Origin of the sequence: Parasporobacterium paucivorans DSM 15970 (assembly GCF_900141895.1) — a bacterium.
Taxonomy (GTDB): Bacteria; Bacillota; Clostridia; order Lachnospirales; family Lachnospiraceae; genus Parasporobacterium; species Parasporobacterium paucivorans.
The window spans coordinates 1-57,671 of record NZ_FQYT01000019.1 but is presented as its reverse complement, the minus strand read 5'-3'; the positions used below and the strand labels follow the sequence as shown (position 1 = coordinate 57,671).

Below are 57,671 nucleotides of genomic sequence, written 5' to 3'. Positions count from 1 at the left end.
TCAGAAGGTTTTCCACCAGATTTATCAGCCACATGGAGTCATCATATATATCCATGTAAAGTTTCCTGTGTTTCTCTTCACTTAATGTCCCTGCATTGTTGAGGAGAATTCCTGCGTTTCCTGAGATGCTTGTAAGCGGCGTCCGCAAGTCATGCGAAATTGAACGTAACAGGTTTGCCCTCAGTTCTTCCCGCTGTGCCCGCATAGCAGCTTCTTCTTTCTGGCCGGCAAATAGATTTTTCGCAAGAGCCAATGCGCATTCCCCCAGAATGGAAACAATCAGGTCGTGTTCAAAAGGGGTGAGTTTATCTTCTTTCATTGGTATCCCAATTATGCAGAAAATCCTGTCGTTGCTTCTTACTGACATATAGAGGCACTTAGCCCCGCTATGCACATTGGTGGACGCTCCGGCTTGTTTCTTATTCTCCAATACCCAACGTGCAACCGATTTTTCATATTCATCTGTGTATTCACTCTTATTGATTTCAACCGAATCGGGTTTATAGAGTATAGGTTCGCCGAGTCCGTTTTCTATATCTTCTATTCCATAAAAAAAAATCGGCCTATTTAGCATCTTCATTAGTTGATTTATCATGACATCTATTATGTCATCCTTGTTTTCCTTTTTCTGTATGAGCCTGGTGGTTTCAAGCAATATGGCCGTTCTGTAGCCTGACCTGGCAAACTGTTTTTCCTGTCTTCTGATTCCCCCTGCCAGTGTACCGGTTATGAATGCGGATATGAACATAATCAGGAAAGTGACGGGATATCCTGATTCATACGCCGACATTGTGAATTTCGGTTCAATATACAGAAAATTAAAAACCAGCACTCCCAGAACTGAGCACACAAGACAATATATGATATTATGAGTAATCACCGCGATGATCAGAACAGCCAGGATAAATACCGTTATAATGTTGGATTCACTGAAACCCAGATATTGAAAGAGATTGCTGATCAGAATTGCTGCGATGAATATTGCAAGAGAAACGATTACGTCGGAAACAAAAAAAAATTTTGCTCCTTTCGGTCTGTATTTCTTTATGTTGTACTTGTCCTCGGAGGCATCTGGAATAATGAAGATTTCCAACCGTGGAGACTGGCTTGCCACTTTATCCGCCAGTGTTGCCCTCTGCAGAAAAATTTTTTTGCGGTCATTACTGCGTCCCACTACAATTTTTGTAACAAACGAAAGCCTTGCATATTCAGATATCTGCAAAGCCACGTCCTCACCACTTATCGTTTCAATCCTTGCACCAAGATTGCCGGCCAGTCTGGTATTGAACTGAAGACGGCTCTTATCCTCTTCCGACATTTTCTCAAAATCCGAAGTTTCTATAAAAAGTGCAGTGAATCTGCAATGGTAAGCCTCTGCCATTCTTGCAGCGGCACGTATGATTTTTTCATTTGACGGTGATGATGATAAGCATACAAGTATGTGTTCTTCTTCCCTGTCCATTTCAACTCCTTGGATCTTCTTACTTTGTCACCAGCCTTTTAATATCACGGTAATGCCCCATTATGATAAGTCTTTCATCTATAGCAAAAACGTGGTCCGGATGCGGCAGAGGCGATATGACTTCACCTCTCTTGATTGCCATGATATTGACATGATGTTTCGTCCGGATAGACTGCTCCGAAATGCTTTTCCCCACCCAGGCCTCGGGGACAGCCACTTCATATATCCCATATTCCGGGGTAAGTTCAACATAGTCGAACACGTTGTTGACGCTATATTTGACGGCCAGTCTTTCCGCTATCTCTCTCTCCGCGTACACTACTTCGTCTGCACCGTTGCGAAGAAGCAGCTTCTTGTATCTGTCCCTGTTGGCACGGGCAAGAATATGCTTTGCCCCAATGTCCTTTAATAATACTACAATTTCCAGTGTCATTGCAAAATTATCTCCAATAGCCACCACACAAAGATCGAAATTGCTTACCCCCAGCGTTCTCATAAAATCAGAATTCGTGGCATCTCCAATCAGGATATGCTGTATCACGGATACGGCTGTATCTGCTCTTTCTTCCGATTTTTCAATTGCCAGCACTTCATTTCCTTCCTCAATCAGTTTCCGTCCCATATGCCTTCCGAAACGGCCAAGGCCTATTATCAATATGGATTTCATTTTTCCTCCTCAATCAGCCGACTCTTATTTTACCAAGCGGCATCTTAGATATCATCATGTGTTTTTCCGAAGAAAAAGCAAACAAAAAGGTAATTGGTCCCACACGCCCAAAAATCATAAGCATGGACAGGATGATTTCCGAGAGGGTCCCTACTCCCGGCGTAATTCCCAGGGTGCAGCCAACCGTACCAATGGCAGAAACCGTTTCGAATAACGCGGTGAAAACAGGTACATTCTCTACCGTTGAGATCACCATCGCTGATGCAATGGATGCGAACATATATATCATAAAAATGCAGGAAGACGTACGCAGGATTTCGTCATCCAGTCTCCTGCCAAAACATTCTATGGATTTTTCTCTCCTCAGTTTTGCACTTATACTCATTACCATCACAGCAAAGGTCGTCGTCTTGATCCCTCCCGCCGTCGATCCTGCAGACCCGCCTATCATCATAAGACAGATCATAAGAAACTGGCTGGAACCCATCAGGTTTCCGAGATTTGCGGAATTGAATCCGGCCGTTCTCGCCGTAACCGACTGAAAAAATGATAGGAGTATTTTTTCTGATGTCGTATATCCATCAAATGCAGATCCAAATTGTTCAAAAATAAATATTCCTGCAGCTCCGCCCACCACCAGGATCAAGGTCACGACAATCACCATTTTGCTGTGCAGTTCCATCTTTCTGAAGCTGAACCGCTTCTCCAGAAGATCATACCACACAAAAAACCCAAGGCCTCCGCTGATGATCAAAAACATTATTATCAGATTCACGTATGCGTTAGTCCCCAGTGTCGTCAATGAGGAGAATGCTTCCCCACTGTTCCCCATGAGGTCAAACCCGGCATTGCAGAATGCCGAAATAGAATGAAATACAGAAAAATACAACCCTTTTCCTAATCCAAGACGCGGACAGAAATGGAACGCCAGCAATAACGCTCCCATTCCTTCAACCACAAGCGTTCCAATCAGCATAATCCTTGTGTTCCGGACAATTCCACCGATCTGTGGAGCCGCAACGGATTCCTGCATAACAAGGCGTTGTGAAAATCCGATTTTCATCCTCGTAAGCGATATAACGGAAACCACGAATGTCATGAATCCAATCCCGCCAATCTGAATCATTACCAGAATCACAATCTGCCCAAATATTGTCCAGTTCATGTAAGTATCGAATCTGACCAGTCCCGTTACGCAAGTGGCGGAAGTGGCCGTGAAGAAAGCGTCAATCATGCTCACCCCTCCTTGTCCCTTTGCAGATGCAGGAAGCATCAGGAGCAAGGTTCCAACCAGGATTACAAGACAGTACCCCATCAGGATAATCTTCATCGGAGACATTTTTTTGATTCTTTTCACTTGTCTTTACCCCATTTTCAAATTTTCTGAACAGTAAATATCAGAGGGATTCTATCAAAATAGCTATTAAGATAGGGTTAGGGTATATGGCAAGCCATTAAGATTATATAAAGACCACCTGGCCTCCTTATAAATTCTTAATGCCCAGTCCTAAGCCATTACTCTATTTTTATGCGTTCACTGATATCATAGGAGCGAGGTGATGATAATGAACGGTGTTTTAATCATAATAACAGTATTAATTGAATTTGCAATTCTTTATTTTCTCGCACGGCTTATTCTCTCTAGGCAATCTTCTGCTGAATAAAAGCAAAAATTCCTTTCCACGTTCTGTTAGACGATTAAAGCAACTTTTCAGGCAAAAGCCTGGCTGCGAAGCCAATAAATATCGGCTTCTAAAAATATTATTTTGCAGACCTGGTTCTATATATACGCCAGGATTCTAACATGGAGGATATTATGAAAAGTTTAATGGACGATAATTCAAAAAAAATTCCGCTGAGCGCTGGATATATGTTGATAGCCTTAGGGATCGTGTATGGTGACATTGGGACATCGCCACTGTACGTAATGAAATCAATTGTATCTGGAAACGGCGGGCTTGCCATGCTGGATAATGATTTTATCATAGGGGCTCTTTCCTTGGTCATCTGGACAATAACCCTGATAACAACGGTAAAATACGTCGTATTTGCATTGAAGGCAGATAACCATGGCGAAGGCGGCATCTTTTCCTTATATCATCTGGTGCTAAAACGCGGAAAACTCCTTGTGATTCCTGCAATGATTGGTGGCGCAGCCCTGTTGGCAGATGGCGTTCTCACGCCTGCTGTTACCGTTACGTCAGCAATTGAGGGGCTGCGGGGGGTACCTTTCATTGTAAATATCATTGGAAATGGACAGGGCGCAATTATTGGGATTTCTATAGTTATAATCAGCGCAATATTCGCTTTTCAACGAGCCGGAACCAGTCTGATAGGAAAAGCGTTTGGGCCAATTATGGTCTTATGGTTCACCTTCCTTGCCATTACGGGTATATTAATGATCAGACTTGATCCACATATACTTCTTGCATTCAATCCTCTCCGTGGAGCAGAATTACTTTTTAGTCCCAATAACAAAGCAGGTTTTATGATATTAGGCAGCATTTTCCTAGCCACAACAGGAGCAGAAGCCCTTTATTCCGATATGGGACACGTGGGCAAGCTGAATATTTATGGAAGCTGGCCTTACGTGAAAGTCTGCCTGATTCTCAATTATCTTGGGCAGGGTGCCTGGCTTATGCATGCACGGCTTCATCCGAAAGCATATTCGTTATCCGATTTGAATCCATTTTTTGATATGCTCCCGGATCGATTAAGATTGTTTTCGGTAATACTGAGTACAATGGCTGCAATCATAGCATCCCAGGCACTTATCACTGGAGCCTACACACTGGTAAAAGAAGCAATTCATCTGGGGCTGCTGCCTCACCTGCAGATCCAATATCCGGCGGAAAAGAAGGGACAGATGTTTATACCGATGGTCAATCATCTTTTATGGGGCTGCTGCATTTGTGTAATCCTTTTCTTCCAGTCTTCAGGCAGGATGGAGGCTGCTTACGGCTTGGCGATTACGGTAACGATGCTCATGACGACAATACTGCTTTTCCAGTATTTGCACATCAAGAAGGTTCCGACTGTTTTCACTATTATATTTCTTGTGTTTTTTGGTGCGCTGGAGGTGACGTTCTTTTTATCCAATGCAGTAAAATTTGTACATGGCGGATATGTGGCAGTCATGCTTGCGTTCTTAATTTTAATTGTAATGCTCACCTGGTATGTAGGGCATAGAACGGAGAAAAAACATGAAATACTATTCCCGGCGGCGCAGTTTGTAGAAAAGTTATGCCGTTTAAGAGAAGATGACTCCATCCCTTACTCCGCCATCAATCTTGTCTATATGACGATTAACGGAGATATGAATTACCTGGAAAGGGATGTGCTGTATTCCATTTTGGATAAACGGCCGAAGCGGGCACAAGTCTACTGGTTTATCCATATTAATGTTGTAGAAGACCCTTATACGATGGCATACAGCGTTCAGGATTTCGGTACGAATTTCTGTTTTAAGGTCAAGCTGAAATTGGGCTTTAAAGTGGAGCAGCGTATAAACGTCTTTATGAGACAGATTATCCAGGATCTCATGAAGAGTGGTGAACTCAAACCCCAATTGCAGATTTACTCTCTGTATGAGGGTTCCAACGTAGGTGATTTTGAGTTTGTTTTCATCAAAAAAACCCTGGCACCGGACAGTGATGTTTCCGGATTCGAGCGTGTCGCCATGAGGTTGAAATATGCAATCAATAGCTTTACAGGCTCACCTGTCCGCTGGTTCGGACTTGAAAATGCAAATACAATTATAGAATCGGTTCCATTGTTAGTGAAGCAGGAAAAGACACTTGTACTTAAGAGAGAATTGCAATAAACACATTCCCATTGAACATTTCTATATGTTATACTTTAATAAACAATCCATGGATGGGAGGAATACTATTATGACAACTGAAAGGTTGAAGATTTACTCAATTAGGTATCTGGTAGACTTTATTCAAAAAGCAAACCTTCAAAACAGAAGGATTAACATCCTGACAGCAGCAGGCCTTATTGAAGGAAAGGTTATCATTGTCAATGAATACTCCGAGGGTGATTTTCCGGATTTTATAAACGGGATGTTAGGAGTTTACGAAAAGGATTATGACATAGACGACCCCTTTATGGACGACCAGAGAAACGCCTTTATCACAATGGAAAATGCAACCCTGATACAGGGTCCCACTAAAACCAGACTTAAATTTATGATCATATACCTTGATGAAATCATAGGTGTATCCCTGTCAGAGAAGGAGTAATTCTTAGGGAACGATAAAAGGAGGGATTGGAAATGAATGAAACCAAAGATCTCACCCCGGCGGAAATAACCAGCGCAACTATTGCCATTGGCATTAGAAAAGTCAAAATCAGGAAGCTCAATCAGTTTATCCTGGCAATTCTCGGAGGTGCTTTCATAGCCTTTGCGGCAGAAGGATCAAATATGGCCGCATTCAATCTGTTTGCAAAGCCTGAAACGTATGGATTGGGCAAGGCTCTTGCCGGTGCAATTTTTGGCACGGGGCTGATGCTGGTAATCATTGCCGGTGCTGAATTGTTCACTGGAAATGTTCTCATACTTGCGGGCATATTCTCCCGTAAAGTAAAAATCGAAGAAATGCTCACCAACTGGGTACTTGTATACATTGGAAATTTTGTCGGTGCGATTTTGATAGCCTATATGATGGTGCAGTCAGGTCTTTTTAATAGCGGAGCCAACGGCCTTGGTGCTGCAACACTGAAAATCGCCGTCTACAAAGTCGGTCTCGACTTTATGCCTGCCTTATTTCTGGGCCTTATGTGCAACTGGCTGGTCTGCCTGGCTGTATGGATGTCCTTTGGTTCTAAAAACATCGTGGGAAAAGTATTTGCAATCTTTTTCCCCATCTGGCTGTTCATCACCTCCGGTTTTGAACACAGTATTGCGAACATGTACTATATTCCCGCCGGAATACTCGCAAAATCCAATGAGGCCTGGGTGGCAGCATCCGGACTTAGCGCCGAGCAGCTGGCGAACCTGAACTGGGGGAGTTTTGTCACCTCCAACCTGATTCCGGTTACCCTTGGGAATATCATTGGTGGCGGAGTGTTCGTTGCCCTGCTCTACTGGTTTACGTACACTAAAAATACCAATTGAATTTTGTCCACACGAAAGAAACCGCCATTATATTATCCGAGGATATATAATGGCGGCTTTTATTTTTCTGCAATCCAGGTTGCAGTATATTCCCATTCATCCGGTGCTTCTGTCCCTCCGGTTATTTCCCATCTTCCCTTTAGTCCCAGTTCCCCTGCTGATAATTCAAAATGGCATTTTGCAATTCCCATATCGTTTTTTTGCAGGTCGTATGCCATGACTCCGTACCCCTTTGTCCTGCAAAGAAAGAAATGATATGCCTGGCCGTCATGAATGATCCGCCAGGGCTGTTTATTGGAAGCAGATGGTCCCAGCCGCACCATTTCAAGAGGAAGGGCATATGCTCCTATGGTTTTTTCATTCATCGGTTCCGAATTGTTCTTTTCGAAAAACAGCTCATTCCAGGCTTTTCTTTTATCCGCACCAATTGAAAATCTCATGACCGTTTCAAAAATCCGTGGATTTTCCCGTTTATACCCAATTGGAGAAACAATCGGAATGAATTCATTCTCCCTTAGGTTTACGGTCTTTTCGAAATCACTTTTATTAAAGGTTCCACCCAGCCAGCATGTCTGGATTCCCAAATCGGTCGCGCAGAGTATGATTTTTTCGAACAGATAGCCAAACGTAAGGGCATCCTTTTCCTCTTTGTCTATTATTCCAACCAGGAATGAATCCGCCCCAGAAATGAAACCGTATGTTCCAAGCTTTACAGGTTTTTCAGGATTTGCTCCGCTATTTCGAACCAGCACAAATCTGCCCTTTATTTTATTTTCCTGGTTAATCTGTGCAATATAGTCTGACAGCTTCCGCAGCGCAATCTCATCAATTTTCCTCCCATCAAAGGTTCTGGACGAAGTCCTCTCCTTGATCACTTCGACAATTGATTTGCTATACTCCATATTTCCTCCTCATTTACTCCTCCCCGTCAAGTACCTGTTCCAAAGCCCGCACAAAAAAGGTGCTTCGCCATTCCCTGATGAAGCACCCCTGAGGCGATTATGATTTTTGTTCGATTTCATTAACACATTCGCTTTTGATTTTTTCAACCAGAGACTGCAATGCATCCACAACATGCGGCCTGATGTCGCCGCCTATCAGCACATACATAATATCATCACCCAGCTCGAGCTGACCTTCATTAAGCCATACCCGGACATAGAAGATGCCGTCCATCCTGTGGGTTGCTGCGATTGCCTCATCCACCTTTGCCGCGTCATAGGAAAATTCCATTCCTTTTACCTGCGATCCGTCATCTACTCCTTGACGCACCTTGGCTTTGGGTGTTTGGCGAACAACTCCATTATGGGCTAAAAACATGCCTACCTGCAGCGCCGAAGGATCTTTTTTTGCTTCTTTGAGCCATTCATCCATTGATGGCGATTGTTTCCTGATTTTTTCATTTATCATACTCTGACACGCTCCTTGACAATTATCATTTAGTCCTTAACAGACCAGTTGACATTCATTATAGCATTTTTGCCAGAAGATTAAAAGACGCTTGCTCATTTTCTATGCTATAATCAACTCGGTAACTGCCGCAAGTTATGGATATACGCACCCGCGGCAGAAATAAAAATGAATTTCAGGTGGCCATATGACACTCACATATTTAGATGAAACGATATATTATGATCTGATTTACAAAAACCGTAAAACCATTTCTATTTCCATAGATATGTATGCCCGTATAGAAATCTGGGCACCAAAAGGCACGACGGAAAAAGCCGTCGTCAGTCTGCTGGAAGAAAAGTGGGAATGGATTCAGCAAAACATAGAAGAAATGAAGATAAAACAAAATGGCCATATAAAGAAAATATATGACCAGGGAGAAACTTTCCTGTATCTTGGAAGCTTCTATCCGATACAGATTACAGAAGACAATGGTATTATCCGGGATTCTGTAACGTTTTCCGGAAACATGCTGCACATATGCGTAAATCAGCTTGAAGACGAAAAAATCCAGAAAGCCCTTAAGCGGTTCTATTATAAAGAATGCAAGAGGCTAATCGAAAAACGTATAAAATACTACCAAAGCAATTTCAAAACAAAACCTCATTCCATCAGCATTACTGAGAACAACAGCAACTGGGGCACCTGCAATTCCTTTCATCAGCTGACATTCAACTGGAAGCTTGCAATGGCACCCCTGGATGTGATTGATTATGTCGTTGTCCACGAGATGTGCCACATGGTCCATATGAATCATGACCGTTCTTTCTGGCGTCTTGTCGGCAAATTCATACCGGATTATGAAAAGAGACAGAATTGGCTGGCATTATCCAATTGGAAAATGATCGTGTGATTATCTGGTCCGGGACGCCGGCTTTGCCGTTCTGCCGGTACCTTGCTTCTTGGCCCTGGAAGGAGCCGGGCGCTGAGCCGGAGCTGCTTTGGGCTTAATTTCGGTGTTGACCAACGGATATGGATGATCTTTGACTTCGGGCAGTGTTTTGCCTATAAATTTCTGAATGTCTTTTAATAAAGGCTTTTCTTCAAAATCGCAGAAGGAGATTGCCTTTCCGCCAAGACCGGCTCTGCCAGTTCGTCCAATCCTGTGTACATAGGTTTCGGGAACCTCTGGCAGGTTATAATTTATAACATGGGAAAGCTCCTCAATATCAAGCCCTCTTGCCGCGATGTCCGTTGCAACCAGGATTCTGGTTTTTCTTTCTTTGAAATCGCTCAGCGCAAGCTGTCTGTTGTTCTGGGATTTGTTTCCATGGATCGCCACGGACATAAATCCTTTTTTACTCAATTCTTTAACGATTTTATCTGCTCCATGTTTTGTTCTGGAAAATACAATCACAGAATCATAGTCCTTATCTTTTAACAGATATGCCAATAAGTTCGTCTTGTTTTCTTTATCAACAAAATACACTTCCTGTTCGATGATGTCGATTGGGGAAAATGCCGGAGTAATTTCAATTTTCACAGGATTTTTCAGTATTGTATCCGCAAGCTTTGCGATTTCGGCGGGCATTGTTGCTGAAAAGAACATGGTCTGCCTTTCCTTAGGGAGATACGTGATAATCCTTTTTACATCATGAAGCATGCCCATATCCAGCATATGGTCCGCCTCATCGATTACAAAATGTTTTACATGGCCCAAATCGATGAATCCCTGTTTTATTAGGTCAAGCAGTCTTCCTGGCGTTGCCACCAGTATATCTATTCCATTTTCCAATTTTCTGGTTTGCGGGGTTTGACCCACTCCGCCGAAAATGACCAGAGTCCTCTGACCCAGGTTAGCCCCATATGCATCAAAACAATCTCCGATTTGGATCGCCAATTCCCGCGTTGGAGCGACAATTAAGGCTTTAATCTGTCTTTGACCTTTCAGCGACTCCTTTCCCATGGAAATGCTTTGCAAGATTGGAATGGAAAAGGCAGCGGTCTTGCCTGTACCTGTCTGGGCGCAGCCCAGTATGTCCATCCCTTCAAGCAGGGGCGGGATTGCCTTGATCTGTATCGGAGTTGCCTCCGTATATCCCTGACTGATAAGAGCCTTCTGAATCGGCCCAATAATATTTAATTCACTAAATAACAATATTTTTTCTCCTCGTATTTTATTTACGTCTAGCTAAACAACACAATCAACTTTTTTATTCAAAAAACATAGATAATATAACATAAATAGCGACAATCACAACCAACGCTATAAAAGAAATCAACAGTACCTTTTTGTTTTTCACAACTAAGCCGGTAATAACACCAATTGCAGACGCAACAAGTAATGCCATTAATATTGGACCAATGAAATTGACAGCCATACTTCATCCCCCATATATATATATTTATTTACTTCCATCTTAATTCTACTACATGTTATAAGTACTGTCTAATTATTTAATGAACGTGCCTGTGATGGGTGTCCGGCAAATGCTCATGCCTGTGTCCTATTGCTTCATGTGTATGCTCATGATTATGCTCTCCGGCTGCATCCGGATCATGCGGATGATTGTGGTGGCTGTCATCGTGGCTATGTCTGTGTTCATGCGTTTCTTCCATATGAGTATGCATATGCCTATGATCTTCTGCAATGGAGAAAGCGGTTCCCGCCAGCATAATGGCCAGGGCAACCAAAAAAGATCCGGATATTCCCTCTCGTAACACAACCCATGAAATCAAAACGCCGATAAAAGGAGATGCCGCGTAATATGCGCTTGTACGGGCGGCTCCAAGCTCTCTTTGTGCCGAAATATAAAGGTATATGCTAATACCATATGCGACAAATCCGAGCAGTAGGGCAAGCAGGATGTATGCTATATTGCTGCTGAATTCTTTAATTGCAAGAGAAATGATGAGCGATCCAATTCCTGATCCAAATCCCTTGACGATCACGATCTGCACGGGATCCTTCATCGACAGCTTTCGGGTGCAGTTATTCTCCAGTCCCCAGCATATACAGGCAATCAGGATAAATATTGATCCTGACGAAAATGAAAAAGCGCTGAAATCTTTAAATGACAGGATAATGCTGGCAATCGTTATTAACCCTATTGCATACCACATTTGCCTTCCAATGGATTCCTTGAAAAGGATAAGCGCTATAACTGAGGTTGCGGCAACTTCAAAATTATTCAGCAAGGCGACATTTGCTGAATTCGTCATTGTCAGACCCATCATGAAAAATATAGGGGCCGCAATATCCAGAATAATCATGCCGGATACATATGGCATTTCCTTCTTCGTCATCTTTGCTTCATCTTTTACAGCCTTATTCCACCGATTCATGGAATTTACTGCCGTCATCCCAATCCCTGCCCCCAGATAAAGCAATGCTGCCATTAAAGCCGGCGGAATCTCTCGGAGCAGTAGCTTTGATGCAGGTGCGCTGATACCGTATAAAGCTGCGGCTGAAATTGCGCAGACGATTGCCATGTTTTTTTTTGATCTTACAGATTGGTGTTCCAAATACAACCCTCCAATATCCCTTAAGGTGATACTTTGAGTATAGAGTAAAATGCCAAAAACGCAAGCAGTAACCCATGCAGCCCTGCCCACTATATGATACAATCAAATATCGACTATTGAAGGGAGTGATATATATGGCAGAAATTTTTGAAATGCTTATGGTTATTTGTTTTGGAATATCCTGGCCGCTGTCTATCTACAAATCATTGAAATCGAGGACAGCCAAGGGCAAAAGCCTGACTTTTGAGTGCTTTATTTTAATCGGCTATGTTTTTGGGATTATCAGCAAATTAACACAGTCTTCTATTTCTTATGTGCTGATCTTCTACGTTATAAATTTCATATCCGTTTCCATCGACATCGGGTTATATTTTAGAAATGCTCGCTTAGACCGACTCGCAGAATAATGACATAAATTAAACATAAATGACAAAAATTAAACTAAATTGACAACAACCTATCCGGGTAATACAATCAATGTAAGATTACTTCCAGATGTTTTTGATTAAATTTTAACAACCAAAAATTTCACTGGCTGTTTTCGCAATTCGTGAAAGGAGTGTGAAGAAGAATGAAAACTGTTTTGGTCGATTACGAGAAATGCGTAAGCTGCCATACTTGTGAGCTGGCCTGTGCAGTGTCACACAGCAACGCAGGATCTCTGGCAGGAGCCGTACTTTCCGGAGAAACTCCGGAGAAGCGTATTCACGTGCAGACGAGCGGAGGAGCGAGATTTCCTATGCAATGCCGTCACTGCAGCGATGCACCTTGCATGAAGGCCTGCATCAGCGGGGCTCTCCAAAGGGATGAGGAGACACGTGCTGTCATCTGCGACAGCAATAAATGTATAGGATGCTGGATGTGTGTTATGACCTGTCCTTTTGGAGCCGTTACGGCTGGAAGAACGCATACAGCTCTAAAGTGTGACCTTTGCATTGAAACCGGCAGCCCTGCCTGTGCAGCCGCCTGTCCGACACACGCAATCAGCTGGGGCGAGTCCGACGATTTCGCTAAAAGCCGTCAAAAAAATTATATTGTCAATTTCTTGAATGGAGGAGAAGAACAAGCATGAAAAATCATGAGAAATCCATAGATCCTGCATCACAAAAAATGCTGGATAAAGCCTATGCGGAAGGTATCCAAACCGTCTGGGACCGTCTGGAAGCACAGCAGCCACATTGTGGTTTTGGGGAGCTTGGTTTATGCTGCCGCCACTGCAACATGGGCCCCTGCAGAATCGATCCTTTCGGAAACGGCCCAAAGTTAGGCGTATGCGGAGCCAATGCCGATACAATCGCATCCCGCCAGCTGGTACGTATGATTGCAGCGGGTGCCGCAGCGCACTCGGACCATGGAAGGGATATCGTATTAGCCTTCCGTGCAGCTGCCGAGCATGGAGAGGGCGACTATAAGTTCAAGGATGAAAAGAAACTGCTTGCACTTGCTTCTGAGTTCAATATACCAACCGAGGGCAGAACAATACAGGAAATCGCTCTCGACGTCTCAGATATCGCCTTAGATGAATATGGTATGCGCGGTCAGAAACTTCAGTTTACCAAACGCGCTCCCAAGGTACGCCAGGATCTCTGGACCAGCCTTGGCGTGGATCCCCGCGGTATTGACAGGGAAGTTGTGGAATGTATGCACCGGACCACCATGGGTGTTGACACGGATTATGTGAACCTGACACTGCAGGGCATCCGGACTTCCTTAAGTGACGGCTGGGGCGGCTCCATGTGGGCTACAGAACTTTCTGATGTTCTTTTCGGTACTCCGGAAGTAGTAAAAGGCTGGTCCAATCTGGGCGTTTTGAGCGACAAGGAAGTAAACATTGTAGTTCACGGCCATGAGCCAACCTTGTCCGACATCATCGTTTTTGCTGCCAGAGATCCGGAACTGCTCAAAAAAGCCAAAGAAAAAGGCGCCGAAGGAATCAATATCTGCGGTATGTGCTGTACCGGAAATGAAATTCTTATGCGCCATGGCGTCCCTATTGCAGGAAACTTCCTTCAGCAGGAACTGGCTATCATAACCGGAGCCGTTGAGGCCATGATTGTGGATGTACAGTGCATCATGCCTTCCCTTCCTACCGTAGCCAACTGCTTCCATACCAAGGTTATTTCCACTTCCCCAAAAGCCGTTTTCCCTGGAGCCACCCATGTTCCTTTTGACGAAAAAAATGCCATGGAGACCGCAAAACAGATTATCTCCATCGCCATCGACAACTACCCGAACCGTAACCAGGGCCGTGTGAATATTCCAAGCGACCGTATGGGATATATGGCCGGCTTCAGTGTTGAAACTATCCTGGGAGCCCTTGGCGGAACCCTGGATCCTCTGCTGGACGCTATCAAATCCGGAAGCATCCGCGGCATTGCCGGCATCGTAGGCTGCAATAATCCGAAAGTACGTCAGGACCACAATCATATTGCTCTGGCTAAAGAGCTCATTAAGAATAATGTACTTGTTGTTGAGACAGGCTGCGCCGCTATTGCCAGCGCCAAAGCCGGACTGCTTCTTCCTGAAGCTGCCGACATGGCCGGAGAAGGCCTTGCTGCCGTTTGCCGTGCGCTTGGTGTTCCACCTGTGCTTCATATGGGATCCTGTGTAGATAACAGCCGTGTCCTGGTTGTGGCCGCTGCGATTGCCAATGCACTTGGTGTCGATATTTCAGATCTTCCTCTGGCGGCAGCCGCACCGGAATGGATGTCCGAAAAGGCAGTTGCCATCGGAACGTATGCCGTGTCCTCAGGCATATATACCGTCCTGAACTCTCCACCACCCGTATTAGGAAGTTCGAATCTGACCAATCTGCTCACCGCAGGGGCTGAAGGCGTTGTAGGTGCCGTCTTTGCAGTTGAGGCAGATCCTGTCAAACAGGCGGGACTCATAATTGAACATATCGAAAAGAAACGTACCGCACTTGGCTTATAGTAAGGAGAACACATTATGAAAATTGCCGTATCTGGTAAAGGAGGTACAGGAAAATCCACCACTTCAGCTGCAATGATACAGCTGCTTCTGGATCGGGGCCATCATGTTTTTGCTGTGGACGCTGATCCTGATGTAAGTCTGGGGCTGCTGCTTGGATTTCCTGCCGAAGAAATAAATCAGATGAAACCGGTCGTGGAAATGGTTGATTTGATGAAAGACAAGGCCGGAGATGTCGGCCTTTTCACCCTGAATCCGGAAGTAGACGACATTATCCGGGATTTCAAACTCACCAGGGACAATCTCCAGTTTCTTCGTATGGGAGCGGTAAAGGCGGGCGGCTCATCCTGTTATTGCCGGGAGAACAGCGTCCTGAACGCCATGATTGCCAGCCTGCTCATGCAGGACGACGACTATCTTGTTCTCGACATGGGTGCCGGTATTGAACACCTCACACGCGGAACTGCACGAGGCGTAGATCTTATGCTAATCGTAACCGAACCCAGTCTGGTCAGCGTGGCAACGGCTCAGGTTATCAATGATCTGGCTACAGATCTTGGAATTGCCCAGACACGTTTCATCGGAAATCGTGTGAGGAGTGAAATAGACCGGGCTTTTCTGGAAAACAAGCTTGGCAAAGAAAATATGGCGGGATTCATTCCATATACTGAAGAGATAACCACACAGTCCCTTACAGGTGATTTTGCCACGAACCGGATTATTCCAAAGGGGCTTCCTGATATCATAGATGGTATTGCTCTCTTACAGAAGACTCTTTGAGAAAGGAAACTCCACTATGAATAAACATTATGTAATTATCGGCAACAGTGCAGCCGGTATTTTCGCTGCCGATGCCATCCGGGAAAGGGATCAAGAAGGTCTCATTACGGTAATAAGTGAAGAGACACAGGACGCCTATTCCCGCTGCTTGACAACCTATTACGTTTCAGGCTACACGGACAGGGAGCGGATGATGCTCCGTCCATCAGATTATTACGAAACCCAGTCCATCAACTTTTTGCGCGGGCTGAAAGTAACCAAAATCGATGCTCCGTCTAAGCAGGTTATTCTGTCTTCGGGCGTGAGAGTCTCTTACGACACGCTGCTGATTGCATCCGGTGCTTCCCCGAGACTCATGGATATCCCGGACGCGAAACCCGGTGATGTCCATGTCATGCGGACAATGAAAGACGCGGATGCACTGATCAAAAAGATCAGCAATGGCCAAAAGCGGGTCTGCGTGTTGGGCGCCGGGCTGGTTAGTCTCAAAACAGCCAGTGCTCTTGCCGAACATGGACTGGATATTACGATTGTTGTGACTTCACAGCACATTCTTTCTCAGCAGTTCGATTCTGAAGGGGCAGATATCCTCTACAGACATCTGAAAAATAACGGGGTACGATTCCTGTTTGGTTTAAGTGCGAGCCGGGTTCTTCATGACAGTTTGGGAGCCGTCAGCGGAGTAGAGCTTAATGACGGTTCGGTTGTCTCCTGTGACTTTATTTTCATGGGAAAAGGTGTCAATCCGAACACTTCCTTCATACCAGAGGACGTAGCACGAATCCAGTCTGACTGGATCGAGGTTGATGACCACATGAAAACCTCCGTTCCGGATATTTATGCTGCAGGCGATTGTGTAATGGCTAAAGACAAGCTGTTCGGCGGATCCCGAAGCTATGCCCTCTGGCCCAATGCAACGGAACAGGGACAAATTGCAGGCGCCAACATGGCAGGCTCCCCTGTGGCGTACGAAGGAGCACTTTCCATGAACTCCCTTCAGTTCTTCGGCCTGCATGCGATTTGCGGCGGGGACGGACGTGGCAGTGAAGCCGGTTCATTTGCTGTTATACTTTCAGAACCTGAGCGGAATCAATATCGGAAATTCGTTTTCCAGAATCGAAAGCTGACAGGATTCATCCTGATCGGAAAAACCAAGAACGCCGGCGTTCTCATGCAGCGTCTTGGAAAAGAATTAAGCCCCGAAGAATGTCATTCCCTGCTCGACCACGGGGTCATCGCAGAGATATCCGTTAAGTAAGACAAAATATCAATCCACTGAAAACAAAAGGGCTTCCTGGCATTATAATACAATGCCAGGATGCTCTTTTTTGCAAATTAGAAATGTCTGATTTTGCCTCTGTTCTCCCTGAATTTTTTTGGCGGGACTCCCACAATATTCTTAAACACCTTTGTGTAATAACTATGATCCTCGAAACCGCACGCGTTGGCAATGTCGATAATACTCGAGTTTTCCAGCAGCAATATGCTTTTACTCTTATCAATCCTTACATTGTTGATATAGTTGGTTATGCTCTGTCCCGTCTCTTTCTTGAATATACTGCTCAGATAAGTCTTGCTCAGATACACACTGTCGGCAATTTCATCCAGGGTCAGCTTCTTAAAACAATTCATTTTGATGTATTCTATCGTCTTATATACGATATCTGTATGCTTAACTTCCGCAAAATCAAATGTTTCTGACATAAAACGCAGCAGAAGGGACATCACGCTGGAACTCATCTCTTCCAGTGTCTTATACTCTTCAATATAGGACATGAAATTCTCATTTAAATGGAGGATCTCGTTAATATCTGCTCCCGCATCTGCTGCCGATCTTGAAATCACAATGACAAGTTCTGTGACCCTGGGAAGGATAGCTTCCATGTCATAATCGTTCGATATGAATATGTACGCCAGCATACGGTTAAGAAGTGCCTGGGAAGACTCCAGATCCCTGTTGGCTACGGCATCTCTGAGCTTTCTCTCCACCCCAATGGGATACACGGAATGCATTCCCTCTTTCTGGAACCGGATTCCCTCTGTATACAATGTACTTAGGTATTTGGCCTGATCATAAAAATGCTTTTCAATTCTTGAGTTTGTTGTGCCCGTCAGACAGATGGTCGCATTTTTCTGCAGCTCAGACAGACTGTAAACCATCTGGGGTGTTCTGGCTTTCCGGGAGGCAATCTTATCTCTGATTTCCGGCCCGTGCAGCGCATCAATTGCATCCTCTGCCTCTCCCATGCATATGGGGCCGGAAACAAGCCCTCCAAGAAGTTCCCCTTTCTCATCCGCAATAGAGGATGCAATCAGGGTCAGACCCAGTGGGCAGTAATATATATATATTCCGTTCCATCGGTATGCCTCGCGGCAGCCATATAACAGAACGTTACGACCATCACATTTTTTTTCTACACAATGCTCACAGAACTCGCATTTTTTATTATCGCCCAGGACTTTTTTCTGCTTGTAGTCCACCGGAGTGCAATACTCTTCGGACACAATATGAAAATTTTCGCTGACTTTGATCATCTGTTCCTTCAGCTTCTCATTCATTGTAACCTCTTCAATATCCGATTTTTCTGTTTATTGTATATTTATTTTGCTACTCTTACTTTTAAATTGTAATACCGGATTAATTGTTTGTCAATTTAATTTATTTATTATCATATTCGACAACTACTAAACAGACTTGTTAATTTTTAGACATTTTTTGTTATTGACATATGTCATTTTTGGTTTATAATTGTCATATATCAACATTACCGTACCCTATAAATTCATCGGAGGAATATTTTATGAAAATCGCATTGCCATCCCGCCAAAATCTGATTGATGATCATTTTGGCCACTGTGAATATTTTACTATCTTCACACTCGATATGACTAACAAAACAATACTCGGTCAGGAAACACTCGCCTCTCCTTCCGGCTGCGGGTGCAAATCCAATATTGCGCAGACTCTCTCCGAAATCGGCGTGAAAGTCCTTCTTGCAGGAAACATGGGCGAAGGCGCCGTAAATGTATTAAAAGCCTCCGGCATTGAAGTGCTGCGAGGATGCACCGGAGATGTAAAAGAAGTCGCTCTCAAGTGGCTGGATGGCTCTCTTGCAGACTCGGGAGACTCATGCCACGAACATGCGCATGGCTGCCATAATTAAATCGCCTGATTTTGCGCATTAAAAAAGAACGATCCTCTGCTTGGCCAGGACCGTTCTTTTTTTATTGTTTAATCAGGACTGCTCTAACCGGGGCCGCCTCCGATCCGATGATATTCAGAGGCATGGCAATTAGCTGATATCTTCCTTCCGCAACTTTCTCCAGCCGAAGTCCTTCCAAAATATGAATTCCTGCTTCCATAAGGGCCAGATGCGTTTCATGACCCGGCTGGCTGCGTTCTATTCCCAGAGAGTCAATGCCAACACCCTTTATCTTAATTTTTGCCAGATATTCCGCTCCATTGCGGTCCAGATAGATAAAATCCTTCTCCAGAATGGGTTCTAAGGAATTTCTTGTCTTGAGAAGAACGAAATCTCCCGGATGGATATCCTTGCCGGACAAATCCTCTTCCGTGATTTTCTCCACCACCTGCGTCAGGTCCAGGACTCTGCATTCTGTAAAAAGTTCTTCCAGTTTCACCGTTTCAATCGTATTGCCTTCCGGCATCATATGAAGCGTCCGGTCCAGATGGGTCCCCGTATGGAGATTCATCTGTATAGAGCTTTCATAAACTGTTCCGGTCGAAAAATCGCTGTTCACTGTTATGATTGGCCGCTTTTCTTCTCTTCCTTTATATACCGGCATATCCATTGTAATTGGCATCGATATGTCGTATATTTTGTTACTCCCATTCTCCATAACTCAGCCTCCTCTATACCTGCCACCATTTACGTCCATCTTTTGCCATCAGTTCGAACGCCTCCTCAGGTCCCATAGATCCTGCGGCATAATTCGGGAAAGTGCTCTCATTTTGTTCTCTATATTGAATCAGATGGTCCGCAAACATCCAGGCCGCCTCTACCTCATCCCAGCGGGAAAACAGAGTCGAATCACCACGCAGGATATCATGAATTAATCGTTCATATGCTTCCGGCGTATTTCCCTGGGTCGGGCTGAAATAGCTGGTGTCCATCTTTGTCGGAACGATTTCATGGTGGGAAGAAAAGTCCTTTGTGTTAAACTGAAAATATACCCCCACGTTTGGCTGGATGCGCAGGACCAGGAGATTTGGATCCTGTATTTCCTTATCCTTAAAATAAAGGATTTTGGGCATATCCTTGAATTGCACCACAATATTCGATGAGCTCTGGCCCAGACGCTTTCCGGTCCGGATATAAAAAGGTATCCCGGCCCACCGAAAATTATTGATATGAAGCTTAAGGGCCACGAAAGTCTCTGTTCCGGAGTCCTCGGGAACATTCAGCTCCTCACGGTATCCCACAACAGGGCTGCCATCAATAACTCCAGGCCCATATTGACCGAAAACGACATTATCCCGAAGAAACTCCGGCGTGATATCTTCAATAGCCTCCAGAATCTTCTGCTTTTCGGTACGGATGGAATCCGTCTTGAGATTTATCGGCGGTTCCAGAGCCACTAACGACAATATTTGGATAATATGATTCTGCACCATATCCCTCATCGCCCCTGCATGGTCATAATAATCGCCTCTGGCACCTACACCCAGCTCTTCCGTCAAAGAAATCTGGATGTTATCGATGAATTTGTTATTCCAAATAGATTCAAAAATCGAATTGCAGAACCGCAGGACCATTATATTTTGTATCATTTCCTTACCCAGGTAATGGTCGATACGGTAAATATCCCTCTCAGAAAACACCTCCAGGATTTTAGAATTCAAATTTCGTGCGGTCTTTAAATCCTTGCCAAAGGGCTTTTCAATGACCAGACGACTCCATGCGTCCGGCTTTGAAGCCATATCGCTGATTTGCAGACCATGGACGATGGTTTCAAAATATACAGGTGCAACAGCCAGATAAAATACACGGTTGCCTCCAGCTCCGGTCTGACCATCCAGCATATCAAGATAATCCTTCAGCCCAATAAAGCCCTCTGCATTGGTAAAGTCAAACCGATAATAGTGAATCTTCCTCTGAAGCTCATCCCAGATTGTATCATCAATCTTATTTCTGGAATGCTTCTTGGTGGATTCATAAATATCTTTCTTATATTCCTCTTCCGTTTTATCCTGTCTCCCGATGCTGACAACCGCAAAATGCTCCGGCAGCAGCTTATCAAGAACAAGATTATATAAAGCGGGCATCAGCTTACGGTTTGTCAGATCGCCTGTACCGCCAAAAATCACTAAGATTGCCGATAAATTATCTTTTTCTTTTCCTGCCATAATATCTCCCTCCGTGCACATATCCGTGGCTTTATCCTACCAGTTCGTATGGTAGGTTCCTTCTGCATCGATCCGTTCATACGTATGTGCGCCAAAGTAGTCTCTTTGTGCCTGTAAAAGGTTCATAGGCAGTTCGCTGGTCCGGTAGCTGTCATAATACGCCAAACTGCTTGAAAATGCAGGTGCACTGATACCGTTGGAAATAGCGGTTCTGACAACCTCTCTCCAATCCTCCTGGTATTCGTTGATGGCATCCATAAAATAGTCCTCCATCAGCAGATTGATCAGCGACGGATTTTTTTCATATGCCTTGCTGATCTGATTTAAAAATTGGGCCCGGATGATGCAGCCGCCTCTGAAGATTTTTGCAATGTCACCATAACGGAGTTTCCAGTCATACTGCTCTGATGCCGCTCTGAGCAGGCCAAACCCCTGAGCATATGCACATATTTTACTTGCATATAAGGCCCTTCGGATTGCTTCAACAAAATCTCTCGATTTCTCTGCTTTGTTCTTAGGTCCCTTCAGTCTCCTGCTGGCATTCACTCTCTCCTGTTTCATTGCAGACAGGCATCTCTCGTATACAGACGTTGTTATGGTGGGGGTCGGAACCCCTAAGTCCAGGGATATCTGTCCGGTCCATTTCCCGGTTCCCTTCTGTCCGGCAACATCCAAAATCATATCAACCAGATAATTCTCCGTCCTGTCATCCTTCTTTCCAAAAATATCGGCAGTAATTTCTATCAGGTAACTGTTCAGTTCTCCCTTGTTCCATTCCGAAAATACATCCTGAAGCTCACGTGCGGTCAGACCTATCACCTTCTTCATAATATGGTACGCCTCACTGATCAGCTGCATATCGGCATACTCAATGCCATTATGAACCATTTTCACAAAATGCCCTGCACCATTTTCACCGATGTAATTGCTGCAGGGTTCTCCCTCAGCCTTGGCGGAGATCGCCGTCAATATAGGTTCCATAAGCTCATATGCCTCTTTTTTACCTCCGGGCATGATGGCAGGTCCTTTTCTGGCGCCTTCTTCTCCCCCGGAAATGCCAGCCCCAAGATAGAGTATTCCTGCCTTCTCGAGCTCCCTGCTTCTTCGGATTGTATCCATATAATAGGAATTGCCTCCATCCATAAGGAGATCTCCTTCTGATAGCAGTGGCAGCAGCTGCTGAATCGTATCATCGACCGCAGATCCTGCCTTGACCATCATAATGATTTTGCGCGGGATTTCTAAGGATTCCACAAATTTACTGATTGTGTAAAAACCCTCCACATTGTCCAGGAACGGTTCCTCTTGCGTTTCTTTTATCAGCTCCTCCGTCTTAATGGGGGAACGGTTATATACGGCTGTTCGAAAGCCGTTTTCCGCTATATTCAATGCCAGATTTTTACCCATGACGGCAAGCCCGATTACACCAACTTGTTTTTTCATATGACATCCTCCGTAAAATTATTTTTCAAATCTCTGTCGAATACCTATTTATAACACAAAATACGGCTTTTTTGTTGTCTTTTTTTATTGATTGCGTACTGTGAACTGCTGTCTGGGCGTTGCCGTCTGCATATGTTATAATATACATAATGATAGGCAGCCGCATTTTTTGATCCAGGACAAAAAAGGAGGGGCATTATGGCAGTATTCGTATTACCCGTTGACCAGAGAGTAATAGATATTGACTCCCGGCGTTTTTCTTCCATAGGAAAGGCAGTTGTGGAACTTATCACGAACTGCGATGACAGTTACCTCCGTCTTGAAAGGGATGGACGGCTTGTTTCGGGAAGCATACTGATTGGATATGAGAGGCATCTGAAAGGCGCCCTGATTACAGTTACCGACCAAGCGGAAGGAATGGCCGCCGACCAGCTTCATTCGATATTGACCTATGGGGGAGCTCACAGCAGCCTTGCCAAGGACGGAAGCGGAGGCAGGGGCTATTTCGGACGAGGTTTGAAGCAGGCCGTTTATGGCCTGGGATATGGATGGATCGAGACCATCAGGGATGGCGCCGTCAGCAGGGTAGACCTTTACCGGGCACAGACCGGAGAGTATCTTTTTGAGGACGGGGACGGAGCCCTGGAGGCGTCCTCAAAGGACTACCAGCGACTCTGCATTCCCGAGGGGAGCAACGGGACACGGATAAGCATAATCATCGATAATCCGGATGTGAGCATCCCGTATTTCAATTCACTTCAGACAGCGATTGCCAATAATATATATCTCCGGGATATCCTTTCGCGAAGGGATGTAAAACTGTTAAACCTGAATGAGCCAATAAAGTCCAGGACCCCACTCCCTCTGCAATTTGGGGAGCCTGCTTCTGAAGTTCTCATCGGTCCAGAAGAAAGGGGAACCTTCAGTTTCCAGGGACAATTATATGACTTCAGGCTGACCCTGAAGAGAGCCAAGGATGCCATGCTGGAGGTTCGGGGCGATGAAAGGACCAACGGCCTTATCGTCCTGTCGGGGAATGCCATATTGGACTGCCAGTTTTTTCGATTTGAAAATCAGATTGGCACGGAATTTTTATTCGGGACGGTTGTCTGTGATGCCTTGTCCCAAAGGCTGGGATTGGGACACCCGATCATCAGCGACGAGCGGGAAGGGCTGAATATGAAGGATCCATTCGTAAAAGCTTTTTCCGAAGAAGTCAGCCGCCTTCTGTTCGATATCATAAAGAGCGAACAATTAAGACTCAGCCATGTCGAACGGGCCAAAATATCCCAGCGTACCCAACTGATGATAGAGATCATACTTCAGAAAATGAATGTGATTGCAAGGGATGAACTGGGAATCCGGATTCCCCCTAAGCACCGGGCCTCCGGGACGCCTGGGGACAAGGGTCCCGCACTCCGTTTTGTTTCTTCTTTTTATTACCGTAAAGCGGATCATCCCTTTAAGATCATGTTTGTTGCCGACAGGTCCCGGCTTGGAGGTCAGAGCAGAATCCACTTTGATTTTCAGCTTCCGGAAGGCATCCGTATTGAACCGGATATCGACAGCGTCCCTTTGGAGGCCATACCGGAAGACGGGCATTTCTCCTTCCAGATAACCGGCAGCCAGCCGGGGCAGAAGGGACGTCTGATTGTGTCTTCCGGGGAATACAGCGTGTTCTGCGAAATCGTCATCGCTGAAGATGCCCCTTCGGAAAAGCCAGCAGGAATCCGATCAGAAGCGGAGCCCTCCCGACATGCTTCTAACGAATTGTTCAAAGGATATGCACTGAGAAATCTGGACAACGACACAGAAAGAGCCGTCTACAGTCCTGAAGAACGGCTCATCATCATTAACACAGAGGCTCCCACTGTCCGCCTGTATGTGGACGGATATGGGCGTTTCAAGGATGGGGCCCGCCTCCTTCTTGCAGAATTGCTCCTTGATGTCATTACGGACGAGCTGGCCCGGCGCTACATACAGCAAAATAAACTGGATAACCGGTCTGCTGCCTTCAGGAAAACCAAACAGGACATGGTGCGCCGGTACGGGGTTGAGATTCATTCGATATTATCGGGAACCTCCCCTTGAATCGCTATCATTATGAGGTCATGTACCGCTTGAAGATTTCCGGATCCACACATCGGGTAAATGCGTCCTCCACAGTAATGATTTTGGATTTGACCAGCTGGGCCAGGGAATAATCCATGGGCATCATGCCGTTCTTGATATTGGTCTGCAAAACGGTGTCGATCTGATGGTTCTTCCCTTCCCGGATCAGATTCCGGATGGCATCATTTACGATCAGAACCTCCATGGCCGGAACCACTATCTTGCCATCGGAAGATTTAATCAGCTGCTGGCAGACGATACCCTGCAGCGCTGCGGCCAGCTGCGTCCTCACCTGCTGCTGCTGATGGGGCGGAAACGTGTCGATGATACGGTCGATTGTCTGGGCAGCGGTTGTAGTATGCAGGGTAGACAGTACATAATGCCCTGTCTCGGCAGCAGAAATCGCCGTGGATATGGTTTCATAGTCACGCATCTCTCCAACCATGATCACATCTGGGTCCTCGCGCAAAGCAGCCCGCAGGGCATTGGAAAAGCTTTGGGAATCGCTGCCGATCTCCCTCTGGTTGACCATGCATTTGTTATGCTTGTGCATGTATTCAATTGGGTCCTCGATTGTCAGGACATGGCATTGCCGGTTGTTGTTGATATGTCCGACCATGGCGGCCAGAGTCGTTGATTTCCCTGAACCCGTAGGGCCCGTTACCAGAAACATGCCGCGGGGCTTCAGGGCCATCGTATTCAGGATGTGCGGAAGATGCAGCTCTTCTGCGGTTGGAATTTTCGTGTTGATCATACGCATGGCAACCGTACAGCTGCCCCTCTGCCGATATACATTTACCCTGTACCGGTTTGTGGTAGGCAGCGACCAGGAAAAATCCACCTCTCCCTTGGCTTCAAAAATTCCCCTCTTTTCCTCATTCATTATAAAGAGGCTGACTTCCTCTGTATCCTGAGGCTCCAGCAGTTCTTCCCCCAATTGAACCAAATCACCCCTTACACGCAGGATAGGCGGTTTTCCAACGGTAAAATGCGCATCCGAGGCTTTTAATTCCAAAGCCCTTTCCAGGATTTCCATCAAATCATATTTCATACATTTCTCCCCCTTTATAAATTCAATCAGTCCACACTGTAGGTTACCTTGACCAGCTCACTGACTGTCGTAACGCCGCTGAGCACCAGTTCGGTACAGCTCTGCTGCAGGGTAGTGGCGCCCTGTCTGACTGCCATGGCCGCAATCTGGTCAATGGAGGCTCTTCTGTTTACCAGTTCCCGGATTTCCTTCGTTACGACCAGAATCTCATAAATACCCGTTCTGCCCTTATATCCGGTGAAATTGCAGGCGGGGCATCCGGCTCCCTTGTAGAGCGGCGCCGGCTCCTTCATCTTCAGCATGAGCATTTCATCATGGGAAGGCCTGTAGGAGGTTTTGCAGCGGGGGCAGATGTTCCGCACAAGACGCTGGGCAACCACGCCTACCAGAGAAGAGGAAACCAGGTACGGTTCAATTCCCATGTCCACCAGACGGGCAACGGAAGATGCCGAATCATTGGTATGGATGGTGCTGAGCACCAGATGGCCCGTTATGGATGCCCGGATGGCAATCTCTGCCGTTTCCGAGTCACGAATCTCGCCGATCATGATGATGTCCGGATCCTGTCGCAATATGGACCGGAGGCCGTTGGCAAAGGTCAGCCCGGCTTTTACATTTACCTGCACCTGGTTGATCCCTTCCAGCTTATACTCAACCGGATCTTCTACGGTGATGATATTGACTTCCGGCTTGTTCAGTTCCTTCAGCAGAGTGTACAGGGTTGTGGTCTTACCGGAACCTGTTGGTCCTGAAACCAGTATGATGCCGTTGGGGCTTTTGATCAGTTTGTCGAATAGAAGCATGTTGGCTTCAGAAATCCCAAGCTGTCTTCTATCCAGGATTACATTCTGCCCGCCGAGGACACGTATTACGATGATTTCTCCATAAACTCCGGGAAGGAGGGAGACACGCAGGTCAATATTCTTGCCATCCACAACCGTTTCCACACGTCCGTCCTGGGGAAGCCTTTTTTCAGCAATATCCATATCGCTCATGATCTTTATCCTGGTGGAAATGGCGGGGTGCGCCGACATGGAGGAAGTCATGACCTCCTGCAGCTGACCGTCCACCCGGAATCGGACAATCAGTTTCGTTGCCGTCGGCTCGATGTGGATATCACTGGCGTTGGACTTGACCGCATGCTGCAGCATGGAATTGATCAGGCGGACAACCGGCGCGTTGGCCACTTCGCTTTCAGAAATCTCGCTGAGAGCGGACACATCCAGCTTCCCATACTCCTTCTGAAGATCTTCAAAAGCCTTCTCGGCTATCTCGCTGCCATAATATCGGTCTATGGCGCTGGCGATGTCCTTTTGGGGTGAAATCGCCACGCTGATTTCCATTCCCGTGGCATTCCTGATATCGTCCAGGGCGTAAAAGTTGAGGGGGTCCGACATAACGGCGGTCAGTACTTTTCCCTCTTTTTTGATAGGGATGATATTATGTTTCTTGGCTAATTCCTCGGAAATCATGCTGGTTGCTTCTTTGTCTATCAAAATGCTGGAAAGGTCAATATACGGGACATGGAAAAGGTACTCCAATCCTTTATAGAGCGTTTTCTCATCGATATAGCCCAGCTCTACAAGAGTGGTTCCCAGGACATTTCTATTTGTTTTTGATACCAGCAGAGCTTCATCCCGCTGCGCAGCTGTAATGGCTCCGGTTTCAACAAGTATTTCCCCTAATTTTCTGTGATTGGCACCCATATATTCATCTCCATCTTGAATAATTATTGTTTTATGCTATTATAAATTAGATTTCATTTTCTTTAATAAAAAATTAAGCAAAGGTGGTTCGTTTCGATGACTGCAGCAATTCCTATCCTGATTTTTGTTTTCGGCCTGCTGATCGGCAGCTTTCTCAACGTGTGCATATACCGCATTCCTCTGAACAAAACCATTGTAAAGGGACGTTCCTACTGCACTTCCTGCAATTCCCTGATTCCCTGGTATTGCAACATCCCTTTATTCAGCTATATATTCCTAAGGGGTCGGTGCCTGAACTGCGGTGAAAAAATCTCCCCTATCTATCCTGCCGTGGAGCTGTTGAATGCGGTGCTTTATCTGCTGCTTTACTGGGTGTATGGCTTATCCGTACCGCTTTTGTTTTTTGCTGCGCTGTTCTCCATCCTGGTCGTCCTCTCCTTCATCGACCTGAAATATCAGATTATTCCGGATGGCCTCGTGGTGGCCATGCTGGTTTTAGGCGTTGCCAATGGATTTTATCAGACCGTTTTCCTGGGCGTTCCCTGGCAAACCTGGGTTATCCGCTTCTTTGCAGCTTCCGTGCCTCTTTTTATTCTGGGTCTGATATTTCCGGAAGGCATGGGCGGCGGCGATATTAAGCTGATGGCTGCTGCCGGTCTTTTTATCGGATGGAAGCTGATCCTTCTCTCCCTTTTCGCGGGCGCTCTGTACGGCGGGGTGGTATCCATATTTGTCATTCTGGTCAAGAAAGGCTCCCGGAAGACCGCCCTGCCCTTCGGTCCTATGCTGTCTTTGGGAATCATCACCTGTGTGCTGGCCGGCTATCGGCTCTTGGCCCTGTATCTGTCCATTATCTTGTAGGTCACCTCGGAAATCCCTGTCTACTGCCTCTTTCTAATCTTTGCCAGCTGCTTTCTGCGCATATCCGGCTCGAGGCCAATCTTAATATCCAGCATTTCCTGAATATACAGCACGTCAATGCCCTCATAGCTGAGCTTTATGCAGGGTTCTTCGATTTCTTCAATCATAAAATCCCGGGCCGTCAAGTTCCTTTTGTCCAGACGCAGAAAAGAGGGCCGATACTCCCTGGGTCTTTCCTCCCCTGCTTCCGACGACCAATTTTCCTGCTCCTCCTGGCTTGCTTTCCAGTCGGCCATTTCTTTTTCGAATACCCTTTTTTCATAAAAAAATGAATAAGGATCGTCTGCGGTGTCTGCTATTACGATATCTCCAAGGTCAATGACCATCAGGTTTTCCTCCTTGACCACATAGCTGCTTCTTACCTGATCATAATATTTCCTTAAAACAGAAAACTTCTTGGGAAATCGGATAGAATGAAGCTTCAGCTGATGAAGGAAGCACCACTGGGCAAATTTATCCCGCAAATCCACCTTGTAGGGTTCCCAGTCCGGGCTTGTGTAGGGCTGGCCAATTTTATTCAGGATTGCCAGATTGATTCCATCATGGAGTTCTATCAGGCTGAAGGCGGATAAGTAATTGGAAATCAGAGGATAAAGCCTTGTGTTTTCGTGGTATCCGATTGCTGAAACGATCCATGCGCGGTTCGTCATCATTCCTTCCCTGGATGTGTTTCCCAGGTAGCACAAAACCACTTCTTCTGCAAAGGGGCTCTGCCGGTAGATCCCCAACGCCTGGAAGCACTTGTCGATGTCCATTTCATATTCATCAACAGCCCCGCACGCTGCAGAAACCTTGTCTTCTACAGCACCGAATCTTCTTACAAAGGCAGCTTCCCTGGAAGAATCATCCTTTTCTTCTATTATCCCGGCCATCCTGTTCAACACAAGATTCAGACCCTCCGAATCCGAATGATACTGATACAGTATGGTCAGCAGCTTTAAAATCCTTGGGGAAATCCGGTACGTCAGAATCTCGGCTGCCCTCTGCATTTCTTCCCGTTTTGCAGTCTCCCGCAAATCAAGAATGAGTCCTTCCAACTCTTTTCCTTTAAGCCGGACCGCATAGTGGCGGATATCCCCCGCCTTCAGCTCCATAGTCTCCTGCAGGACATTCTGGGGCAGAAGCTCCCGCGGGATTCGGGGAAACTCCTCCACCGTGAAAAACCTGCCCCGAAGGCTGTTTATTATGGATTTGAATTTCTCAGGTCCAGTAATGCTGCTCGTCATATCCATATTTATTTCCTGCCCAGGGCATCAGGGAGGGCCTCCACGGCATCGCTGATGCTTTCCACTGTGTTGGCGATCCTCTGGGTAAGCTCGGATAGCCCACTGTCGAATTCGCCGAGGGTCATCCGTACCCCTTCCTGCATTTTGCTGCTGAATTCTCCAACAGAAGCCTGAAGATTATTGGAAAGATCCGTGATATCCATGTTGATTTCCTTGGCATACAGGCCGATGCTGCGGGCCTGTTCATCGAAGGACTGGAGAAGATCCGTGGTATTGTCCTTGTACCTTCCCAGTATGTCCGCATTTGCCTCTGTATTCTCCTTCATCATCGCACCGATATCTTCTGTAATCCTGCCGATAATACCCCGTATCTGGTAGTCCATGTCCTCCAATGTTTTGTATGTGCTGTCCTCCAGACGGGAGAAATAGGTCTCATAATCGTTCCGCAGGTTCTGCGCCTGTTCGGTCAGGTTGCTGATTGCTTCCGCATTATCCGCAGTGACCTCCTTGATGCCATGAGCGATCTCCCTGCCTGCATTTGTCATTGCTTCATTCATCCGCTGGGTGATATTGTCCATCATGCCGGATATCATATCGTTCATTCTGGCATACTGGCTCATGGTTTCGTTTACCGCCGCTTCCAGTTTATCCTGGGAGAGCTTCACATCCTCCAGAACCCTGACCTGGGCTTCATTGGTATCCCTGGTGAATTTGAATGCATCCTGGCTGAAGGTCTGGGTCTGCTGCGTCAGCTGGACAATAGTATCGGCCATTCTCTGCACATGCTGGCCTAGCTGTTCGCTGTTCTCCACGGCCCTGCGCTGGATTTCCCTGGTCTCCGCAATGGTCCTCTCCTGGTTTTCCCCGGAGCTCATCAGCATTTTCGCCGATTCCTCCAGAACTTCGTGCTGCTGATGCAGCATATTCCCCAATTCATCAATGTTGGAAGAAAGCTTCTGATTCAATACGTCCATCTGGGTCTGAAGCCCGCCGATCTGCTGGTTCAGTCCGGTTATATTTTCATGCAACGTATCGGTGAGGGCTTCTGTAAAAGAAACGGTAAGCGCCGCCATCTGCTGCACCTGCTGGTCCATCATCTGGGTAATGCGTTGATCCTGGGCGTCGACCATCTGGGTGATGCGTTCGTCCTGCAGGGATATCGACCGGGAAGTCTGTTCCCTCTGCAGCTCCATGCTGGTCCTGGTGGTCTCCTGCAGCTGCATGACATGGTTTCCAAGGCTTAAGTTCAGCTCTTCCAACGGTCTTCTTACGTCGCTGATGGACATGATCAGGCTGGACATCTGGGTATCAAGTGTTCCGGTAAATGTCTCGGCAAACATGCTGCTGATCCGTTCCATGGACTTTTCCTGTAAATCCAGGGTGGAATCCATGGCCTCGGTCATGCTTCTGACATGGTCCATCATGTTCTGATTCAGTACTTCCATGGAATTCTGCACATTCCCGATGGTGTCGGCCAGTCCGGACATCTTCTCAACTACCGTTTCTCCAAGGCGGTCTGCAAAATCCGTAGTCATCTGTTCCATACCCTTTTCCTGGATCTCAAGGGTTCTGCTCATGTTGGAATCCAGAGTGCGTTCTATATTATGCAGGGCAGGTACCAGATTGCTGCGCATGATCATTTCAATGGAATCTTCCAGGGCCGGAAGCAGGGTATTATCCACCATGGTATCAAACTTCCTGACAATCTCCTGGGTGGCGGCCTGGTAGGCCTCCTGGTTTCTCTGGGTGGCTTCCAGCAGCATCGCCACTTCCGCCTTGGCAACCGGAATCACACGGTTGAAGATTCCGATGAATCTGTGGTATTCCGTCCTTACACTGAAATACATCCTCTGATCCAGCAAGGTAAAGACCAGGTTTCCGAGGCAAAGAAGCACAAAAAGGCTTCCGCCCAGAACCCGGGCGCCCAACAGGGCTTCCTGCTGAAACAGTGCGGCCATCCCGATAGGGGCAGCGAGGGTTATGATAGCTAATACCCAGAAGCTTTTCCATATGGAATCCAGCCGGCTCCTGCATCCCGGGCCAGATACCATGGCCTCGAAATCATAGAAGGACTGTCCTTCCGGGATGAAATCGCCTTTATAGTTTTTTTCAATCTGCGTCCGCATCCGGAGCCAGGCTTCCAGAAAATAGGGCGGAGCCATACGGATGACCATTTCGTCCATAAAAGAGATGTTTTCTCGTTTGCAGTCCTTGATCTTCTCTCCGTCATCTGCAAGCTTTTTAAAGGAATTCCGAATCCTGCCCAGTGTCGCTGCGTCGTAACGCTGGTAGAACAGTATCCACATGAACAGGGCAATCAAAAAGGGGATCAGTGCCGCCAGAAGTATGGCCGGCTTTAACGTAGCAAAAATAGAAATCCATGAAATATTCATCCAGCAATTCCCTTTCTCTGTGCATAGTAATTTTCTTTTCTATTGAAATTATTATAGCACAAAAGGGAATAATTCCGATAGCTATTTAATCAAAACCGGGGCCTTGAAGTGCTATATTTGGGGGGGTTTTAGGAAATGATGGTTGATCTAAAAAAAATACATTCAGAATGGCCGAGATTTTTCAAGAAAAGATGAAAAATTCCTTTATTAAATGATTCAATCATGTTAGAATAAATCATAGTCATCTTTATTTTTATCAAAATTTCATAATAAGGGAGGAAAACACATGAACAAATTGATTCAGAGAAGCAGAAAACTCAAGAACCGTAAAGGCTTCACGCTGATTGAGCTTATCGTCGTAATTGTAATTATTGGTATTTTGGCAGCGATCGTAGTTCCGAGGATAGCTGGATTTACAGATACTGCTAAAAAGGGTGCGGCAGAAGCAGATGCCAGAACAGTATTAACGGCTGCATCAGCAGCATTTGCAGAGGATGGTGCTATCACTGATGCTGATATATTAAGATTAGCTGGAACTCTAAAAGGTACATTAGCTGCAACTCCAAGCTCAGACGCTAGCGGTAATATTGATTTTGTTTATACCTTAGGAAATTATAAAGCTACATGCGTTGATGGTGTTATAACCGTAACCCCGTAAACTAGAAGATAACAAATTATACTGTTATTTGCTATCCAAATTACACTATTTTAAATTAATATCATGCCTGGTCTCAAATAAAAGTCAGGAGAGTTGATTGTTTGTTTCACAATATGTGTAAACTGATAAGTTTATGCTGAAGAGGGATAATATCTTAAGGGACAAAGACCTGGCCGGGGACTTTGTCCCTTATCCGCTTTATATAAAGGCTCAATAATAAATGTGGAAGTTTCAGGAAAATCCGGTTCAATCTCGATTGTTGGGGTTGATGCTTGTAAAACAGAATAAAATAAATTCCTAGAAACGGTGTGAAATCTGCTTCTAGCTTTTTATCTTAAAGTATTGGAAGAGTTATGGGGAACAAAAATTCAAAACTGACCATCTATTCCACTGTTGGGGCTACCTAAGACCCGATTCAGTTCCTGAAGATAGCAGGCTGCTGGTCCCACGCCAGGAGGCGGTTTGCCGATGTGGTAAAGGCACTCGGCAAGGACAAGGCAAAGGATACCTTTGCCTACCAGGCGCTGAAACAGATCGGTGCTATCTACAAGATTGAGGAAAGTCTTGCAAAACTCACTCCTGGGGAACGTGCGAAAAGGCGTCAGCTCAGTGTCAGACCACTGGTAGAGGCCTTCTTTGCGTGGATAAGGGAAAGCCGGGATAAGGTACCCAAAAAATCCGAGACCGGAAAAGGCTTTACCTACTGCCTGAATCAGGAAAAGTATCTAAGGGTATTCCTGGAAGATGGTCTGGTTCCTGCAGACAACAACGCTGAGGAGCAGGCTATCCGGGGCTTTTGCGTAGGAAAAGCCAACTGGCATCTGATTGATACCATAAATGGAGCAAAAGCAAGTGCCATCATCTATAGCATTGCTGAGACAGCGAAAACCAACAATCTGAAGCCCTACAAGTATTTCAAACATCTGCATACTGAAATCCCAAAACATCAGGAGGATACCAGTCTGGATTTCATGAAAGAACTGCTTCCATAGTCCAAATCGCTACCTGAGGAATGCCGCAAAACAATAGCCAATAAATAATCAAGTATTTGCCGCCGGTAATGGCGGCATTCTTTGTCAAGGTACACATGGACTACCGTTTACCTTAACTTGATATCTTGGCAGGCTCTGTTTTTCTTCAGATATTGATGGTTGTTGGTCAGTGTTTTGTAAGTTTTTTAGCAGCGGCAAGATATTTTCAAGCATTACAGCCATAGAAGCATTCTCATCAAGATGAGCATGACCTCCCGACTGTTGTATCTTATCACCAGAAGTTTTTATATAGTTCCCTTTTAGGGAGTCCCATTCGTAGCCTTTTCTCTTCATGTAGCTGGCCAGTTCCGTATGCGTATCGAAGCCGACCTGTCTGGCGATATCTTTCGCATCAGATTCCCCCTGTGAAAAGAGGGATATAATTAGTGCTGCTTTTGATGTGCCATGCAATTGCATTAAATTATCTCTTCCCCTACCAGAATACCGCTCCGTTGCCGGCACGAAATTCCTTTGTCTTGAGTCCCAGGAGAAGTTACGCCATCTCATATAGTTATCAAGGGACATCGGATTTTTATATCCAAGCTTTTCAGCGATTTCCACTCGGTCTGTTCCATCTTCAAGCATTCCTAATATTTTATCTACCTGCCTATCAAAAACGGGTTCTTTACAATCAACAAGTGCCATTTTAATCCCCCCTCTCGTTTAATCATTGAGTGCATTTACCGCGTCTGATAACGCTTCCGTATTTGTGTGCGTATAGATTGAAGTTACCGCCAGGCTCTCATGTCCGAGTAGCTTTTGTATTTGAACGATTCCAACATTCTTTTTAACCAGTGCAGAAGCAAACGAATGCCTTAAGATGTGGCAAGACACTTGCTTGTTAATGCCTGCCTGCTTTGCAGCTTTTCTTATTGTTGAATTGACATGCGAATAGGAAATCGAACCCGTTCTCCTCGTTGCAAAAAAGTTGTCTGATGTATAAGCCTCACGCCAATTATCCCTATAGTCCAAAAGTAAATCGTACAACTTATTGTTCATAGGGACTACCCTATCCTTCTTCCCTTTGCCTTGACGCACATGTATGATGCGTTTTTTAAAATCCACAGCATTCATTTTAAGGTTTAAGCATTCAGAGATTCTAAGTCCAGTATTAAATAAGAATGTGGCCATTAGCCTTATCAGGTTGTTATCAATTTCTTCTATGGTTGCATCCACTTCTTCTTCCGTAAGATAGTTTCGTTCTTTTTTTGGCATTCTCATGAAATCCATGGATAATGCAATATTCTTAGCAACAATATCTTTTTTATAAGCAAGTGCGTAGAAGCTTCTCAGTGTAAAAAGAAACCGCTCTTGGTGTTTGCCGAATAACCTTTTACTTCTTTTGCAAATCGCATAAAGGCTTCTAAATCATCCTGAGTAACATCTTCAATGTACACAGGTCCATTATTACGTTCTTCTAAAAATCGCCTAATAATAACCAGGTCCCTGGAATAAATATCAATGGTTCCTAGACTCCTATCAATGCTGGCCATATAGTCAAAAAACTTGTTGGCAGCTTCATTAAAAAGCATCCTTTTCGCTCCTTTCCATGTTGTTTGTAACCTCTTGTTTTGTAATATTGCTCGTATAAAAGTCTTCCTATCAAGCTATTTGTTAATAACATTTATCACTCTGAAGTTCTGCATTTCATCATTAATATGGTTCAATTCATCTGCAAAGTCATCATTAAGCTCACGAGCACAATGGTTGCCTACCTTTGAAGATACAAGAAACCTGGCTCATCTTATAGACACTGTCTTGGTTAATCGGGTTTCAAATACTGCAGAAAAGGATATGTGTATAGCCACAGTTCAACTATAAATCATGCAACTTATACGGCATTACCAAAATGTGCCGTTGTTTATGTTTATTTTTGCAGGATTTTTTACAGGAAGGTGTTTTTATTATATATTAGACAGTTTATAATCCTGTGTGGGCGAATTAGTTACTGCTTTGATTGCGTCAAAACCCCTTCTTATTTCAACTGACCAGAACAAGAACTTTCCAAAGGCAAAAAAAGAGGAGCATAGCTCCATAACTAAAAATCAGTTGTTTTGCGACGCCCCATTTGTGTATGAATATTATATAAATTTAATGATTATCATTTAAATTTCACTGCTTTTGACATATTATCCCCGGTAAGTTTCCCTTTTGGATTTGTCAGCAGCAGGTTGGGAATCTGAATGGTCGAATCGATAATATAACTTTGACTTCCTTCATCATTGCCTACCACAATCTGTATTGCTGTGTCACCAGCTTTGCTGAATGAGGATTGAGCTTCGGAAAAATTGCCCTGCAAAGCCTGATCATTACGGGTTGATGTAGCAGTGTTGTAAATAGATCGATAAATTAATCCGTCTTTGAAATATATGTAATTATACGTTGTCGTTGATTTTTCTGTTTGTGCCAAGGTTGCAGGCAGCAAAGAGATCTCCTTTGCGTACCTGATGTCCATCAGGATCTGGTCCAGCGCCAGTCTGGATTCGCTCTGCACACTTCTTTGATCTCTTCCCACAACGTATATCTTGTTGCTTGAAAGGAAGAAGGAAGTGACTGCCAGCATTACGATTCCCAGGATTACCATGGCTACTATAAGCTCAACCAGAGTCATGCCTTTTCTATTTTTTCTGAGAATTCGATTTGTCATTTATTCCACACTCCTGTATATAAAGGCGGTAAGCCGGACAGTATTGTTGTCGTTATTGAAGAACTTCAATACGCTGACCTCGTAGCCTTTTGCTGTTGTGGCACCGCTGGTTATTTCCTTGTATTGCACAAAATAATTTACATTTTTGGTTCCAACCTTGGTTGAAAGTGCACTTGCAGTGGCGGCCTTGTTATACCCTTTACCGCTCAGGTAGGTTTCTATTACACTTGATGAACTGGAACCCTGGCTGAATTTTGTCTGGAGATCATCAATTATGTCCTGGACTTCCATTACTTCTTTTGATCTGAAACCGGATTTAAAGGTTTCTTTTATGGATACATCGAACATGCTGAGGATGGCAGTCAGTATGATTCCCAAAATGGCAATCGCTACTATAATCTCTACCAGTGTCAGTCCCCGGTTGGATTTTATTGGCTTCATTCTTTCACCCCGCTGGTTTTGGGAATAGTAATCTGTTGTAGTTATTTATAATAGTAACGCTTTGTGTACCCGTAATCCAAAGGGGTAACCGTATCCCCTTCCGGCAGGGGAGCATAATAGAATTGGCCGTGAGGACCTTCTCCGGAAGGATTTTTGAGTATCAGTTTGCCGACCATGGATCCGACCAACGTAGTAGCATCTGAATTCAGCTGTATGGTCGCTTCCGGTGCATAGATGTAAGCGGTTAAGGTTCCATTGGCCTGAAATTCCAGCTTTTTGTCTTTTGCGATATAAAAGAACAGATAGCCTGTTGATGATGTGTTGACGCTAATGGGCGTCCAAATTTGACATGTATTCCTGATGTAAATCCGGACCTTTCCGCCTCCAGTGACAGTAGCATTTCCCTTAAATTCCAGATCGTCAACAATCACTGTCATTTCACTTCCTGCAGCAACTTTAAACGTTATGAGTTCATTATTGCCGTTTTTCAGTGTTTTCAAATCATAATAGGGTTTATCAAGAACAGCCGTGCCGGTAATTGTATCCGGTGAAGAATAGGTCCCTGCCGGAGGGATAACCACTGGAGGATAAGCTATATCACTCACATTTTTAACAATGCCAGGGTCCGCTGCGTCGCCCGTGCTTAAAAGTATATTCGAAGCATCCGGGACATTTGCAGTTATGTTAACCACTTTGTTGGCATCATGTGAAATATCCAGGGCTTTTAAGTTGAATTCCGATTGTGCTCCGATAAGTCTAATCCCGTCGAAAACCTCCGCTTCCGTCTTTTTGGACAGGCGCAAAGAAACCGTACGGCTGGATGAATCAACTGTGCCCGTAGAAGTGATGTTGACATAGTCATTTATGAAGCCTGCGTTATCCACCTTGTTCGCCGTGACGCTGCTGATTACTCCGTTTCCCCAGGCTAAAGGGCTTGTGAAAATATTGGTTCCTGAAAAATTATTGTCCCTGATAAATAAGTCCGCTGCGATGTCTGCTCCTGCTTTTGCTATGTATTCTGCCTGTGTTTTTTTTTCGTTTGCCACTGAAAATTTGGTCTCCGACAGACCCATGGCCAAAGCAGACGTACCAAGGATCATCAGGACTACCATCACGATAATGACCATGGCCAGTGCTGCCCCTTTATTGTTTAACGGTAGCTTCATAATACCGGACACCTCCTTCTACATGAAAGGATCTTCTTTGCCTCTCGGAATTACAGGTGAAAATTCAAATTCAGCCGCTTCTCCCTGATCCAGTTTTGGCAGAGAGTAGATCGATATGATCATATTACCGCTGATACCCGTATCATTCTTATTTAACTCAATGCTTTTAATCAGTACTGTCTTCTGCATTTCTTCCATTTTTTGTATGAAATTCATTACTGAAGGATAGCTCGCACCGCTTATTTCAATGGTTATGTCAACCGTTGGAACCGCATCCGGATCCAGGGCGCCTGCGGCATCCTCTGTATTTTGATTGGTTTCGGAGGTTGCAGTTTCTTCGTTTTGCTTCAGTTCCTCGTTGGCTGCTGCCGCAATATCCAGCAGCGGATATTCTATCGGTACGTATGTGCTCTGTGGAATTTTTATGCTGGAAACTACCGGGACAGATGGAGTATAAGTTGTCACCGGCAATCCGGATTCATTCATCAATGAGCTTAATTTTGTCAGGATGCGCTCTTCGTTGAGATTATAAAAGAACGACTCATATCTTGCCGTTAATTTTTCCTTCGTTTCTTTTTCCTGTGTTTGTAAGTCCGACAGATTTGCAATATCATTTTTGGCTTTTTCCAGCTCCAAATCAACCTGACCCTTTTGTGCAGTCAATTCAGAACCTTTTGCAAGCTGTGGATTGATTACGTAATTATAGCAGAGAAAACCTATAATGACTGCCAACAGAATAATCAATAATCTTTTATCATTTCCCCTGATAGCGACACTTTGCTTTTTCATTCTGCTTCACCTGCCTTTAGGACTCCGTAAACTCTGACGACCAGCCCTGTATTATCCTGTTTTGTTTCGATTGTATCCAACTTGACCGTTTGCATCAGCTCTGTCTGCTTCAGTCCCAAGAGCAGCTCTGCCGCTGTTTCCCGGTTTGGAACATCGCATGTCATTTTTAAATCTAATCCCTCTAAGTTGAAAAATATGACCACCGCATTGGAAGGAAGTCCTTTGAATATGTCTGTCATCAGCTGCGAGCCGATAATATCCGCTGAAGTAAATTTCTCTAAAGTGGTATCCGCACTTTTTTCATATTCTGTCATGGCATCCATGCTGTTTTGCAGTTCATTGGCCAGAATATATTCCTGGCTGGTTTTCGTCTTTGCCAGCTCTTCCGTGGCTGAATCGATGTTCTTCGTCAAGATCCAGTTGCGAACGACCAGTCCCAGGGATAAGACCACACAGACTGCTATAATTACAGCTGCTATGAAGAACGGGGATCTGGGGTTGAGCTTTACGCCCTTTTTACTCTCAAATACCTCAAAAAAATTATAATCTCTCATCCACATCACCTGCCTTCATTTAATATCGAACCAGAGCACCGATTGCATTCATATAGGGTGCAAGGGGTGTCTTCGGGTCTTTGAATTTGATCTTGGAAATATGGGTGATCTGTTCTGTGTGCATGCCGAGGCTGCTTTCGCAATACTCCGCAAACCCTTTTAAATTGCTGCCGCCTCCAAACAAAAACATCCGCTCTGCTTTGCCTACGTTTGGCCGGCTTGTATAAAATCCGATGATTTTCCTGATTTCGTCGGTAAGATTGTAAAAAAACGGCCGGAGAATGTTGAAGTATTTTTGCTCCTCTTCACCGTTTCCAAAGAAGTTGAATCCCTCTTCCTTCATCTTCCTGATGTTCTCTACGGATTCAAATACCTGGTCGCTGACGATTTTTTCAATTTCACCGGCGCCGGAATCCACCTGTCTATAAAATATTGGTTTGCCTTTTGAAAGGATATAAATGGTTGATAATTCATCACCGAAATCCATCAGAACGGCACCTTCTTCATTGATTATCGTGTCATTTATGGTAATTTCACCTTCAAGGAGCTTGTCCATAGCGTTAATATTGATATCCATAGCCTCAGGTTTAAGTTTTAAGCCGATCAACAAATTATGGTAGGCTTCCACGATTTCCCTGTCTATGGCTGCTACTCTGTACCGGTCCAGCAGGATCCCGTCCTCACCAGTAACTTTCTCGACATTTTTGTACTGGATCACTTTTTCAGATGTGACATGATAGGTCTGAACCATCTCATTATTGATCATCTCCGCTATTTCCTTGGGTTTGGCAGCCGGGAGGTCAACATCCCGGATGACAGACCCGTACCCATCAAACGTCACCACTGCCTCTTTTGTGTTAAACCCATGAGTCTGGATTGCTCTTTTGATACTATCCATCAGTATTTCCGGATCAGATATCGTCTCCCCCCGGAAAGACCCTTCCGGCACATCAATGGTAACCGCCTTGTTAACCATAATGCTTCCTTTTATAAAGCTTCCTTCGACGATATGTATATTTTTCTTTCCAATGTCCAAAGATAATAAAGAATGCAAATCATCCACCTCCATCGCTGTTATAAATCCAATTTTCGAGCAGTTATTTTCCGATTGAATCGTAAATATTAAATACCGGCAGCATTATCGAAATGATAATAAATCCAACGATGGCAGCCATAAATACAATCAGTATGGGTTCCAGCATTGCAACCAGCTTAGCGATGGAATTCTCCACCTCATCATCATAGTACTCCGAGGTCTTATCCAGCATAGCCTCTATGGTACCGGATTCTTCCCCGATTCCGATCATGGAATAGACCATGGGAGGCAGGATATTCGCTTTACGCAGGGACTGGGAGAGAGGCATTCCTTTACGGATATCTTCTTTTGTGACTTCCAGGCCATCCATTACGATCCGGTTGCCGATGACTTTTATAACGATTTCCAGAGACTGGATCAGGGTCATACCGCTGGACAACAAGGTACTTAAAGTCCTTGTAAACCGTACCGCAGAAATCTTGGTAATGGTCTTTCCCAGAATCGGCATTTTCAATAGCATATAATGCCATTTCCGCTTGCCTTCCTCCGTGGCCAGGTAGGCTCTGAGGGCCAGCACGATTATGGCGATTGCCAGGAATATTATGTACCAGTATCCGGTTAGAATACCAGAGAATGCCAGCAGTATCCTGGTCGGCAGTGGCAAAACCATATCTGCCGTAAACATGGTCATAAATACGGGGAGTACTTTCATAACCAGAATCAATACGACGGCTACGCAAAGCACTGCAAGAATGATGGGGTACATCATGGAGGATCTGATCTTGTTTCTCAGTTTGACATCTTTTTCGAAGGTGTCGGCCACTCTGGCGATGACAGAATCCAGGCTTCCGCTGGCTTCTCCGGCTTCCACCATGCTTATCATGATTTCAGGATAGACATTTTCCTGCTTTTTCAATGCTTCCGACAGCTGTTCGCCCTTCTGGACGCTTTCATAAAGCCTTCGGATGCTTTCCTTCACGTTCTTTTTCTCCATCTGGAGATAAAGTATGTTCAGCGCCTTTACCAGGGTCACTCCGGCTTCCAGCATGGCCGACAGCTGTCGGGAAAACATGGCAATGTCCTTCAGTGACAGCTTCAGCTTATTGCCTCCGATGATATCCTTTTTGGCCTCGGTTTTCTGAAAGCTGACAAGATATAAAGCATTCGCTTTTATCTGCTTCATTAAGGCCGCTTCGTCCTCAGCTTTCAACTTGTAATTTTTGATGGTTTTTCCGTCTACCCCTTTAACAACACACTTGTATTCCTGCATACTCCCACCTCAATATAAGAATCAAGCATGACCAGTGAAAACATAACCATGTTTGATAATTCATTATAGGTTCATTATACCTTTATCCTATATATTGTGCAATTAAAAATGTTCATGGAAATGACGCCGGACGGATTCTAAAATCTGGTCGCTTTTGCAAATACGGTCATGTTTCAGTAATTCTTCGCTGTGGCACCCGAACAGGCAACATACTTGATGTTTATCGACAAGGCGGAATCTGGAGATAACTCTCATCAGATGATGCTGAGGCCATCCGATTCGGACTGTGCTGCGGAATTAAAGGTTGTGAGCTCGCTAGCGATAAAGATCGATACGGGGTATTGACGATGAAAATACACATAGTAAGTTTATTTTATTGAATGATATAGTAAATTAAACTCCTCCTGATGCCGGATAAAAACTTATCCAAGTCATAATCAACCTCAATCATATCATATTTATATCCCTTATGCTTTATCAGCGACAACACGGTTTCTTCCGGACGCTTTTGCCTGATAGAGCTGTTGGTCAACTCTCCTGTATAAATCATCCAAAGATTCATCTGCGTTACGCTCTACAACGCCAATACTAACTGTTATTTTCTCATTCATAGGTTGAACCGTATTCTCAATTGCTGAGCAGATCTTCTCCGCTACATTAACTGCCCCGTCGATAGTTGTTTCAGGAATCAGCACAATAAATTCTTCTCCACCAAATCTTGCAAAGATATCTGAACTCCGCAAAATAGCATTTATTGTTTCAGCAAACTTTTTTAGAACGCCATCCCCAGCTATGTGCCCATAAGTATCGTTGATTTTCTTGAAAAAATCCAGGTCCAGCATCAAAAAGGAAATCGGCTTATGGTAACGGGTCGATCTTTCCAACTCTTCTTCTGCCCTTTTTTCAAAAAAAGCTCTGTTGTAACATCCTGTTAAATAGTCATGCGTACTTAAGTATAAAACTTCTTTTTCTGTTTTCTTCCGTTTTTCAATATTGCGGCTTACACCTATAATTTCTATTTCCTGGCATGTATTATATTTTAATTGAAGTGTTACCTCTACCCATATGATTTCACCATTTTTACATGGTTGCTGCACTTCCCCTCGCAAGCTTTGCACCATCTTTGGATCTTTTATAAAAAGAGGCACATGAGCAGAAAGTTTTTCCATCACAAATTGAACTGATGAAGGCGTCAACGCTTCTTCCATTTTCTCAGCCATCGCTTCTTCTACCGTGTATCCTCTTAGTTGCTCAATGGAGGGGCTTATATATGTGAAGTGCTTTTTGTTCAGATTTAAAACCCAGATGACATCTGAAATATTTTCTGTTATTAGCCTATATCGTTCCTCACTCTTCATCAATTCATGATTGGCATGGTCCAATTGAATATTGTTTTCATGTATTATGTTGATTTGCTCGGCATTTTGTTTTCGGAGTCTCTCAAGCCTGAGGTGGCCTTCGATCATGTTTCTCATCTTACTCATCAATTCAATTAAATCGTCAGAAAATTGATTCTCCTTGTCATCAAGCAAACATATCGTGCCAAAAAGACTGCCGTCCGGATTTCTAATCGGGAATCCAAGGTATGCTACAAGATTGTGTTTAAGATCTGGGTTATGGTTCCACTCATCGGATTTTAAGGCGTTGGAAACCAGAAGTTTACTCTGGGTTTTAATTACCCTTTCACAATATAGACCCGAACCATGAAGACACTCTTTTTCATTGATTTTATAAGGATTACCTTCTTTATTGCTTGCAACAAAGACTTCAATTTTATCTGAAATAACACGCATGATAAGACCAACACGTGCGTTGGACAATCTTGTGACAAGATCAATAATACTTTGCCATTCCGCTATTGTATCAGTTGATAAATATTCATAGCATGGGTTCATGCTATAATACTCTTCAATCATTCGCCGATCTCCTTCCTTGTTCTATACTAGCTCCTTTAGATGTCCAAATTATATGAATTCGATTTTTATAACAATCAAAAATCATTTCGGGTTGTTTTCCATAATTTGCTTCAGGGTTTTAATTTGAATATCCAAAAACTCAACATAAAAACAGTATACAACAGCCTGCAAACAATTACAAACACTGCATTTTTAAAGTTTTTTAGCTTCTAACCATGCAGCATGCTGGTGCTTACAATGCGCCTCCAGGGAATCGAACCCCACACACCCTAATCTTTCTATAAGACCAGAAAATAAATAGGTATAGTAGATATGGTAGATGCGAGCATACAGCTGGTTTTATGCAATAAGTCAATAAAAAATTTATATCAATCGCCAGAATCAGCATTCTCTATAATTTTAGGATCCCTTATAGTCTTGATTCTATTGATCATCGCCCTGACAGCAGCTCCTCCAGCAAGGAACAACATTACATAAACCAGCATTATGCTGATGTTTTCCTTCAAAAGCGCTATGTTGATTCCGGATATGATCATTTTAAGTATCTTTACTGTATAGGTCATTGGCAGAAAGGTTCCAATCACCCTATATATTTCCGGAGTAGCTTCTATAGGGAAGGTTCCTCCTGATGATGCTATCTGAAATATAAGCGCCACAAAGAGCACTGGCGATGCAAAGAAACCAATTGCATGCTGCAAGCCATACATTATGCAGTAAAATGCAACCGCGGTGAAAATATTGCCCAGGTAAAAGCCTCTTACGCTGACAGCATTTATATTTAGCACGTTAAGTACCACGTAACTGAGTATCAAAGCCTGAATTGTCACAAGCAATGAGCCTGATATAAGCTTCCCCCAAAAGCTTCCCAGAAATTTTCCCTTGTACACCGCTGCAAATCTTGCAACGGTGAAAACTATACTTATAAACATCGCCCCAAGCCAAAGGGATAAGGACATGAAGTAAGGCGCAAAGCCCTCACCGTAATGCTTAACATCATTAATTGGATTAGTTTTCAAGACGACTGGATCTGAAACATAATCAGACATATTTTCTGCATTAAACGTAAGCATATTGTTCAGTTCATCATCGCCTGCATTTAGTCCATCACTTAGCTTGATAGCCCCCTCGTTTGCCTGACCGAGACTATCGCTTAAAGCTGCTGTTCCATCACTTAACTTTGTCAAGCCGCTTGAAAGCTCTCCTGTTTTAACAGCGGCTGTATTCAGCCCCTGGTTTAGAGCTTCCGTACCATCATTAACGGATTTTATGCCATAATTGAGTGCTTGTGCACCGCTGTTTAATGTATCAAGCCCCTGGGACAGCCGGCTTGTTTTTACGGCTGCGGTGTTCATTCCCTCCAGCAGGCTGTAGCTTCCGCTTTGAAGGCTCTTTGCTCCTGCAATAAGTTGATCCAGATCTGCTCCCGTTATAGCCATGCTGCTTTCAAGACCTGTTGCCTGCTCAGCAATTCCTGAGGAAATCTGATTTGAACCCTCATAAAGCTGCTTCAGACTGGCAGCCAGTGGATCTGCAGAAGTCGCTGCCTGTCTAAGTGGTTCTGTTATATTGGATGACATATCAGATCTATTGATTTTATCTACAGTTGAAATCGCTGCAATTATCTTTTCCTTATCCACATCGCTTAAATCTGAGTTTTTAATGTTATCTACTTCTGAATTCAGAATATCTGATGCCTGACTCGTTTCCTTAGCAGCCTGATCAACGCCCTCTGCCAATACATTAAGGCTCGTGTTCAATGTGCTGCTTAGCTTGTCAGCTCCCTTTACAAGTAATGATATCTGTTCATTTTTCGTCAAGAGTCCGTTTTTAAATGAAACCAATCCATTTACAAGTATATCTATTCCAGAGGCCAGCTGCCCTTCTCCACTGGCGGCTGCCGTCAGTCCTGTCTGGAGAAGCCTGGATCCCTCCGCTGCAGTTCCAATACCCTGGGATAAACTACTGCTTCCTTCATAGAGCTTAAGGGTTCCATCTCCAAGCTGACTGGAACCATTTGCTGCACTATAGATCCCATCCTTAAGCTTTAAGGATCCCTCCGCTGCCTGTTCAGTCCCGACAACAAGAGCTTCGCTTCCATCATATAATTTTTGTGTGCCACTCTGAATCGTTGATGCCCCATCCCCAGCAGCCTTTATTGAAACCCTGACATCATAAAGGCTCTCCACAAGGACCTTTGAAATCTCCTTCTGGATGTTAGAACTTATCTCTGTCTTTAAGCCCTGGGCCACCCTCTCGGAAATCTGTGAAAACACAAAGTTTCTCCCCTTATTTGCAGTATAAATTATCTCAGGTCTTTCTAAATTGCCACCTCCGGCATCTGCAACTCTTTGAGAGAAATCCTCAGGGACCACAATCATAGCATAGTAGTCGTCCCCTTCAACTCCTCTTTCCGCTTCATCATAGCTTAAAAATTTCCATGCAACCTTGTCATTGGTTTTAAGCTTATCCTCCAACTCTCTTCCAACAGCATATTCCTTGCCATCTCTTTCAACTGGTTTATCCAGATTCACAAAAGCAACAGGGACATTGCTTACTTTTCCGTAAACATCCCATATGGAACCAAGGTAAACTGCGGAATAAAGCACTGGAACAAACAGCACGCCAATAGTTGCCACAATTAGAATTGTTTTTACGAGTCCTTTTGTGCTCTTTTTCTTACCTGTGCTCATCTTATATACCCTTTCATTTTAACATTCCTTATCAGGAGTATCGTCTTACTTTACGGCCATATTAAGAATATATGAATATAAATGGACCTGGCCCCCTGATAAACCGTTGCATTTTAATTGACACATGTTGTATTATAGATAGTATAAGGAATAGTTCAATCGTTAATATGTGCTGCTTTTGTTGATTAATCAACATATCTTCCATTTATGTTGATTATTTTGATGTAAATAAATCAGGAGGACTTTTATGGAAGAAAAAAAGATAGACAGGCGTGTTCGGAGGACCAAGAGACTGCTTCTCAATGCATTGATACAACTTATGTCTGGAAAGAAAATAAACAAAATAACCGTTAAAGAGCTTACGGACTTGGCTGATGTAAACAGAGCAACTTTCTACCTTTATTACAGGGATATATATGACATGGTGGATCAGGTTGAAACTGAAATGCTCTCTGAATTCACTGTAGCTTATAAAAAATACTCTAGTTCTGCTTCAACCTACGAAGAAATGATGCCATTCATCACCTATGTCTTTGAATTTGTGAAAAACAATTCAGAAATGTGCAAAATACTTCTGGGTCCGGACGGAAATTATTCATTTATACAGAAATTCAGGGAAGCAATCAACAATTCCCAGCCTCTTTTGTTAGATACATCTTCAAAAATAAAGCTTAACTACTACAAGCCTTTCATAATATCAGGCTGCATTGGAGTTATCCAGAAATGGCTTGAAAATGGAATGGATTCTTCCCCTGATGAAATGGCTAAACTTATAATTGACTTTTAATTTTCACACAGTGAATTCGGACTTAAGTGCAAATTTTTATCTCAAAATCCACAGATTACATTTTTCAACAACCGTTTTAAAGGAGGTCCTTTCATTGACTCAAATATCCGATTGACAGAATGAAAGATCCACCATAAAATAGTTGTAGCTACAACTATTTTATTTTTATGTGAGGACATAAACCATGTTAATGAACAACCTATCCATTATAATTCGACACTGCCGCACCTTTTGTGAGCGTAAACTTCGAGAACTTGATATCGGATTTTCAGAACAAGTAATTCTGATGTATCTTTCAGAGAATAAAAATGTCAGTCAAGATGATATCGTAAAGCATTTTATGATTGACAAAGGCGCTATTGCAAAATCTTTAAGTAAATTAGAAGCAAAAGACTATATAATTCGTAATGAAAATCCACTGGATAAAAGAGAAAAATTGATTCTGCTGTCCTCAAAAAGCGAGCAGATTTTCGATTATATGAAACTTATTTTGGAAGAATGGAATCAATATTTTTTTAGGGGCTTAAGTTCAGAAGAAATCGAACAATTTGTCAGAATTTTAGGAACGATGGCAGACAATGTTTCTCAAATACCCGAGTAAAACTTTGAACTGGAGAGGCAAACTAATGGAACAAACAAAGAATAAGAATTTCGGACTGATCTTAGCAGTGTATCTTTTAGGTATTTTCATGGGGGCACTTGATACTGGAATCGTCACCCCTGCCAGAACGATTATCCAAAACAATTTATCCGTCGACGAAAAAACAGGCATCTGGATGATCACGATTTACACACTCGCCTATGCAGCGAGTATTCCAATCATGGGAAAACTTGCTGATAAGTATGGACGTAAATACATTTATTTGACAAGTATTTTCCTATTTGGAATTGGTTCAATGTTTTGCGGATTGGCACAAAACATGGACAGTTTTACGGTTCTTTTAATTGCCAGAGCTGTTCAGGCCATAGGCGGAGGCGGAATCCTACCCGTTGCTACTGCCGAATTCGGCACGACTTTTCCAAGAGAAAAACGCGGTATGGCGCTTGGTTTAGTGGGTGGTGTTTTCGGAATTGCCAATATCTTTGGTGCTTCGGCCGGCAGCGCCATTTTGGATTTATTTGGAAAAAATAATTGGCAGTACATTTTCTACATCCATATCCCAATCACACTCTTCATATTAATTGCCGGTTTTTTGACTCTTCCGAATACAAAAGAAAAAAATGTGAAACCAATCGATTTTGCCGGTATCTCAATATTGACTGTAATGGTGCTATCCTTATTATACGGGCTGAAAAACGTTGATTTTTTCAGTCTTGGGACTTCTGTAATGAGTTCGGCTGTGTTGCCGTTCCTGCTGATTTTTATATTTTTACTTCCGATCTTTATCCAAGTTGAAAAAAAGGCTCAAGATCCCGTTATTAATTTAAAGTATTTTAAAAATGCCAATATTGTCATTACGCTTGTTCTTTCGTTTGTAATTGGGGTTGCTATGATGGGTATGATTTTTGTACCTCAGTTTTCTGAAAATGCTTTGAAAATCGCCTCGGGAAGTGGCGGTTATTTTGTCTTGGTTCTCGCAGTTTTTGCAGGTGTTGGCGCCCCCCTCTCAGGAAGACTCATCGATTTATTTGGTGTGAAAATCGTCCTGGGCTTTGGCTTTATCGCGAACATCGCCGGGGCCCTGTACCTTGTGTTAATCACAACCAATTATCCGACTTTCTTCCATGTCATAGTGAGCTTGATCCTCATAGGACTTGGCATGGGTTTCACTATAGGTACACCGCTAAACTACATGATGCTTGAAAATACAAGAAAAGAAGAATCCAATTCGGCCTTGGCTACTCTCTCTCTTATAAGGTCAATTGGAACGGCGATTGCCCCTGCAATTATGATTGGGTTTATCGCACATGCAGGTATTGGAATTCAATCAAATGTCATGGAACTGCTCCCAACTGAAATAAGTGTTCCACCTCTTCCCTATGCACAAGAATTGACAGATGAATTTGCAAAATTAAAAAGCGATCCAGCAACCAGCGAACAATTCTCAAAGTTTACCATGCCTGATCTGACTTCTATGCAGACAGTACAAATAAATATGAATGGCAACGGTGATTATATGATGCCGAATGACCTGGTTGACTTGATGAAAACATCAGATGTCACAAACATTACACAAAACACGAAAATTCTCGCTGATAGAATGTTCATGGAAATGACACCGGACGTCATTATAAAAATAACTTCTGGTATCGATAATGGCATTTCAGGCCTGAGTAAGGGAATTGAATCCCTGGATCAAAAAATCATTGAGATGGAAAAAATGCCCATTGGCGCAGGACCCGGTCCGGCTGTTATCGCACAAATGAAAACATCAAAAATCCAAATGTCGGAAACCCTTCAAAAAATGACTGCATTGAGGGATGCTGTGCCATCCTCATTTGAGCAGGCGAAAGCAAATTACCTGCGTGAAATAGATAATACCAGTCCTGAAATTGAAAAAGCTTTTCAAACCACCTTGAATAAAGGCTTTAAGCAGGTCTATCTTACTGTTTTCGCAGCATCTGTAATCGCTATTCTGTTATTGATTTTCTATCGTGATGATTATAAAGTACGCAAAAAATAATAACTCCAGCAAACAAGAAGCACCAGCCCCAGGGACTCTTCCGTCCCCAAAGCTGGTGCTTCCTTATCTCTTAAACTATATCTTTTTAACAAACTCCGACTTCAGGCTCATCGCCCCGAACCCGTCGATCTTGCAGTCGATGTTATGGTCCCCGTCAACCAGACGTATATTCTTTACTTTTGTGCCCATCTTTATGGGTCCGGAAGCGCCTTTTACCTTGAGATCCTTGATGATTGTTACGGAATCCCCATCCATCAGGATGTTTCCATTGACGTCCTTAACGACCATTTCATCCACATTGCTCGGATTTTCGGTTCCGGCAGCCCACTCATGCGCGCACTCCGGACAGATCAGAAGGTTTCCATCCTCATATATGTATGACGAATTGCATTTCGGGCAGTTTGGTAAATTATCCATTGATTCATTTTCTCCATTCGTTAATTGTCTTTTTCACAAAAAAATAAGCACCTACCCCAAGGCTCTTCCGTCCCCAAAGCTGGTACTTACAATGCGCCTCCAGGGGATCGAACCCTGCACACCCTGATTAAGAGGACCTTCAAATCAAAATCTAAGAGTTGCCGCTTTCCTAGGGTTTACAAGTGATAGCGCTTTTTCGCAATTTGGTTTACATAACTAGGCGACCGTTCCGGCGAACAAGCGCTATTGATAATCTTTATTGTCGGATTTTCTCAACTTGAAACTCGCACTTGGTCTTCATTTTTCCGCATCGAGGTTGCTCTCTTTTTGGAAAATACGTCGGATGTCTACTTTCCCGCCTTTTCTCTTATCCTTTAGTCATCCTAAATATCAACCTGGCCATTTCGACATGGCCGGAGAAAGTAGAAATGATGTCTTGCGCTAATTTTGGAACCTTATGTTCGTGGGAACCTATCAATCAAAATACGGATTCATCACATAGCCCGCTGGATATGACTCGATATAGTCCTCAAGTGGTGGAAAGTGCGAAAGCACATTATCTACAAAATCATAAAGATGATCAATATCGTCTAAAAATTCCAGTGGAGTTCCGATATCTCTGTATCTAAACGAATGAATTGCATTTCTTTTATGCTGTACAGAATTAACCCATGCGTACTCCGGTGAATTCTCATCATTCCATAGCTTTCCACTACTAAAGTCTTTAAGATTATCGAAAGACGCTTTTTCCGGCTCTATCATTTTACCTTTTTTATTTGTAATCGGGCTCTTACAATAATCTTCATAATAAACACAGTAAAAGAATTTTAGCCACGACTCAACTACTGCACCAAGATTTGCACGTGCAAGAATGAGCTCCCCCGTAGTCATTGTGAGACTTTTATCAATCCAAATTATCAATGCTTTAGTTAATTCGCTTTGCCATTCAAGCATAGCGTCGTCCAGCTTATCTGCCGCCGAATCCGGTGCTATCCCACGAGCTTCTTTCCATATGAGAGCCGCATTATTTGTAAGTATAACCAGCACATCATAACGATCTCTTTTAGCCATTAGTTTTCCTCTACTATTTTTTAGCCTTATTAATGGTATCAAACATTTTTGCAGGAGATAATTCACTTAGCTCCTTATTGTCAGCTAATGCGCGTACGGCTTTAGTGTGTACAAACACATCAGCGTCATGTTCTTCAAAGCCTTTTTCTAGAATCAGGTATTGATACAATTCTCTACAAGGATGTAACATGAATTTCTCATTCTGAAACGCACTAGTTGCTTCCTCTCTATCTGCCTCACATACCTTCATCAATACCCTCAGGATTTCTTCATTCTTAACTTTTGCTTCATACAAAGCAGCAGTAACAAGTTTTATTTCATTTCTTCTAGCTCTGCGTTCTTCCAATGAACTCATATACATATCCGTTCCCTCCAGTAATTAATGTTTTTTAGCTAGCTGTTCTGCTATCTCAATGTTTTCGGCAGCTACTCTGTCTCCAGAATTTGTGTCAATCAAACACAATCGGAGTATAAAACTGCGTCTGATACTCCGATTTTACACCTAAAAGCCGGAGGAGCCCTTGCTGTAGCTCATTCAGCTTGCTTTCAATCTTCTCCGTGGTCTGGTCGTCATCTTCACTCAAAACCGTTGAAATATTCTCCAATTGGACAGGGAGGAAGTCATCTCAACTGCCCAACATCTCAATAATTGCTTTGGATCAGTGGGTCGTTTTAAGTTCATAAATACCGCAGTTAATGTCAAAACCAAAACTTTAAAACGATCCACATTGTAGATTAACGCGGAGTCCTCTCGCCACTGAAGACCCTATGGAAAAATGCCTAGACCAGCACGCCTTCATATGGAAGTTCGTCATTTTTATAGATAGAATGTGGCGTACCCTATGTCTTTCGAGCTTATCGTGGTCCGGCGCATAAATTCTCACATGGAAGGTATGATTTTATGACTTTAAATCCAAGGATTGTCAAGATTAATTTCTCCAGTATTCATGTGTTTCTCCCATGCTTCTTCAGCATAATTGAACAAATCATCTATGAACTCAGCATTTTGCGAAGCTGCAATCCCTACATTTCCAGTAGTTTCATCAAAATTTGCCACTATTGTAACAATTCTCCATTTATCACGCCAATCATCCTCACGTTCTCGAAGATTAAACTTCCCACCTAAGTCTAGTATTAAACTGTAGTCCCTATCATCTATCTTACTTGCTATTTCTTCTATTAACTGTTTCTTATCCATGAATAACATTCCCCCTGTAATTTTCTATTATGCTTCACAATTTATCACAAACATTCCTATGTGATATTCCTGTTTTTTTGTTGTATTAAGTCGAATTATATCATTTTTATATAGTTAAGTAAACTTACACTCGTGGGAATTTTACCTGTTTCACAACAAATACAACACATTTATTTGAAATTTTAAATGTATAACCCTTCGTTAGGTATATTGCAATGTCCAGGAGTAACATCGCGCCAGTATAGCTGAAAAACTTTTCTGTTTTTACACGCAAATTGCGCTGACACGTTTGTGCTGTCCTTGAGATTTATACCCATGTCGGAATTTTTTCCGTATATTTTAATGATTTATTACTCAAGACACTTCAAAAAATCCCAAACAAATATGCGTTGCTCCTAAAATAACGAATAGCATAAACACGTAGTATATATCTTTGTGTTCATATATTCCCGTATTATATAACCCAAATATCGTCTCTTCTAATCCATCTACCGCAACTCCGATTGACCCACTGGTCAGAAATGCGCCCCCAACGATTGTATCTTTTAATCCTTTCATGTTTTCCTCCTATCTACAACCGTACCGGTCTTATGCATTAAATTATTATCTGCGATGAAGTACTATGCTCCTTCTGTTTAACGAAATAAAGGGGTTTAAGGGCACTTTATCGGTAGTGATAAAGTGCCCCCTCCGCACTCTAGCCATTTGAAACGTTTTTGAAGAAGTCATCATTGATAACCTGTGCTGTCTTATTTTTCTGGTCCTGATTTACGTGTGCATAGATGTTCATCGTGATATCACAGCTCTTATGGCCTGCTCTCTCCTGCACGGACTTCGGATTCAATCCTAGCGCAATCATCATTGATATCCCCGAATGCCTGCTTCCATGCAGTTTTATGTGTCTGATGCCGTTCTTCTTTAAAATTCGGCTCCATTTCTGATAGAAGGAAGAACCCTGATATGGTCTGCCATTTTCCTGACAGATGATCAGATCATTATCTTCATACTTCGGACCATGCTTTAGCTTGTTCTGCAGCTGTCTGAGCTTTTCCTTTCGTAATAATCCCATCGTGTAATCTGTCAGTACCATGCTTCTCTTGCTGCTTTGTGACTTTGTTCCATCCTTGAATTTACATCCGTTAAGCGTCCGTATGTAGGTATGCTGTATCGTCAGAATCCCTGATTTCATGTCGAGATCGCTCCACCGTGCTCCCAGTGCCTCTGATCTCCTGGCTAAGGTATCAAAAAGAAAGACGATTATCAGTTCATCATCCGTTCCTTTTATCCCTTTGAACAGGCGCTGGATTTCATCTTCTGAAAAGACCTCTAGTTCTTTTTTCACGTTTCGTCTTCCGATGGTCACGCCCTTTAAAGGATTCTTCTTTAAGAATTCCAAATCGACTGCTTTATTCAGGGCCGTATTGAATACTCTCCTGATATGCTTCAACGTTTCGTCTGATAGGGGCTTATCACTCAATGGTGATTTGACCCCCCATGCATTGAAAGTCTTCTGGATATGTAAAGTGCTTAAAGCTTGAAGTTTTGCTTTTCCCCAGGTCGGAATGAGATATCGATCCATAATTTCCCGGTAATCCAGCTCCGTACTCTCACTTCTTTGGTTTACAATGTAGGCTGCATACCATTCCTCCAAATAATCGTTGACCTTCATTTCACTCGGCAATATGAATTCACTGTTGAGATACTCTGCTTTCATCTGAATCAATAGGGCCTCCGCCGCTTCCTTCGTACGCGCTTTCTTATACGGCTTAATTTGTTTCCCGTTTTCATCCCTCCCCAAAAATAAGACCGCTCTGTAATGGGTAATTTCACCCTTTGAATTTTTCCTAGGCTCGAGATGGCCCGAGACTACTTTTTTTCCTGTATACATTCCTGTACTCCTTTCTGTATGTTTCTCTGTCTGGTATCTGATTTATAATATAAGCATGATTTTCCTGCTGATTTTCTTCGTTAAGGAGGAAGCTGCTGCTGCCAGTATTGACAGCAGTTTGCAGATCCTCAAAAGTTTCATGTATTTCTCTTCCGTTGATTATTTTTCCAGCAGAAGTCTTTCGAATTCCTGCCTTCTGTAATGCAGATAGTAGGTGTCTTTGTCCATCTCATAAACACAGCCACACCCACTCAGCTCCTCCAATGAGCATGTCTCAAGCTTTTCTAACTGCTTCCGGATATTCTCTATAACACGCTTTGATTCCTCTTCTTTTAATTCATTAATCAGGTAATATTCTGGCACATACCAAATGGCAGTCAAATTGTTTCTGTATACATATAAATGGCAAGGGGGATACTCTAGTTCATAAAAATCGGCGGCTATGAGCTCCTTGAAGGGTACTCTCTCCTCTCCATCGCGTGGTATAAACCCTTCCTTATAGCTAAACGTAGCCCAGATATTTTCGAATAGGAATTCTGCCCTATTTATTTCAAAAGCTTTCTTAATAAATTTCGGACTCATCCTCATCATGTCATTCATATCCACCATACTATCCATGACCTGTTGCCATTCTCTCTCGGACTCCTCTTGCTGTTTGTTTATTTTTTTATCCTCTACTTTATTCATTTTTTCTTCCTTTCATCTGCTAATCACTTTTAGCATCATCTGTATTTGCAAATATCCCCAAAATTCCTTCAGGGATAACCCAACAGTTTCCTTACCTTCTACGTACTCTTTTCTTCAACTCTTCCTGTTCTGGCTTTTCATCTTCCCCGATAAAGCCCAAATACTTGTAAAGGTCTATTTTACTAATTCTATAGCCCCTGGCCCCATCGTTAACCACCCGGATCTTGCCCTGTTTGATCAGCTTCAAGGTCGTCTTATAGCTGCGTTTAATATAGGTAGCCACCTCGTGAACTGTTAATAAGTCATCTAAAATCCTTAAATTTTCCATGGATGTCATCCTCCCTCTTGTTTTTTCCATTTACATGGATTTTTTATCCGCGTCCTACTTCATTTTTATTGACGCGACTGGAGATTTCTCATACATACCGTACTCCACTTCTAAAAAAGTTGTGGATGTCCTATTGCCGAAACTCAGACCGTATTCGTCGATAATCTCCTCTATGAGTGCCGTACAGTAGATCATATGCTTTAATCCGCTTTTCTTGGTTTTATACAAGCTGTCATTTTCGGGGAGTTTCTCGCCTATAAGTAACTTGTCCTTTAAAAATGCTACCTGTACAGTTGTAGGGTTATTTAATTTTCCCATGACTTCGCTGGAAAAAATGAGTCTTTTCCCTGTTTTTGCATAGACAATCGTTAGTATGCCTTTCTCTTCCGTATATCCTTGGTTCCTGGTTTTACTAGTGGCCGCTTTGGCTCCTTTGAATAGGGAGTTTTCAAGCTCTCCCTCGCAACTTTCCTCGGCACTACTGGTTTCAGCATTGCTGGTCTCTGAATCATGGTCTTCCATGGTACCCACTTCTACATCTACAACCTCTGTTGTTTCGGTCTCGTTTTTTTCAATCTTTTTTATCATTATATTTTCCTCCTGGATTTTTTTATTTTTATTTATAGGTGTAACTGACATGTCGTCTCCTCTGCGATCTGCCCTGAATATCGGCACCATGACCATATCAGCACTTTTTTCAGTGCCAGATTCGCCGATGGTGTCGATATTTTCGGCTTCTCACGGTATTATATTTCTACGGTTGGCAGGTCTTCTTCTATAAAAACGATCTGCACTTGGTTATTTGCGTTTTTTTCAATCGTTATGATTTTTGCACTGGAATGGTGCCTTATAACATATGTGATGCCGAACTGTTCAAGATTTGATTTGACTTCGTTCAACCTTCTGCTAAGCACATTCGGCTCCTTTGGCCATAACCTGGAAAATGTATCTATGTTTTCCTTTTCTGCGATACTCTGGAGCGTTCCAAGGAGTTCGTTGATAGATCCCTTCCAGCTGTCCATCCTGTTCATCAGCTTTATTACTGCTACTGCAATCGGATTGGATTCCACTGCTTCATCGTTAGCTCGTTCCTGATTGTTCAGGTATGCATCAAGAAACACTTCTCCGCCAATACCTGCCGCTTCTGCTATGGCATATCCCCATCTGGTGAAATCTGCCATCCTTCCCAGCCTGTCTAACTGTACTTCCTCATATAGGCTCATCGCCTTGGAGAGTACTGTAAATATGGCGCCTAGGATTTTTGGTTTGTCACTGTTAAAATCTCGCCATATCCTCTGCTCTTCTTTACGTTCTTCTGGAGGAATTCTTTCCAGTTCCAGTAAGATGGCACGATCAAGCAGATCCGCTCTGGTTGCAACGACATTAATGCCATTAAGCATAACTGGTTCTTTAAAATAGAGTATGGTTTCATCATCATCGGTGTATAATGTCCTTTTACTGAATCCGCCGCCTGTAGCAGCCATGCATAACAAGTCGCTTTTTTCAGGCGTTATATTGTCAATGTTATCAAAGCAAGGCATGTAATTGCTGCTCAGGATCAAGGCCAGATCCGCTTTACTGGATGGCATGGATACGACATCTCTGACCGCTGGATCTACTATGCTTCTGTCCTTCTTCATGGAAGTTGTTTTTGATGCGCCTTTTTCCCCATATATGATATCTATGGGATGCGAAATATCCGGGATAAACTTTGTCACCATATCAACCATGTGCAATATCTCGTCCGCTTTGTTCTTGAACCTATAGTACTTATTTAGAATTGTGAGGTCATCATAAGGAACGGGGAGAACTTGCTCTTTCATGTTTTTACTTCTAGTGAACAGGATCGGCGGGGCACTTGTTATTGTCCACCCAGACTCATCTATTACAACATTATTCCAGCCGGCATCTACAAGATCGTAATAGTATTTGCCTTCATGCTTTGAGCACCTTTTTGAGAGCGTATACTTTTTTCCGGAAAATACAGCTTTCATTTCCAAAACACTCAGGGACTGATTCATGGCATCCGTACCGGGTGCTCTTCCTGTTTTGAATATTCCGTTCCAATAATGCATGCTTTTCGGAAAGTCAGAGCATCCCTATCCGGAAGAACAGAGCACCGCTTTCCGGATAGAGTGCAGTTTGTAAGTTAAATCTTAATCGAGTTCATCGTTGGCACCAGGATCAACTGCCCAGATAAGATTGACCCATTCTTCAGAATTCATCGGTCTCAAGCATGTGCCCCACATCCTTTGACGGAGGATTTTAATCCATGGCGCTCACGCATGGATATCCGGCCATCAATCATGACTTCATAGGAATTGTGAACAATCCGGTCGATGATGGCTTCTGACACCGTAGCATCCCTTTCCGT

Annotated in this window: 56 protein-coding genes (1 of these 56 running past the window's edge); 17 read left to right on the top strand and 39 right to left on the bottom strand. The window is 43.7% G+C overall.

Annotated elements, in window-relative coordinates; all coding sequences use genetic code 11:
• The 3 genes in view from BUA79_RS09220 to BUA79_RS09210 are tightly spaced (at most 19 nt apart) and all read right to left on the bottom strand, a layout consistent with a single transcriptional unit that may run on beyond the window.
• On the bottom strand, positions 1-1,462 hold the 5' portion of the coding sequence (locus BUA79_RS09220; RefSeq protein WP_073994147.1) for an ATP-binding protein. Its footprint begins 509 nt before the window's first position; 1,462 of the gene's 1,971 nt are visible here — the first part of the coding sequence; the start codon lies at positions 1,460-1,462; its stop codon lies off the left edge, out of view.
• Between the two features lie 19 nt (positions 1,463-1,481).
• Positions 1,482-2,129 (bottom strand): potassium channel family protein, encoded by a 648-nt coding sequence (locus BUA79_RS09215; protein ID WP_073994146.1) that lies wholly within the window; start codon positions 2,127-2,129, stop codon positions 1,482-1,484.
• 13 nt (positions 2,130-2,142) lie between these two features.
• Complete coding sequence (locus BUA79_RS09210; RefSeq protein ID WP_242941674.1) at positions 2,143-3,486, bottom strand: TrkH family potassium uptake protein; 1,344 nt, start codon at positions 3,484-3,486, stop codon at positions 2,143-2,145.
• Between the two features lie 459 nt (positions 3,487-3,945).
• Here BUA79_RS09210 and BUA79_RS09205 point away from each other — a divergent pair, with 459 nt between their 5' ends.
• The 3 genes from BUA79_RS09205 (at position 3,946) to BUA79_RS09195 (ending at position 7,251) form a co-directional block, all read left to right on the top strand.
• Positions 3,946-5,952, top strand: a complete 2,007-nt coding sequence (locus BUA79_RS09205) for a KUP/HAK/KT family potassium transporter (protein WP_073994145.1) — start codon at positions 3,946-3,948, stop codon at positions 5,950-5,952.
• Positions 5,953-6,022: 70 nt separating this feature from the next.
• Positions 6,023-6,376 carry a hypothetical protein gene (locus tag BUA79_RS09200; protein WP_073994144.1) on the top strand — a complete coding sequence of 118 codons (354 nt, stop codon included), beginning with the start codon at positions 6,023-6,025 and terminating at the stop codon, positions 6,374-6,376.
• Between the two features lie 32 nt (positions 6,377-6,408).
• A complete protein-coding gene (locus tag BUA79_RS09195; RefSeq protein ID WP_073994143.1) occupies positions 6,409-7,251 on the top strand; it encodes a formate/nitrite transporter family protein in 843 nt (280 codons plus the stop codon).
• 59 nt (positions 7,252-7,310) lie between these two features.
• Here the strand turns inward: BUA79_RS09195 and BUA79_RS09190 are convergent, their stop codons facing one another.
• Positions 7,311-8,153, bottom strand: a complete 843-nt coding sequence (locus BUA79_RS09190; RefSeq protein WP_073994142.1) for a nitroreductase family protein — start codon at positions 8,151-8,153, stop codon at positions 7,311-7,313.
• A 97-nt stretch (positions 8,154-8,250) separates the two neighbouring features.
• A complete protein-coding gene (locus BUA79_RS09185; RefSeq protein ID WP_073994141.1) occupies positions 8,251-8,661 on the bottom strand; it encodes a molybdenum cofactor biosynthesis protein MoaE in 411 nt (136 codons plus the stop codon).
• Positions 8,662-8,848: 187 nt separating this feature from the next.
• On the opposite strand from BUA79_RS09185, the gene BUA79_RS09180 reads away from it, so the two are divergent.
• The gene (locus tag BUA79_RS09180; RefSeq protein ID WP_073994140.1) at positions 8,849-9,556 is read left to right on the top strand and encodes a M48 family metallopeptidase; all 708 of its coding nucleotides are present in this window, start codon (positions 8,849-8,851) and stop codon (positions 9,554-9,556) included.
• On the opposite strand, the gene BUA79_RS09175 is transcribed toward BUA79_RS09180, so the two are convergent.
• The 3 genes from BUA79_RS09175 to BUA79_RS09170 form a co-directional block, all read right to left on the bottom strand.
• Entirely contained in the window at positions 9,557-10,801 is a 1,245-nt protein-coding gene (locus tag BUA79_RS09175; protein WP_073994139.1) for a DEAD/DEAH box helicase, read from the bottom strand.
• A 55-nt stretch (positions 10,802-10,856) separates the two neighbouring features.
• Positions 10,857-11,024, bottom strand: coding sequence for a hypothetical protein (locus BUA79_RS12565; protein WP_178138574.1), 168 nt, complete (start codon positions 11,022-11,024; stop codon positions 10,857-10,859).
• A gap of 76 nt (positions 11,025-11,100) precedes the next feature.
• The gene (locus tag BUA79_RS09170) at positions 11,101-12,135 is read right to left on the bottom strand and encodes a DMT family transporter (RefSeq protein ID WP_073994151.1); all 1,035 of its coding nucleotides are present in this window, start codon (positions 12,133-12,135) and stop codon (positions 11,101-11,103) included.
• A gap of 167 nt (positions 12,136-12,302) precedes the next feature.
• Here BUA79_RS09170 and BUA79_RS09165 point away from each other — a divergent pair, with 167 nt between their 5' ends.
• The 5 genes from BUA79_RS09165 (at position 12,303) to BUA79_RS09145 (ending at position 17,137) form a co-directional block, all read left to right on the top strand.
• Positions 12,303-12,575 carry a hypothetical protein gene (locus tag BUA79_RS09165; RefSeq protein ID WP_094757406.1) on the top strand — a complete coding sequence of 91 codons (273 nt, stop codon included), beginning with the start codon at positions 12,303-12,305 and terminating at the stop codon, positions 12,573-12,575.
• A 164-nt stretch (positions 12,576-12,739) separates the two neighbouring features.
• Positions 12,740-13,240, top strand: a complete 501-nt coding sequence (locus BUA79_RS09160) for a 4Fe-4S dicluster domain-containing protein (RefSeq protein WP_073994137.1) — start codon at positions 12,740-12,742, stop codon at positions 13,238-13,240.
• Complete coding sequence (gene cooS, locus BUA79_RS09155) at positions 13,237-15,102, top strand: anaerobic carbon-monoxide dehydrogenase catalytic subunit (protein WP_073994136.1); 1,866 nt, start codon at positions 13,237-13,239, stop codon at positions 15,100-15,102. The genes BUA79_RS09160 and cooS overlap by 4 nt, the downstream gene beginning before the upstream one ends.
• A 15-nt stretch (positions 15,103-15,117) precedes the next feature.
• Complete coding sequence (locus BUA79_RS09150; RefSeq protein ID WP_073994135.1) at positions 15,118-15,879, top strand: ATP-binding protein; 762 nt, start codon at positions 15,118-15,120, stop codon at positions 15,877-15,879.
• Positions 15,880-15,895: 16 nt separating this feature from the next.
• On the top strand, positions 15,896-17,137 hold the full coding sequence (locus tag BUA79_RS09145) for an NAD(P)/FAD-dependent oxidoreductase (RefSeq protein ID WP_073994134.1): 1,242 nt from the start codon (positions 15,896-15,898) through the stop codon (positions 17,135-17,137).
• Between the two features lie 77 nt (positions 17,138-17,214).
• Here the strand turns inward: BUA79_RS09145 and BUA79_RS09140 are convergent, their stop codons facing one another.
• Positions 17,215-18,438, bottom strand: coding sequence for a helix-turn-helix domain-containing protein (locus BUA79_RS09140; RefSeq protein ID WP_073994133.1), 1,224 nt, complete (start codon positions 18,436-18,438; stop codon positions 17,215-17,217).
• Positions 18,439-18,680: 242 nt separating this feature from the next.
• On the opposite strand from BUA79_RS09140, the gene BUA79_RS09135 reads away from it, so the two are divergent.
• Complete coding sequence (locus tag BUA79_RS09135; protein WP_073994132.1) at positions 18,681-19,043, top strand: NifB/NifX family molybdenum-iron cluster-binding protein; 363 nt, start codon at positions 18,681-18,683, stop codon at positions 19,041-19,043.
• 61 nt (positions 19,044-19,104) lie between these two features.
• Here the strand turns inward: BUA79_RS09135 and BUA79_RS09130 are convergent, their stop codons facing one another.
• The 3 genes from BUA79_RS09130 to gndA are packed head-to-tail and all read right to left on the bottom strand — an operon-like array spanning position 19,105 to position 22,690.
• On the bottom strand, positions 19,105-19,740 hold the full coding sequence (locus tag BUA79_RS09130; protein WP_073994131.1) for a cyclase family protein: 636 nt from the start codon (positions 19,738-19,740) through the stop codon (positions 19,105-19,107).
• 13 nt (positions 19,741-19,753) lie between these two features.
• Positions 19,754-21,247 carry a glucose-6-phosphate dehydrogenase gene (zwf, locus tag BUA79_RS09125; RefSeq protein WP_073994130.1) on the bottom strand — a complete coding sequence of 498 codons (1,494 nt, stop codon included), beginning with the start codon at positions 21,245-21,247 and terminating at the stop codon, positions 19,754-19,756.
• A gap of 36 nt (positions 21,248-21,283) precedes the next feature.
• Positions 21,284-22,690 (bottom strand): NADP-dependent phosphogluconate dehydrogenase, encoded by a 1,407-nt coding sequence (gene gndA, locus BUA79_RS09120; RefSeq protein ID WP_073994129.1) that lies wholly within the window; start codon positions 22,688-22,690, stop codon positions 21,284-21,286.
• A 198-nt stretch (positions 22,691-22,888) separates the two neighbouring features.
• On the opposite strand from gndA, the gene BUA79_RS09115 reads away from it, so the two are divergent.
• Positions 22,889-24,781: an ATP-binding protein gene (locus BUA79_RS09115; protein ID WP_073994128.1), complete on the top strand. Its 1,893-nt coding sequence runs from the start codon at positions 22,889-22,891 to the stop codon at positions 24,779-24,781.
• A 10-nt stretch (positions 24,782-24,791) separates the two neighbouring features.
• On the opposite strand, the gene BUA79_RS09110 is transcribed toward BUA79_RS09115, so the two are convergent.
• Together BUA79_RS09110 and BUA79_RS09105 are read right to left on the bottom strand one after the other, a co-directional pair.
• Positions 24,792-25,853 carry a type IV pilus twitching motility protein PilT gene (locus BUA79_RS09110; RefSeq protein WP_073994127.1) on the bottom strand — a complete coding sequence of 354 codons (1,062 nt, stop codon included), beginning with the start codon at positions 25,851-25,853 and terminating at the stop codon, positions 24,792-24,794.
• Positions 25,854-25,879: 26 nt separating this feature from the next.
• A complete protein-coding gene (locus BUA79_RS09105) occupies positions 25,880-27,559 on the bottom strand; it encodes a GspE/PulE family protein (RefSeq protein WP_073994126.1) in 1,680 nt (559 codons plus the stop codon).
• Positions 27,560-27,655: 96 nt separating this feature from the next.
• Between BUA79_RS09105 and BUA79_RS09100 the strand changes: the two genes are divergently transcribed.
• On the top strand, positions 27,656-28,420 hold the full coding sequence (locus BUA79_RS09100) for a prepilin peptidase (RefSeq protein ID WP_073994125.1): 765 nt from the start codon (positions 27,656-27,658) through the stop codon (positions 28,418-28,420).
• A gap of 20 nt (positions 28,421-28,440) precedes the next feature.
• Here BUA79_RS09100 and BUA79_RS09095 read toward each other — a convergent pair whose 3' ends face one another.
• Positions 28,441-29,712, bottom strand: coding sequence for a hypothetical protein (locus BUA79_RS09095; protein WP_073994124.1), 1,272 nt, complete (start codon positions 29,710-29,712; stop codon positions 28,441-28,443).
• A gap of 2 nt (positions 29,713-29,714) precedes the next feature.
• Entirely contained in the window at positions 29,715-32,099 is a 2,385-nt protein-coding gene (locus tag BUA79_RS09090) for a hypothetical protein (RefSeq protein WP_073994123.1), read from the bottom strand.
• Positions 32,100-32,385: 286 nt separating this feature from the next.
• Here BUA79_RS09090 and BUA79_RS12815 point away from each other — a divergent pair, with 286 nt between their 5' ends.
• Positions 32,386-32,757: a prepilin-type N-terminal cleavage/methylation domain-containing protein gene (locus BUA79_RS12815; protein WP_073994122.1), complete on the top strand. Its 372-nt coding sequence runs from the start codon at positions 32,386-32,388 to the stop codon at positions 32,755-32,757.
• Between the two features lie 413 nt (positions 32,758-33,170).
• Positions 33,171-33,749, top strand: a complete 579-nt coding sequence (locus tag BUA79_RS09080; RefSeq protein WP_094757404.1) for an IS66 family transposase — start codon at positions 33,171-33,173, stop codon at positions 33,747-33,749.
• An 84-nt stretch (positions 33,750-33,833) separates the two neighbouring features.
• On the opposite strand, the gene BUA79_RS09075 is transcribed toward BUA79_RS09080, so the two are convergent.
• The 12 genes from BUA79_RS09075 to BUA79_RS09025 all read right to left on the bottom strand — a co-directional run bounded on the left by BUA79_RS09075 (position 33,834) and on the right by BUA79_RS09025 (position 46,297).
• Positions 33,834-34,433: a hypothetical protein gene (locus BUA79_RS09075; protein WP_073994120.1), complete on the bottom strand. Its 600-nt coding sequence runs from the start codon at positions 34,431-34,433 to the stop codon at positions 33,834-33,836.
• Positions 34,434-34,451: 18 nt separating this feature from the next.
• On the bottom strand, positions 34,452-35,009 hold the full coding sequence (locus BUA79_RS12680) for a tyrosine-type recombinase/integrase (protein ID WP_207647337.1): 558 nt from the start codon (positions 35,007-35,009) through the stop codon (positions 34,452-34,454).
• A 68-nt stretch (positions 35,010-35,077) separates the two neighbouring features.
• On the bottom strand, positions 35,078-35,320 hold the full coding sequence (locus BUA79_RS12675; RefSeq protein WP_207647336.1) for a site-specific integrase: 243 nt from the start codon (positions 35,318-35,320) through the stop codon (positions 35,078-35,080).
• A gap of 569 nt (positions 35,321-35,889) precedes the next feature.
• Entirely contained in the window at positions 35,890-36,435 is a 546-nt protein-coding gene (locus BUA79_RS09065) for a PilW family protein (protein ID WP_073994119.1), read from the bottom strand.
• A complete protein-coding gene (locus BUA79_RS09060; protein WP_073994118.1) occupies positions 36,436-36,876 on the bottom strand; it encodes a type IV pilus modification PilV family protein in 441 nt (146 codons plus the stop codon).
• A gap of 41 nt (positions 36,877-36,917) precedes the next feature.
• Positions 36,918-38,042, bottom strand: coding sequence for a pilus assembly PilX N-terminal domain-containing protein (locus BUA79_RS09055; protein ID WP_073994117.1), 1,125 nt, complete (start codon positions 38,040-38,042; stop codon positions 36,918-36,920).
• An 18-nt stretch (positions 38,043-38,060) separates the two neighbouring features.
• The gene (locus tag BUA79_RS09050) at positions 38,061-38,831 is read right to left on the bottom strand and encodes a hypothetical protein (RefSeq protein ID WP_073994116.1); all 771 of its coding nucleotides are present in this window, start codon (positions 38,829-38,831) and stop codon (positions 38,061-38,063) included.
• Entirely contained in the window at positions 38,828-39,385 is a 558-nt protein-coding gene (locus BUA79_RS09045) for a hypothetical protein (RefSeq protein WP_073994115.1), read from the bottom strand. Before BUA79_RS09045 ends, BUA79_RS09050 begins: the two co-directional genes overlap by 4 nt.
• A 19-nt stretch (positions 39,386-39,404) precedes the next feature.
• Positions 39,405-40,439 carry a pilus assembly protein PilM gene (pilM, locus tag BUA79_RS09040; protein WP_073994114.1) on the bottom strand — a complete coding sequence of 345 codons (1,035 nt, stop codon included), beginning with the start codon at positions 40,437-40,439 and terminating at the stop codon, positions 39,405-39,407.
• A 43-nt stretch (positions 40,440-40,482) separates the two neighbouring features.
• Positions 40,483-41,691 (bottom strand): type II secretion system F family protein, encoded by a 1,209-nt coding sequence (locus tag BUA79_RS09035; protein WP_073994113.1) that lies wholly within the window; start codon positions 41,689-41,691, stop codon positions 40,483-40,485.
• A 467-nt stretch (positions 41,692-42,158) separates the two neighbouring features.
• Positions 42,159-43,607 carry a diguanylate cyclase gene (locus BUA79_RS09030; RefSeq protein ID WP_073994112.1) on the bottom strand — a complete coding sequence of 483 codons (1,449 nt, stop codon included), beginning with the start codon at positions 43,605-43,607 and terminating at the stop codon, positions 42,159-42,161.
• 368 nt (positions 43,608-43,975) lie between these two features.
• Positions 43,976-46,297 carry a YhgE/Pip family protein gene (locus BUA79_RS09025; protein ID WP_073994111.1) on the bottom strand — a complete coding sequence of 774 codons (2,322 nt, stop codon included), beginning with the start codon at positions 46,295-46,297 and terminating at the stop codon, positions 43,976-43,978.
• A gap of 247 nt (positions 46,298-46,544) precedes the next feature.
• On the opposite strand from BUA79_RS09025, the gene BUA79_RS09020 reads away from it, so the two are divergent.
• The 3 genes from BUA79_RS09020 to BUA79_RS09010 all read left to right on the top strand — a co-directional run bounded on the left by BUA79_RS09020 (position 46,545) and on the right by BUA79_RS09010 (position 49,708).
• Positions 46,545-47,084: a TetR/AcrR family transcriptional regulator gene (locus tag BUA79_RS09020; protein ID WP_073994110.1), complete on the top strand. Its 540-nt coding sequence runs from the start codon at positions 46,545-46,547 to the stop codon at positions 47,082-47,084.
• Positions 47,085-47,268: 184 nt separating this feature from the next.
• Positions 47,269-47,685: a MarR family winged helix-turn-helix transcriptional regulator gene (locus BUA79_RS09015; RefSeq protein ID WP_073994109.1), complete on the top strand. Its 417-nt coding sequence runs from the start codon at positions 47,269-47,271 to the stop codon at positions 47,683-47,685.
• Between the two features lie 25 nt (positions 47,686-47,710).
• Positions 47,711-49,708, top strand: coding sequence for an MFS transporter (locus BUA79_RS09010; RefSeq protein WP_073994108.1), 1,998 nt, complete (start codon positions 47,711-47,713; stop codon positions 49,706-49,708).
• Between the two features lie 75 nt (positions 49,709-49,783).
• Here the strand turns inward: BUA79_RS09010 and BUA79_RS09005 are convergent, their stop codons facing one another.
• The 11 genes from BUA79_RS09005 to BUA79_RS08960 all read right to left on the bottom strand — a co-directional run bounded on the left by BUA79_RS09005 (position 49,784) and on the right by BUA79_RS08960 (position 57,372).
• A complete protein-coding gene (locus BUA79_RS09005; RefSeq protein WP_073994107.1) occupies positions 49,784-50,125 on the bottom strand; it encodes a zinc ribbon domain-containing protein YjdM in 342 nt (113 codons plus the stop codon).
• A 474-nt stretch (positions 50,126-50,599) separates the two neighbouring features.
• Positions 50,600-51,196 (bottom strand): hypothetical protein, encoded by a 597-nt coding sequence (locus BUA79_RS09000; RefSeq protein WP_073994106.1) that lies wholly within the window; start codon positions 51,194-51,196, stop codon positions 50,600-50,602.
• 13 nt (positions 51,197-51,209) lie between these two features.
• Positions 51,210-51,557: a hypothetical protein gene (locus tag BUA79_RS08995; RefSeq protein ID WP_073994105.1), complete on the bottom strand. Its 348-nt coding sequence runs from the start codon at positions 51,555-51,557 to the stop codon at positions 51,210-51,212.
• Between the two features lie 88 nt (positions 51,558-51,645).
• Positions 51,646-51,801, bottom strand: a complete 156-nt coding sequence (locus tag BUA79_RS12560) for a hypothetical protein (RefSeq protein ID WP_178138573.1) — start codon at positions 51,799-51,801, stop codon at positions 51,646-51,648.
• Between the two features lie 302 nt (positions 51,802-52,103).
• Positions 52,104-52,394, bottom strand: coding sequence for a hypothetical protein (locus tag BUA79_RS08990; protein WP_073994104.1), 291 nt, complete (start codon positions 52,392-52,394; stop codon positions 52,104-52,106).
• 354 nt (positions 52,395-52,748) lie between these two features.
• Entirely contained in the window at positions 52,749-52,952 is a 204-nt protein-coding gene (locus BUA79_RS08985) for a hypothetical protein (protein WP_073994103.1), read from the bottom strand.
• A 139-nt stretch (positions 52,953-53,091) separates the two neighbouring features.
• A complete protein-coding gene (locus BUA79_RS08980) occupies positions 53,092-54,282 on the bottom strand; it encodes a tyrosine-type recombinase/integrase (RefSeq protein ID WP_073994102.1) in 1,191 nt (396 codons plus the stop codon).
• 159 nt (positions 54,283-54,441) lie between these two features.
• Positions 54,442-54,969, bottom strand: coding sequence for a hypothetical protein (locus tag BUA79_RS08975; protein ID WP_073994101.1), 528 nt, complete (start codon positions 54,967-54,969; stop codon positions 54,442-54,444).
• A 91-nt stretch (positions 54,970-55,060) separates the two neighbouring features.
• Complete coding sequence (locus tag BUA79_RS08970; protein ID WP_073994100.1) at positions 55,061-55,297, bottom strand: excisionase family DNA-binding protein; 237 nt, start codon at positions 55,295-55,297, stop codon at positions 55,061-55,063.
• 54 nt (positions 55,298-55,351) lie between these two features.
• A complete protein-coding gene (locus BUA79_RS08965) occupies positions 55,352-55,885 on the bottom strand; it encodes a hypothetical protein (RefSeq protein ID WP_143147902.1) in 534 nt (177 codons plus the stop codon).
• Between the two features lie 158 nt (positions 55,886-56,043).
• A complete protein-coding gene (locus BUA79_RS08960; RefSeq protein ID WP_073994098.1) occupies positions 56,044-57,372 on the bottom strand; it encodes a hypothetical protein in 1,329 nt (442 codons plus the stop codon).
• Positions 57,373-57,671 lie beyond the last annotated feature (299 nt).

What these genes read in the sequence shown, in the direction of transcription:
- BUA79_RS09215 (WP_073994146.1), bottom strand. Translation starts at nt 2,129, where the DNA reads ATGAAATCCATATTGATAATAGGCCTTGGCCGTTTCGGAAGGCATATG.
- BUA79_RS09205 (WP_073994145.1), top strand. Translation starts at nt 3,946, where the DNA reads ATGAAAAGTTTAATGGACGATAATTCAAAAAAAATTCCGCTGAGCGCT.
- BUA79_RS09200 (WP_073994144.1), top strand. Translation starts at nt 6,023, where the DNA reads ATGACAACTGAAAGGTTGAAGATTTACTCAATTAGGTATCTGGTAGAC.
- BUA79_RS09195 (WP_073994143.1), top strand. Translation starts at nt 6,409, where the DNA reads ATGAATGAAACCAAAGATCTCACCCCGGCGGAAATAACCAGCGCAACT.
- BUA79_RS09190 (WP_073994142.1), bottom strand. Translation starts at nt 8,153, where the DNA reads ATGGAGTATAGCAAATCAATTGTCGAAGTGATCAAGGAGAGGACTTCG.
- BUA79_RS09185 (WP_073994141.1), bottom strand. Translation starts at nt 8,661, where the DNA reads ATGATAAATGAAAAAATCAGGAAACAATCGCCATCAATGGATGAATGG.
- BUA79_RS09180 (WP_073994140.1), top strand. Translation starts at nt 8,849, where the DNA reads ATGACACTCACATATTTAGATGAAACGATATATTATGATCTGATTTAC.
- BUA79_RS12565 (WP_178138574.1), bottom strand. Translation starts at nt 11,024, where the DNA reads ATGGCTGTCAATTTCATTGGTCCAATATTAATGGCATTACTTGTTGCG.
- BUA79_RS09170 (WP_073994151.1), bottom strand. Translation starts at nt 12,135, where the DNA reads ATGGCAATCGTCTGCGCAATTTCAGCCGCAGCTTTATACGGTATCAGC.
- BUA79_RS09165 (WP_094757406.1), top strand. Translation starts at nt 12,303, where the DNA reads ATGGCAGAAATTTTTGAAATGCTTATGGTTATTTGTTTTGGAATATCC.
- BUA79_RS09160 (WP_073994137.1), top strand. Translation starts at nt 12,740, where the DNA reads ATGAAAACTGTTTTGGTCGATTACGAGAAATGCGTAAGCTGCCATACT.
- cooS (WP_073994136.1), top strand. Translation starts at nt 13,237, where the DNA reads ATGAAAAATCATGAGAAATCCATAGATCCTGCATCACAAAAAATGCTG.
- BUA79_RS09150 (WP_073994135.1), top strand. Translation starts at nt 15,118, where the DNA reads ATGAAAATTGCCGTATCTGGTAAAGGAGGTACAGGAAAATCCACCACT.
- BUA79_RS09145 (WP_073994134.1), top strand. Translation starts at nt 15,896, where the DNA reads ATGAATAAACATTATGTAATTATCGGCAACAGTGCAGCCGGTATTTTC.
- BUA79_RS09140 (WP_073994133.1), bottom strand. Translation starts at nt 18,438, where the DNA reads ATGAATGAGAAGCTGAAGGAACAGATGATCAAAGTCAGCGAAAATTTT.
- BUA79_RS09135 (WP_073994132.1), top strand. Translation starts at nt 18,681, where the DNA reads ATGAAAATCGCATTGCCATCCCGCCAAAATCTGATTGATGATCATTTT.
- BUA79_RS09130 (WP_073994131.1), bottom strand. Translation starts at nt 19,740, where the DNA reads ATGGAGAATGGGAGTAACAAAATATACGACATATCGATGCCAATTACA.
- zwf (WP_073994130.1), bottom strand. Translation starts at nt 21,247, where the DNA reads ATGGCAGGAAAAGAAAAAGATAATTTATCGGCAATCTTAGTGATTTTT.
- gndA (WP_073994129.1), bottom strand. Translation starts at nt 22,690, where the DNA reads ATGAAAAAACAAGTTGGTGTAATCGGGCTTGCCGTCATGGGTAAAAAT.
- BUA79_RS09115 (WP_073994128.1), top strand. Translation starts at nt 22,889, where the DNA reads ATGGCAGTATTCGTATTACCCGTTGACCAGAGAGTAATAGATATTGAC.
- BUA79_RS09110 (WP_073994127.1), bottom strand. Translation starts at nt 25,853, where the DNA reads ATGAAATATGATTTGATGGAAATCCTGGAAAGGGCTTTGGAATTAAAA.
- BUA79_RS09105 (WP_073994126.1), bottom strand. Translation starts at nt 27,559, where the DNA reads ATGGGTGCCAATCACAGAAAATTAGGGGAAATACTTGTTGAAACCGGA.
- BUA79_RS09100 (WP_073994125.1), top strand. Translation starts at nt 27,656, where the DNA reads ATGACTGCAGCAATTCCTATCCTGATTTTTGTTTTCGGCCTGCTGATC.
- BUA79_RS09095 (WP_073994124.1), bottom strand. Translation starts at nt 29,712, where the DNA reads ATGGATATGACGAGCAGCATTACTGGACCTGAGAAATTCAAATCCATA.
- BUA79_RS09090 (WP_073994123.1), bottom strand. Translation starts at nt 32,099, where the DNA reads ATGAATATTTCATGGATTTCTATTTTTGCTACGTTAAAGCCGGCCATA.
- BUA79_RS12815 (WP_073994122.1), top strand. Translation starts at nt 32,386, where the DNA reads ATGAACAAATTGATTCAGAGAAGCAGAAAACTCAAGAACCGTAAAGGC.
- BUA79_RS09075 (WP_073994120.1), bottom strand. Translation starts at nt 34,433, where the DNA reads ATGGCACTTGTTGATTGTAAAGAACCCGTTTTTGATAGGCAGGTAGAT.
- BUA79_RS12680 (WP_207647337.1), bottom strand. Translation starts at nt 35,009, where the DNA reads ATGAGAATGCCAAAAAAAGAACGAAACTATCTTACGGAAGAAGAAGTG.
- BUA79_RS12675 (WP_207647336.1), bottom strand. Translation starts at nt 35,320, where the DNA reads ATGCTTTTTAATGAAGCTGCCAACAAGTTTTTTGACTATATGGCCAGC.
- BUA79_RS09065 (WP_073994119.1), bottom strand. Translation starts at nt 36,435, where the DNA reads ATGACAAATCGAATTCTCAGAAAAAATAGAAAAGGCATGACTCTGGTT.
- BUA79_RS09060 (WP_073994118.1), bottom strand. Translation starts at nt 36,876, where the DNA reads ATGAAGCCAATAAAATCCAACCGGGGACTGACACTGGTAGAGATTATA.
- BUA79_RS09055 (WP_073994117.1), bottom strand. Translation starts at nt 38,042, where the DNA reads ATGAAGCTACCGTTAAACAATAAAGGGGCAGCACTGGCCATGGTCATT.
- BUA79_RS09050 (WP_073994116.1), bottom strand. Translation starts at nt 38,831, where the DNA reads ATGAAAAAGCAAAGTGTCGCTATCAGGGGAAATGATAAAAGATTATTG.
- BUA79_RS09045 (WP_073994115.1), bottom strand. Translation starts at nt 39,385, where the DNA reads ATGAGAGATTATAATTTTTTTGAGGTATTTGAGAGTAAAAAGGGCGTA.
- BUA79_RS09035 (WP_073994113.1), bottom strand. Translation starts at nt 41,691, where the DNA reads ATGCAGGAATACAAGTGTGTTGTTAAAGGGGTAGACGGAAAAACCATC.
- BUA79_RS09030 (WP_073994112.1), bottom strand. Translation starts at nt 43,607, where the DNA reads ATGATTGAAGAGTATTATAGCATGAACCCATGCTATGAATATTTATCA.
- BUA79_RS09025 (WP_073994111.1), bottom strand. Translation starts at nt 46,297, where the DNA reads ATGAGCACAGGTAAGAAAAAGAGCACAAAAGGACTCGTAAAAACAATT.
- BUA79_RS09020 (WP_073994110.1), top strand. Translation starts at nt 46,545, where the DNA reads ATGGAAGAAAAAAAGATAGACAGGCGTGTTCGGAGGACCAAGAGACTG.
- BUA79_RS09015 (WP_073994109.1), top strand. Translation starts at nt 47,269, where the DNA reads ATGTTAATGAACAACCTATCCATTATAATTCGACACTGCCGCACCTTT.
- BUA79_RS09010 (WP_073994108.1), top strand. Translation starts at nt 47,711, where the DNA reads ATGGAACAAACAAAGAATAAGAATTTCGGACTGATCTTAGCAGTGTAT.
- BUA79_RS09005 (WP_073994107.1), bottom strand. Translation starts at nt 50,125, where the DNA reads ATGGATAATTTACCAAACTGCCCGAAATGCAATTCGTCATACATATAT.
- BUA79_RS09000 (WP_073994106.1), bottom strand. Translation starts at nt 51,196, where the DNA reads ATGGCTAAAAGAGATCGTTATGATGTGCTGGTTATACTTACAAATAAT.
- BUA79_RS08995 (WP_073994105.1), bottom strand. Translation starts at nt 51,557, where the DNA reads ATGTATATGAGTTCATTGGAAGAACGCAGAGCTAGAAGAAATGAAATA.
- BUA79_RS08990 (WP_073994104.1), bottom strand. Translation starts at nt 52,394, where the DNA reads ATGGATAAGAAACAGTTAATAGAAGAAATAGCAAGTAAGATAGATGAT.
- BUA79_RS08985 (WP_073994103.1), bottom strand. Translation starts at nt 52,952, where the DNA reads ATGAAAGGATTAAAAGATACAATCGTTGGGGGCGCATTTCTGACCAGT.
- BUA79_RS08980 (WP_073994102.1), bottom strand. Translation starts at nt 54,282, where the DNA reads ATGTATACAGGAAAAAAAGTAGTCTCGGGCCATCTCGAGCCTAGGAAA.
- BUA79_RS08975 (WP_073994101.1), bottom strand. Translation starts at nt 54,969, where the DNA reads ATGAATAAAGTAGAGGATAAAAAAATAAACAAACAGCAAGAGGAGTCC.
- BUA79_RS08970 (WP_073994100.1), bottom strand. Translation starts at nt 55,297, where the DNA reads ATGGAAAATTTAAGGATTTTAGATGACTTATTAACAGTTCACGAGGTG.
- BUA79_RS08965 (WP_143147902.1), bottom strand. Translation starts at nt 55,885, where the DNA reads ATGATAAAAAAGATTGAAAAAAACGAGACCGAAACAACAGAGGTTGTA.
- BUA79_RS08960 (WP_073994098.1), bottom strand. Translation starts at nt 57,372, where the DNA reads ATGCATTATTGGAACGGAATATTCAAAACAGGAAGAGCACCCGGTACG.